The 57671-nt window shown below is 49.1% G+C and carries 53 protein-coding genes (2 of these 53 cut by a window edge); 21 read left to right on the forward strand and 32 right to left on the reverse strand.

Annotated elements, in window-relative coordinates; genetic code table 11:
* Together guaA and guaB are read right to left on the reverse strand one after the other, a co-directional pair.
* A protein-coding gene (gene guaA / locus ACXAH4_RS12245) for a glutamine-hydrolyzing GMP synthase (RefSeq protein WP_474882060.1) crosses the window boundary here: on the reverse strand, positions 1 to 1315 show its 5' portion. The gene continues 263 nt to the left of window position 1, outside the view; 1315 of the gene's 1578 nt are visible here — the first part of the coding sequence; the start codon lies at positions 1313 to 1315; its stop codon lies off the left edge, out of view.
* Positions 1316 to 1387: 72 nt separating this feature from the next.
* On the reverse strand, positions 1388 to 2857 hold the full coding sequence (gene guaB / locus ACXAH4_RS12250) for an IMP dehydrogenase (protein WP_474847981.1): 1470 nt from the start codon (positions 2855 to 2857) through the stop codon (positions 1388 to 1390).
* Positions 2858 to 2960: 103 nt separating this feature from the next.
* Here guaB and xseA point away from each other — a divergent pair, with 103 nt between their 5' ends.
* Both xseA and ACXAH4_RS12260 read left to right on the forward strand, forming a co-directional pair.
* Positions 2961 to 4316 (forward strand): exodeoxyribonuclease VII large subunit, encoded by a 1356-nt coding sequence (xseA, locus tag ACXAH4_RS12255; RefSeq protein WP_474882062.1) that lies wholly within the window; start codon positions 2961 to 2963, stop codon positions 4314 to 4316.
* Between the two features lie 74 nt (positions 4317 to 4390).
* Positions 4391 to 5497 carry a hypothetical protein gene (locus ACXAH4_RS12260; protein WP_474882063.1) on the forward strand — a complete coding sequence of 369 codons (1107 nt, stop codon included), beginning with the start codon at positions 4391 to 4393 and terminating at the stop codon, positions 5495 to 5497.
* Between the two features lie 9 nt (positions 5498 to 5506).
* On the opposite strand, the gene der is transcribed toward ACXAH4_RS12260, so the two are convergent.
* The 8 genes from der to rlmN all read right to left on the reverse strand — a co-directional run bounded on the left by der (position 5507) and on the right by rlmN (position 14833).
* The gene (der, locus tag ACXAH4_RS12265; RefSeq protein ID WP_474882065.1) at positions 5507 to 6952 is read right to left on the reverse strand and encodes a ribosome biogenesis GTPase Der; all 1446 of its coding nucleotides are present in this window, start codon (positions 6950 to 6952) and stop codon (positions 5507 to 5509) included.
* Positions 6953 to 7099: 147 nt separating this feature from the next.
* A complete protein-coding gene (gene bamB / locus ACXAH4_RS12270) occupies positions 7100 to 8356 on the reverse strand; it encodes an outer membrane protein assembly factor BamB (protein ID WP_119502007.1) in 1257 nt (418 codons plus the stop codon).
* Between the two features lie 20 nt (positions 8357 to 8376).
* Complete coding sequence (locus ACXAH4_RS12275) at positions 8377 to 8997, reverse strand: YfgM family protein (protein ID WP_474882067.1); 621 nt, start codon at positions 8995 to 8997, stop codon at positions 8377 to 8379.
* 51 nt (positions 8998 to 9048) lie between these two features.
* Positions 9049 to 10320 carry a histidine--tRNA ligase gene (gene hisS, locus ACXAH4_RS12280; protein WP_474882068.1) on the reverse strand — a complete coding sequence of 424 codons (1272 nt, stop codon included), beginning with the start codon at positions 10318 to 10320 and terminating at the stop codon, positions 9049 to 9051.
* A gap of 133 nt (positions 10321 to 10453) precedes the next feature.
* On the reverse strand, positions 10454 to 11575 hold the full coding sequence (gene ispG / locus ACXAH4_RS12285; RefSeq protein ID WP_119502009.1) for a flavodoxin-dependent (E)-4-hydroxy-3-methylbut-2-enyl-diphosphate synthase: 1122 nt from the start codon (positions 11573 to 11575) through the stop codon (positions 10454 to 10456).
* A 2-nt stretch (positions 11576 to 11577) separates the two neighbouring features.
* Entirely contained in the window at positions 11578 to 12579 is a 1002-nt protein-coding gene (locus ACXAH4_RS12290) for a RodZ domain-containing protein (protein ID WP_474882070.1), read from the reverse strand.
* A 17-nt stretch (positions 12580 to 12596) separates the two neighbouring features.
* On the reverse strand, positions 12597 to 13688 hold the full coding sequence (gene pilW / locus ACXAH4_RS12295) for a type IV pilus biogenesis/stability protein PilW (protein ID WP_474882072.1): 1092 nt from the start codon (positions 13686 to 13688) through the stop codon (positions 12597 to 12599).
* 26 nt (positions 13689 to 13714) lie between these two features.
* The gene (rlmN, locus tag ACXAH4_RS12300) at positions 13715 to 14833 is read right to left on the reverse strand and encodes a dual-specificity RNA methyltransferase RlmN (protein WP_474882074.1); all 1119 of its coding nucleotides are present in this window, start codon (positions 14831 to 14833) and stop codon (positions 13715 to 13717) included.
* A 443-nt stretch (positions 14834 to 15276) separates the two neighbouring features.
* On the opposite strand from rlmN, the gene ACXAH4_RS12305 reads away from it, so the two are divergent.
* Positions 15277 to 17412 (forward strand): M3 family metallopeptidase, encoded by a 2136-nt coding sequence (locus ACXAH4_RS12305; protein WP_474882075.1) that lies wholly within the window; start codon positions 15277 to 15279, stop codon positions 17410 to 17412.
* 116 nt (positions 17413 to 17528) lie between these two features.
* Here the strand turns inward: ACXAH4_RS12305 and ndk are convergent, their stop codons facing one another.
* The 12 genes from ndk to trmJ all read right to left on the reverse strand — a co-directional run bounded on the left by ndk (position 17529) and on the right by trmJ (position 27733).
* Positions 17529 to 17960, reverse strand: a complete 432-nt coding sequence (gene ndk, locus ACXAH4_RS12310) for a nucleoside-diphosphate kinase (RefSeq protein WP_070125710.1) — start codon at positions 17958 to 17960, stop codon at positions 17529 to 17531.
* 160 nt (positions 17961 to 18120) lie between these two features.
* Positions 18121 to 18534, reverse strand: coding sequence for a SufE family protein (locus tag ACXAH4_RS12315; RefSeq protein ID WP_119503435.1), 414 nt, complete (start codon positions 18532 to 18534; stop codon positions 18121 to 18123).
* 21 nt (positions 18535 to 18555) lie between these two features.
* Complete coding sequence (gene sufT / locus ACXAH4_RS12320) at positions 18556 to 19077, reverse strand: putative Fe-S cluster assembly protein SufT (protein ID WP_474868554.1); 522 nt, start codon at positions 19075 to 19077, stop codon at positions 18556 to 18558.
* Positions 19078 to 19101: 24 nt separating this feature from the next.
* On the reverse strand, positions 19102 to 19458 hold the full coding sequence (locus ACXAH4_RS12325) for a HesB/IscA family protein (protein ID WP_474882077.1): 357 nt from the start codon (positions 19456 to 19458) through the stop codon (positions 19102 to 19104).
* Positions 19459 to 19470: 12 nt separating this feature from the next.
* Positions 19471 to 20688, reverse strand: a complete 1218-nt coding sequence (locus tag ACXAH4_RS12330; RefSeq protein WP_474842618.1) for an aminotransferase class V-fold PLP-dependent enzyme — start codon at positions 20686 to 20688, stop codon at positions 19471 to 19473.
* Complete coding sequence (gene sufD / locus ACXAH4_RS12335) at positions 20685 to 21944, reverse strand: Fe-S cluster assembly protein SufD (protein WP_474882078.1); 1260 nt, start codon at positions 21942 to 21944, stop codon at positions 20685 to 20687. The genes ACXAH4_RS12330 and sufD overlap by 4 nt, the downstream gene beginning before the upstream one ends.
* Positions 21941 to 22702: a Fe-S cluster assembly ATPase SufC gene (gene sufC, locus ACXAH4_RS12340; protein WP_119502019.1), complete on the reverse strand. Its 762-nt coding sequence runs from the start codon at positions 22700 to 22702 to the stop codon at positions 21941 to 21943. The genes sufD and sufC overlap by 4 nt, the downstream gene beginning before the upstream one ends.
* A 2-nt stretch (positions 22703 to 22704) precedes the next feature.
* Positions 22705 to 24141 carry a Fe-S cluster assembly protein SufB gene (gene sufB, locus ACXAH4_RS12345; protein WP_303573030.1) on the reverse strand — a complete coding sequence of 479 codons (1437 nt, stop codon included), beginning with the start codon at positions 24139 to 24141 and terminating at the stop codon, positions 22705 to 22707.
* Positions 24142 to 24433: 292 nt separating this feature from the next.
* Positions 24434 to 25600: an IscS subfamily cysteine desulfurase gene (locus tag ACXAH4_RS12350; protein ID WP_474882081.1), complete on the reverse strand. Its 1167-nt coding sequence runs from the start codon at positions 25598 to 25600 to the stop codon at positions 24434 to 24436.
* The gene (gene iscR, locus ACXAH4_RS12355) at positions 25597 to 26085 is read right to left on the reverse strand and encodes a Fe-S cluster assembly transcriptional regulator IscR (protein ID WP_119502022.1); all 489 of its coding nucleotides are present in this window, start codon (positions 26083 to 26085) and stop codon (positions 25597 to 25599) included. The genes ACXAH4_RS12350 and iscR overlap by 4 nt, the downstream gene beginning before the upstream one ends.
* Positions 26086 to 26187: 102 nt before the next feature.
* Positions 26188 to 27009 carry a serine O-acetyltransferase gene (gene cysE / locus ACXAH4_RS12360; protein WP_474847874.1) on the reverse strand — a complete coding sequence of 274 codons (822 nt, stop codon included), beginning with the start codon at positions 27007 to 27009 and terminating at the stop codon, positions 26188 to 26190.
* Between the two features lie 10 nt (positions 27010 to 27019).
* On the reverse strand, positions 27020 to 27733 hold the full coding sequence (gene trmJ, locus ACXAH4_RS12365; protein ID WP_474882082.1) for a tRNA (cytosine(32)/uridine(32)-2'-O)-methyltransferase TrmJ: 714 nt from the start codon (positions 27731 to 27733) through the stop codon (positions 27020 to 27022).
* A gap of 206 nt (positions 27734 to 27939) precedes the next feature.
* Here trmJ and suhB point away from each other — a divergent pair, with 206 nt between their 5' ends.
* A complete protein-coding gene (suhB, locus tag ACXAH4_RS12370) occupies positions 27940 to 28716 on the forward strand; it encodes an inositol-1-monophosphatase (protein ID WP_119502025.1) in 777 nt (258 codons plus the stop codon).
* A 224-nt stretch (positions 28717 to 28940) separates the two neighbouring features.
* On the opposite strand, the gene secF is transcribed toward suhB, so the two are convergent.
* The 6 genes from secF to ACXAH4_RS12400 form a co-directional block, all read right to left on the reverse strand.
* Positions 28941 to 29882 carry a protein translocase subunit SecF gene (gene secF, locus ACXAH4_RS12375; RefSeq protein WP_119502026.1) on the reverse strand — a complete coding sequence of 314 codons (942 nt, stop codon included), beginning with the start codon at positions 29880 to 29882 and terminating at the stop codon, positions 28941 to 28943.
* Between the two features lie 12 nt (positions 29883 to 29894).
* Positions 29895 to 31739, reverse strand: a complete 1845-nt coding sequence (gene secD, locus ACXAH4_RS12380; protein ID WP_119502027.1) for a protein translocase subunit SecD — start codon at positions 31737 to 31739, stop codon at positions 29895 to 29897.
* Positions 31740 to 31792: 53 nt separating this feature from the next.
* On the reverse strand, positions 31793 to 32131 hold the full coding sequence (gene yajC / locus ACXAH4_RS12385) for a preprotein translocase subunit YajC (RefSeq protein ID WP_119502028.1): 339 nt from the start codon (positions 32129 to 32131) through the stop codon (positions 31793 to 31795).
* 27 nt (positions 32132 to 32158) lie between these two features.
* On the reverse strand, positions 32159 to 33271 hold the full coding sequence (tgt, locus tag ACXAH4_RS12390) for a tRNA guanosine(34) transglycosylase Tgt (protein ID WP_119502029.1): 1113 nt from the start codon (positions 33269 to 33271) through the stop codon (positions 32159 to 32161).
* Between the two features lie 139 nt (positions 33272 to 33410).
* Positions 33411 to 34460 (reverse strand): tRNA preQ1(34) S-adenosylmethionine ribosyltransferase-isomerase QueA, encoded by a 1050-nt coding sequence (gene queA / locus ACXAH4_RS12395; protein ID WP_474882084.1) that lies wholly within the window; start codon positions 34458 to 34460, stop codon positions 33411 to 33413.
* A gap of 239 nt (positions 34461 to 34699) precedes the next feature.
* Entirely contained in the window at positions 34700 to 34957 is a 258-nt protein-coding gene (locus ACXAH4_RS12400; RefSeq protein ID WP_119502031.1) for a DUF6471 domain-containing protein, read from the reverse strand.
* 185 nt (positions 34958 to 35142) lie between these two features.
* Between ACXAH4_RS12400 and ACXAH4_RS12405 the strand changes: the two genes are divergently transcribed.
* The 9 genes from ACXAH4_RS12405 (at position 35143) to ACXAH4_RS12445 (ending at position 41580) form a co-directional block, all read left to right on the forward strand.
* Positions 35143 to 35532, forward strand: a complete 390-nt coding sequence (locus ACXAH4_RS12405; protein ID WP_119502032.1) for a DUF2170 family protein — start codon at positions 35143 to 35145, stop codon at positions 35530 to 35532.
* 17 nt (positions 35533 to 35549) lie between these two features.
* Positions 35550 to 36230, forward strand: coding sequence for a PspA/IM30 family protein (locus ACXAH4_RS12410; RefSeq protein ID WP_119502033.1), 681 nt, complete (start codon positions 35550 to 35552; stop codon positions 36228 to 36230).
* Between the two features lie 113 nt (positions 36231 to 36343).
* Complete coding sequence (locus tag ACXAH4_RS12415) at positions 36344 to 37396, forward strand: potassium channel family protein (RefSeq protein WP_474882086.1); 1053 nt, start codon at positions 36344 to 36346, stop codon at positions 37394 to 37396.
* Positions 37397 to 37399: 3 nt separating this feature from the next.
* Positions 37400 to 38056, forward strand: coding sequence for a YjfK family protein (locus tag ACXAH4_RS12420; RefSeq protein ID WP_119502034.1), 657 nt, complete (start codon positions 37400 to 37402; stop codon positions 38054 to 38056).
* Positions 38057 to 38074: 18 nt separating this feature from the next.
* A complete protein-coding gene (locus tag ACXAH4_RS12425; protein WP_474842646.1) occupies positions 38075 to 38491 on the forward strand; it encodes a DUF350 domain-containing protein in 417 nt (138 codons plus the stop codon).
* A 13-nt stretch (positions 38492 to 38504) separates the two neighbouring features.
* Positions 38505 to 39116: a DUF1190 family protein gene (locus ACXAH4_RS12430; protein WP_474842647.1), complete on the forward strand. Its 612-nt coding sequence runs from the start codon at positions 38505 to 38507 to the stop codon at positions 39114 to 39116.
* A 4-nt stretch (positions 39117 to 39120) separates the two neighbouring features.
* Positions 39121 to 40284 (forward strand): glutathionylspermidine synthase family protein, encoded by a 1164-nt coding sequence (locus ACXAH4_RS12435; protein WP_474882087.1) that lies wholly within the window; start codon positions 39121 to 39123, stop codon positions 40282 to 40284.
* Positions 40285 to 40288: 4 nt separating this feature from the next.
* Complete coding sequence (locus tag ACXAH4_RS12440) at positions 40289 to 40828, forward strand: rhomboid family intramembrane serine protease (protein ID WP_474868370.1); 540 nt, start codon at positions 40289 to 40291, stop codon at positions 40826 to 40828.
* A 47-nt stretch (positions 40829 to 40875) separates the two neighbouring features.
* Positions 40876 to 41580 (forward strand): VC0807 family protein, encoded by a 705-nt coding sequence (locus ACXAH4_RS12445; protein ID WP_119502038.1) that lies wholly within the window; start codon positions 40876 to 40878, stop codon positions 41578 to 41580.
* A 139-nt stretch (positions 41581 to 41719) separates the two neighbouring features.
* Here ACXAH4_RS12445 and ACXAH4_RS12450 read toward each other — a convergent pair whose 3' ends face one another.
* Both ACXAH4_RS12450 and ACXAH4_RS12455 read right to left on the reverse strand, forming a co-directional pair.
* Entirely contained in the window at positions 41720 to 43063 is a 1344-nt protein-coding gene (locus ACXAH4_RS12450; protein ID WP_474882089.1) for an alkaline phosphatase, read from the reverse strand.
* Between the two features lie 118 nt (positions 43064 to 43181).
* Complete coding sequence (locus tag ACXAH4_RS12455) at positions 43182 to 44141, reverse strand: chemotaxis protein CheV (protein ID WP_474882091.1); 960 nt, start codon at positions 44139 to 44141, stop codon at positions 43182 to 43184.
* Between the two features lie 263 nt (positions 44142 to 44404).
* On the opposite strand from ACXAH4_RS12455, the gene ACXAH4_RS12460 reads away from it, so the two are divergent.
* The 4 genes from ACXAH4_RS12460 (at position 44405) to ACXAH4_RS12475 (ending at position 50701) form a co-directional block, all read left to right on the forward strand.
* Entirely contained in the window at positions 44405 to 46000 is a 1596-nt protein-coding gene (locus ACXAH4_RS12460; protein WP_474882093.1) for an isocitrate lyase, read from the forward strand.
* A gap of 252 nt (positions 46001 to 46252) precedes the next feature.
* The gene (locus tag ACXAH4_RS12465) at positions 46253 to 47200 is read left to right on the forward strand and encodes a LysR family transcriptional regulator (protein ID WP_119502042.1); all 948 of its coding nucleotides are present in this window, start codon (positions 46253 to 46255) and stop codon (positions 47198 to 47200) included.
* A 111-nt stretch (positions 47201 to 47311) separates the two neighbouring features.
* On the forward strand, positions 47312 to 49486 hold the full coding sequence (locus tag ACXAH4_RS12470) for a malate synthase G (protein ID WP_474882095.1): 2175 nt from the start codon (positions 47312 to 47314) through the stop codon (positions 49484 to 49486).
* A gap of 348 nt (positions 49487 to 49834) precedes the next feature.
* Positions 49835 to 50701 (forward strand): PEP-CTERM/exosortase system-associated acyltransferase, encoded by an 867-nt coding sequence (locus ACXAH4_RS12475; protein ID WP_119502044.1) that lies wholly within the window; start codon positions 49835 to 49837, stop codon positions 50699 to 50701.
* Positions 50702 to 50724: 23 nt separating this feature from the next.
* Here ACXAH4_RS12475 and ACXAH4_RS12480 read toward each other — a convergent pair whose 3' ends face one another.
* Both ACXAH4_RS12480 and ACXAH4_RS12485 read right to left on the reverse strand, forming a co-directional pair.
* Positions 50725 to 51741 carry an NAD-dependent epimerase gene (locus ACXAH4_RS12480; protein ID WP_474882097.1) on the reverse strand — a complete coding sequence of 339 codons (1017 nt, stop codon included), beginning with the start codon at positions 51739 to 51741 and terminating at the stop codon, positions 50725 to 50727.
* 134 nt (positions 51742 to 51875) lie between these two features.
* On the reverse strand, positions 51876 to 52661 hold the full coding sequence (locus ACXAH4_RS12485) for a S1 family peptidase (protein WP_474847851.1): 786 nt from the start codon (positions 52659 to 52661) through the stop codon (positions 51876 to 51878).
* Positions 52662 to 52782: 121 nt separating this feature from the next.
* Here ACXAH4_RS12485 and ACXAH4_RS12490 point away from each other — a divergent pair, with 121 nt between their 5' ends.
* The 4 genes from ACXAH4_RS12490 to ACXAH4_RS12505 form a co-directional block, all read left to right on the forward strand.
* Positions 52783 to 53643, forward strand: coding sequence for a ThiF family adenylyltransferase (locus ACXAH4_RS12490; RefSeq protein ID WP_474882098.1), 861 nt, complete (start codon positions 52783 to 52785; stop codon positions 53641 to 53643).
* Positions 53644 to 53797: 154 nt separating this feature from the next.
* A complete protein-coding gene (gene pepA / locus ACXAH4_RS12495) occupies positions 53798 to 54553 on the forward strand; it encodes a flocculation-associated PEP-CTERM protein PepA (RefSeq protein WP_474842670.1) in 756 nt (251 codons plus the stop codon).
* Between the two features lie 151 nt (positions 54554 to 54704).
* Positions 54705 to 57314, forward strand: a complete 2610-nt coding sequence (locus ACXAH4_RS12500; protein WP_474842672.1) for a tetratricopeptide repeat protein — start codon at positions 54705 to 54707, stop codon at positions 57312 to 57314.
* 82 nt (positions 57315 to 57396) lie between these two features.
* A protein-coding gene (locus ACXAH4_RS12505; protein WP_474842674.1) for a serine O-acetyltransferase crosses the window boundary here: on the forward strand, positions 57397 to 57671 show its 5' portion. The gene runs 226 nt beyond the window's last position; the window shows 275 of its 501 coding nt (coding positions 1-275); it begins with the start codon at positions 57397 to 57399; the stop codon falls past the right edge of the window.

Below are 57671 nucleotides of genomic sequence, written 5' to 3' on the forward strand. Positions count from 1 at the left end.
CGGCGTTATGCAGCTCTTCAATGAAGATGGCATCGGCACGGCGCAGCAGGTCACAGTATTCTTTCTTGATTTCGCCCAGTACACGTACGCCCAGACCTGGGCCAGGGAACGGGTGGCGATACAGCATGTCGTATGGCAGGCCGAGTTCAAGACCAATTTTGCGTACTTCGTCTTTAAACAGTTCACGCAGCGGCTCAACCAGGCCCATCTTCATGTCTTCTGGCAAACCACCTACGTTGTGGTGCGATTTAATAACATGAGCTTTACCGGTAGCAGAACCGGCAGACTCGATAACGTCAGGGTAAATGGTGCCCTGCGCCAGCCATTTGGCGTTGCTCAGCTTGGATGCTTCCTCATCGAATACCGCTACGAACTCGTTACCGATAATCTTACGTTTTTTCTCTGGATCAGCTTCGCCACCAAGACGGGCCAGGAAGCGGTCTTCCGCATCCACTTTAATGATGTTCAGACCGAAGTGGTCGCCGAACATATCCATTACCTGCTGACCTTCGTTTAAGCGCAGCAGACCGTTGTCTACGAATACACAAGTCAGCTTGTCACCGATAGCACGGTGAATAAGCATAGCAACCACAGAAGAATCCACACCGCCTGACAGGCCGAGGATCACTTCATCATCACCCACTTTCTCTTTGATTCGGGCAATGGCGTCTTCGATAATCGCGCCCGGTGTCCACAGCTTCTCACAGCCACAGATATCCATGACGAACTGTTTCAGCAGACGCAGGCCCTGACGGGTGTGGGTGACTTCCGGGTGGAACTGTACGCCGTAGAAACGTTTTTCTTCGTTGTACATGGCCGCATGCGGACAAGATGGTGTCTGCGCGATGGTTTCGAAACCTTCCGGAATCGTCGCCACTTTATCGCCGTGGCTCATCCACACGTCCAGCAGTGCGTTGCCGTTTTCGCCGATGTGGTCTTCAATCTGTGCCAGCAGATCGGTGGCTTTTAATACTTCAACCTGCGCATAACCGAACTCACGCTTGTTAGAGCCCTGTACGCTACCTCCAAGCTGTTCCGCCATGGTCTGCATGCCGTAACATACACCCAGAACCGGCACGCCAGCTTCAAATACGTACTCAGGGGCACGGGGGGAATTCAGTTCGGTTACCGACTCCGGACCGCCGGACAGGATAATGCCGTCCGGGTTGAATCCGCGAATTTGCTCTTCGGTCACGTCCCAGGCCCACAGCTCACAGTAAACACCGATTTCACGTACGCGACGTGCAATCAGTTGCGTGTACTGGGAACCGAAGTCCAGAATAAGTATGCGCTGGCTATGAATATTGGTGGTCATGTTTTTACCCGTTAAATAAAACAGAAAGGCTGGTAGAAATACCAGCCTGACAAAATACTAGTTTAGCGGCGATTAGCCCAAACGGTAGTTTGGCGCTTCTTTGGTGATGCTTACATCATGTACGTGAGACTCGCCCATGCCCGCTGACGTTACGCGCACAAACTGTGCTTTGGTGTTCAGCGTAGGAATATCTTCACAGCCGGTTAAACCCATGGCTGAGCGCAGGCCGCCCATTTGCTGATGGATGATGGTCGCAATCGGGCCTTTATATGCAACGCGACCTTCGATACCTTCCGGTACCAGTTTCTCAGCGTTATCAGAAGCCTGGAAGTAACGGTCAGAAGAACCGTGACGCTGATTCATCGCGCCCAGCGAACCCATACCACGGTAAGACTTGTAGTAACGGCCCTGATACAGTTCAACTTCACCCGGCGCTTCTTCAGTACCGGCCAGCATGCTACCCACCATTACGCAGCTTGCACCTGCTGCCAATGCTTTAGCGATGTCACCGGAGAAACGGATACCGCCATCAGCGATTACCGGAATGCCGGTATCTTTCAGCGCTTCAACAGCATCAGAAATGGCAGTAATTTGTGGTACACCACAACCAGTTACGATACGGGTAGTACAGATAGAACCAGGGCCAATGCCCACTTTTACGCCATCAACACCGGCATCAGCCAGTGCTTTCGCACCCGCTGCTGTTGCCACGTTACCGGCAATGATTTGTAAGTCAGGATACGCACCACGAATACGGGCAACCTGGTCGATTACGCCTTGAGAATGACCGTGAGAGGTATCGATAAGCAGTACGTCGACGCCTGCCTCAACCAGACCAGCAATACGCTCATCAGTACCGGCACCTACGCCAACGGCTGCACCAACACGCAGACGACCCAGTGAGTCTTTACAGGCATTTGGCTTGCTTTCCGCTTTCTGGAAATCTTTAACGGTGATCAGACCGGTCAGTTTGAAAGCATCGTCAACCACCAGAATTTTTTCGATACGGTTCGCGTGCATCAGATCCAGTACTTCTTTAGAGTCTGCACCTTCTTTTACTGTTACCAGCTTATCTTTCGGTGTCATCACCTGGCTGACAGGTAAATCAAGACGGTTCTGGAAGCGCATGTCACGTCCGGTGACGATACCGATGAGGTTGTTATCTTTATCAGTCACAGGGAAACCGGAATAACCCAGTTTCTTGCTCATCGCGAGTACTTCGCCGATAGCCGTGGTCTGTTCTACGGTTACAGGGTCTGAAACCACGCCGCTTTCGTATTTTTTCACTTCACGTACGTGATTTGCCTGCTCTGCCGGCTCCATGTTTTTGTGAATAAAGCCGATGCCGCCTTCCTGGGCAAGGGCAATCGCAAGACGCGCTTCCGTAACAGTATCCATAGATGCAGATACCATAGGGATATTCAGCGACACGCCGCGAGTCAGTTTAGTATGGAGGTTTGCTGTATGAGGAAGGACAGTAGAGTGCCCCGGTACCAGCAATACATCATCAAAAGTAAGAGCTTCTTGAATGATTCTGAGCATGCAATAACACCTGAATAAGTGGAGAGTTAATTGCGGCGCAATTGTAGTGTTTTTTCTAAATCAGGTAAACTCTATTTGTCCTAAACCTGATGATTTTTTATTTATGCTGTTTAATTCCCCCTCCACATCCCGTCAAATTCTCACCGTCACCAAGCTGAACAGGCTGGCAAGGACGGTGTTGGAAGGCGAAATCGGCCTTGTCTGGTTGTCCGCGGAAATCTCTAATTTCGTCGCGGCCTCCTCGGGACACTGGTATTTCACCCTGAAAGATAACAAAGCCCAGGTACGGGCGGCCATGTTCAAGGGGTCGAACCGCTATGTAAAACAGCGCCCGAAAGAAGGCGACAAGGTACTGGTGCGTGCATCTGTGGGTCTTTATGAACCCCGGGGCGACTATCAACTGGTTATTGAACATCTTGAAGCTGACGGTGACGGCGCGCTGAAACAAGCCTTTGAGGCCCTGAAACTGAAATTACAACGGGATGGCCTGTTCGATGCCGATGCCAAGCGCCCTGTCCCCCAGGTAATTAATAAAATCGGTGTGGTCACCTCCTCCGCCGGTGCCGCTTTGCACGATGTACTCACGGTATTGAAACGCCGCAGCCCGGCAACGGAAGTCATTGTCTACCCTACCCTGGTGCAGGGCGAGCAGGCGCCGACGCAAATTATCAACGCGCTAGAAACCGCCTATCTCCGTAACGAAGTGGACGTCATACTGCTCACCCGTGGTGGCGGCTCGCTGGAAGACTTATGGTGCTTTAATGATGAGGCGCTGGCCCATTGTATTTCTGCATCGCCGGTGCCGCTGGTGAGTGCGGTGGGTCATGAAGTCGATGTGACCATTGCCGACTTTGTGGCAGACGTGCGTGCCCCTACCCCGTCTGCAGGTGCCGAACTGTTAAGCCGCGATCAAAGCGAACGCCTGGCGTTTGTTCAGCAAAAAGCGACAGCGCTTAACCGTGCATGGCAGCAACAGTTCAGACAACAGCAACACCAGCTCGCCGTATTACAGCAGCGCCTGAAAGCGGTGCATCCGGAGCGACGCTTGCAAAGTCAGTCACAGTCTCTGGATCGCGCAGCACTGGCCCTGAGCCATGCTATGGAGTCACGGATCGCAGGTTATGCCACCAGGCTGAATAACTTACTGCGCAGGCTGGACAGACAAAACCCCGCAAACCGGGTGGTCCGCCTGCAAGACCGTTGCAGTCAGCTCGACAGCGCGCTGAAAAAATCGGTGCAGCGCCTGCTTGAAAGTAAAAACAGGCAATTGCAGGGTCAGGCACAATTACTGAATTCAGTGAGCCCGCTGCAAACACTCACACGTGGCTACAGCATCACTTTTGCTGACGATAAGCCAGTACTGTCATCAACGGAAGTCAGTGAGGGGGATGAAATCACCACCCGCCTTGCCAGTGGCGAAATTATCAGTAAGGTGACTACTGTGAAGAAAAGTCTGTGAAAAGACACTTGAGCACGGGCCGGGGTTAGGTCACACTAGCCCTCCCCTAATCCTTCCCGATATCAGGAATCTTTGTGAATAAGGTTTGCAGTCTGTTGCCACTGGTTTTGATAACCGGTTGTCAGCAAGTGCCAGAAAAACCCGCGCCCGCGCCTTCGTTTTTACCCAAATATCATGTTGCGGCTCCCGTAGCACTGTTTTCCACCTGGCCGGGCGATACCATGAGTGCACGCTGTCAACAGGTCAATACCACTGACAGTTGTATGGAAGATGCTATTGCCGGGAATGAATTTGCCGCTATTCTCAAAGAAAAGAACTGGTTTGATGATGTACTGACAGAGTCAGATGCCGCTGACTATGAGATCCTCATAGCATCGTTGTCAGCACAGGTTGCTGATAACGATAGTGACGGCGTCTCACTCCACTCAGCTACAGCAGGCTTATGGCCGGCAAACACCACGCCGCATTATTTTACTGAATTCACCGTGCAATGGCGTGGCGTGGAAATAGACTCTCAACGATTTGAAACTTACTCGAAAACGGAAAAGCCTGTCACTGAACTTGCATCAGAAATACTGGACACCTGGTGGCTGGCGTCGCTACGAAAATCTGTTTTCTCTGCTGAATACCTTTTCACCGCGCTGGGTGCCAGCGACTACAATGCAGAGCTAGTCCTGCCTCAATCCATCGGCGAATTTACCCTTCAGGATACCCAGTATTATCCCGATCCGTTTAAAGGCATTATCAGCCGTTACAGCCACCCTGAATTTGATGACGCACTGATAGATATTACTGTCGGACCGGTGCTGATGGACTTATCCATGCCTGAATCCCAAAGGCTGCAGGCAGCACTGGAAGAAAATCTGAAAGAAGCGACACAGATGTCGGCTGCACAGGGACTCACGCTGATCACTGACAGCCCGGTATCAGCTTTCACGGTAAATTCGGATTCACAACGCCTTAATGGTTACCGTATGGCCGTGCACGCAGAAAATGAACTCGGTGAGCCATTATTCGCGACGACTTATGTTTTTGAAATGAAAGATAAGCTGGTGACATTATCCACCACATTTCCACCCAGAATAGCTGATAACCTGGTGTCAGCGGCGCTGCCGGTCATTGAAGTACCGGGTGAATCCGCGCTGATGAAAACCATCAGAGGTATGTCATCAGCGCAATAAGGACGGGGCTTACTTCTTGCTCTTGTGGAATGCCATCATACGCTTACGTTTGCGTTGTTGCGCCAGCGTAAGCTGATTCTTCTTACCTTCAAACGGGTTCGCCCCTTCACGGAACTCTATTTTAATAGGCGTTCCCATCACTTTCAGTGACTTACGGTAATAGTTCATCAGATAACGTTTATAAGAACCCGGCAGATCGTCGACCTGATTGCCGTGGATCACGATAACCGGCGGGTTATAACCACCGGCGTGGGCGTATTTCATTTTCACACGACGACCACGAACCATTGGAGGCTGGTGCTCTGCCTGAGCCATTTCCATGATTTGGGTAAGCATAGCCGTCCCCACACGCTGGGTAGCACTGTCATAAGCCTCAATCACTGACTCAAACAAATTACCCACACCGGAGCCGTGCAGAGCCGATATAAAATGCAAACGGGCAAAGTCAATAAAGCCGAGACGACGGTCAAGCTCCCGCTTGATATCATCTTTAATGTCTGTACTCAGACCGTCCCATTTATTCACTGCGACCACCAGAGAACGGCCGGAATTCAGAATGTAACCCAGTAAGCTGAGATCCTGATCCGCAATCCCTTCACGGGCATCAATCACCATTAATACAACGTTGGCTTCTTCTATAGCCTGCAGTGTTTTAACAATAGAGAATTTTTCTACTGCATCACCAACGCGCTTACGGCGGCGCACACCGGCTGTATCAATGAGGATATACTCCCGCCCGTCACGCTCAAGAGGAATGTAAACACTGTCACGGGTGGTACCCGGCATATCGAACACAACCACACGATCTTCACCGAGAATACGGTTGGTCAGCGTGGATTTACCCACATTGGGTTTGCCTACAATCGCCAGTTTAACCGGCAGATTCTTCAGCCTTTCTAACTGCTGCTCAGCGTCCAGTTCTTCATGAACCTCTTTTGGCTGCACCTGCATGTCCGGAAATTCTTCAGCCAGAGGTGTCAGAGCCTGCTCCAGTAACAGAGAAACGCCCCGGCCGTGAGCGGCAGCAATCTGGTGGATGGTGCCAAGACCAAGAGTATAGAAGTCTGCACTTTCACTGTCGCCGTCGATGCCGTCGACTTTGTTGGCAACGACAAACAGCTTCTTGTTCACTTTACGTAAGTGTTCTGCAATGCCGATATCCGCAGGCAACAAGCCAGCACGGGCATCAACAAGGAACAGAACCACATCAGCTTCATCAATAGCACGCAGCGACTGATGCGCCATTTCTGCATCAATCCCTTCTTCATCGCCGGTGATACCGCCGGTATCTACAACAATGAATTGCTTTTGCTCCCAGGTCGCCTGCCCGTACTTCCGATCCCGGGTCAAACCGGGAAAGTCTGCAACCAGTGCATCACGGGTGTTGGTTAATCGGTTAAACAATGTAGATTTACCCACATTCGGGCGACCCACGAGGGCAACAACAGGCAACATGCTTGAAGTCCTAAAATAAACTGGTTTAAAAATGCAGTAGCCGCGGAAATCGCGGCTACTGAATGAATCGGGCGATTATACCCTATATTAGCAGGCGCCGTCAGCTAAACCGGAACGGCGCGAAAAAGAGATTGGATAGCGTAATACTTAAGGGACTGAAAACGAAGCAACATCACCTTCACGGGTAACGGCAATGACCGCGTTACCGGTATAAACAGGGGCTGCGAATACTGATTCATCTTCATCGTCACCGCCCAGGTCGTACCGGGCGACAATTTTTCCATCTTCTTTGTTGATCCAGTGCAGCAGGCCCCACTTGTCACCCACAACCAGATAGTCACCGGCTGGCTCAGCGGCCGTCAGTACGCGCTTTTTCAAGCCGCTCTGCGACCACAGTTCAACACCGTTACGGCGGTCCAGTGCATACACGTGAGAGTTGTTATCAACTACGTACAAGGTATTACCGTCCATCGTCACATTACGGTAGGAGGCATATTCACGCTTCCAGATAACCCGCCCTGAACGTAACTCAACCGCTGCCAGTGTACCGTTGTAAGAAATAGCGTAAATAGTGCCGCCATACATTAAGGGCGCAGAATCCACATCAACGATACGTTCAAGTTCAGTCGCACCGCTCGGCGCTGTAATCGGTGTTTCCCAGGCAATCAGTCCGGAATCCAGAATGTTCACCTGAATCTTACCTGTAGGCGTACCCAGAATCACACCACCATTACTGACAGCAGGGGTAGAAATGCCGCGAAGGGTCAATGGCGGTACATCGCCAACCTGTTCCCAGACCTGCTCACCGGTTTCAACGTCCAGTGCATAAAGAATACCTGAGCCCGTGTTAACGATAACCAGATTGTCGCCGGTAACCGGTGAAGCAAGAATTTCACCATTAACGGTTTGCGTCCAGTTTACCTCACCGGTTTCCGCATTCAGTGACATCAGTACGCCATCTTCAGTACCAACAAAAACACGGCTTCCGTCAACAGACAACCCGCCGATTTTGGCAGATGCACCGCTTTTCCAAAGATTGCTTACAGACGAGAACATGCCCTCATCTTTGAAGATAGCAAAGTTCTGTTCCCATAGTGTTTCACCACTTTCAGGATCCAGTGCCGCTACCGTGCCATGACGGTCGGCAACATATAATTTCTCATTGGCATACACAGGGCGCAGGTGTGAGAAGTAGCTGTCGATTCCCTCACCCACTTCTGCTTCCCAGTTCACAGTGGGTACAAACTGTGCGTCCAGTGGCGCGAGTCTGCGGATTTCTAACTCTTCGTCATCGACAAACCAGTCTGAAATAGTTGTACATCCTGACAGCGATACTGACAGCGCCAGCGCCAGTCCCGCAGCCCGTGTAATCCGGCCTGTACGGCCACACGTTTTCGTTAACAAATCCGATACCTCTGTTATAGTTATTCGCTTGCCAGAACTGGCAGATTGTCCAGCTTCATTTCCAGCAGAACATTACCGCTGGCGGCTTCTAACGCTTCAGTGTAAGCCATGCGTGCCGCGTCATATTTTTCCTGCGCCACATAGACATCGCCTTCGATTTCTTTCACGTTGCCATCAAACGCACTGTCATTAACCGCTTTAAGCGTAGACAGCGCGGCATCGCCATTACCCTGTTCCAGTTGAATACGGGCAAGACGCAGTGAAGCAATGGTTGCCAGGTGCGCATCTGCTGCCTGGTCTTTTACTGCTGTGAGTGCTTTCACAGCAGCATCATAATCGTTGTTGCTTACGGCTTGTTGCGCAGCGACCAGACCACCGATAGTGGCATATCCACTACTTTCTGTTTTGCCCAGAAAACTGTCCAGTTTGCCGGCGTTGCCATCAGCTTCAATAGATTCAACTGCCACCTGATAGTCCGCAGAGGCCTGTTCTTTTGCTGTGCGCTGGGCATCAGAATAATAACGCCAGCCCCACAGGCCACCCAGACCTAATACAGCACCAATCACAATGGCCGCGCCATTATCTTTCCAAAACTTTTTAATCGCTTCGACTTGTTGTTCTTCTGTGGCGAAATGTTCCATGTACTTAACCTCTAAATCGACTTCTTCCTGCCGGCTGCCCGCCGGCAGCACTTAATCCACTAACTCTGACAACATACCGGCCAGTTCAGCCAGTGCTACCGTCTTTTGTTCACCGTCAGAACGCAGCGGTTTCACTGTCGCTACTTTATTCTCAGCTTCTTCGCTGCCAAGTAACAGAGCATAACCTGCGCCGGTCTTATCAGCACGCTTCAACTGCTTCTTAAAGTTGCCGCCACCGCAATGCATCATTACCCGCATGGAAGGACAACAGTCCCGCAGCAGCTCAGCCACTTCAAGGGCATAGGCGTCAGCCCCCATTGAGGTAACATACACATCGGCTGCAATATTATCCTGTTCAGTGGCCTGCAAGGTAGTTAACAGCAATACCAGCCGCTCCATACCCATAGCAAAACCCACTGCAGGCGTGGCTTTGCCACCCAACTGCTCAACCAGACCGTCATAACGGCCACCGGCACACACTGTGCCCTGAGCGCCCAGACTGTCTGTTACCCATTCAAAAACAGTGCGGTTGTAGTAGTCGAGCCCGCGTACCAGTCGTGGATTAACCTCGTATTGGATGCCCGCCTGCGATAATCGTTCACATAAATTTGAAAAATGTGTTTTGGATTCTTCGTCCAGGTGATCAAGCAGTGATGGCGCATCCTGAATCGCCGCCTGCACATCGGGATTTTTACTGTCCAGCACACGCAGAGGGTTGGTTTCAAGACGGCGGAGAGAGTCTTCATCAAGCTGGTCAGCACGTGCCCGAAGATACTCAGTCAACGCTTCACGGTACAGACGACGGGCCTCATTAGAGCCCAGCGAGTTAATTTGCAGGGTCACCTGATCACTGATGCCAAATGCTTTCCAGATGCGGGCACTCAGCAGGATCACTTCAACATCGATATCCGGTCCGTCGAGACCATAGGTCTCTACACCAAACTGGTGAAACTGACGGTAACGGCCCTTTTGCGGACGCTCGTGACGGAACATGGGTCCCATGTACCACAGACGTTGCTGCTGGTTATATAGCAAACCATGTTCATTACCGGCGCGAACTGTGCTCGCCGTGCCTTCGGGACGCAGTGTCAGGCTGTCGCCGTTTCTGTCTTCGAAGGTATACATTTCTTTTTCAACGATATCAGTCACTTCACCGATAGAGCGTTTGAATAAATCGGTACTCTCTACAATAGGAGTACGGATTTCCTGATAACCGTAACTGGCTACCACCTGACGCAGGGTGGACTCCACTCGCTGCCACGTACCGGACACTTCCGGCAGGCAGTCGTTCATTCCACGGATTGCCTGAATTGTCTTAGCCACCTGAAATTCTCATTTACCTGAAACTTAAAAGCCCCGCATTATAGGGGCTTTAGTATTAAACAACAATGTTACTTCCCTGACGACGGAGCGGCGCATTTGTTATCTCATTGTGCCGCACTTCGCCCTACAGGTTTTACGATTCTTTTACCGAGACCGGAATCTTGTTTGCTTCATCCAGACGGGACGCTTTTGCACGGATACGACGCTCGAGCTGATCCACCAGGTCATCGTTAGCCAGACGCTCACGCTGACGCTTACCGTCTTCGTAGAAACCGCTCATATTGCGCGCGCCGGTCAGACCTAAATCAGACACCTCAGCCTCGCCGGGTCCGTTAACAACACAACCGATAATGGACACATCCATGGGCGTTAAAATATCTTCTACACGCTGTTCCAGTGCGTTCACCGTACCGATGACATCAAACTCCTGACGGGAACAACTCGGACAGGCAATAAAATTGATGCCTCTTGAGCGTATACGCAGCGACTTAAGGATATCAAAACCGACTTTGATTTCTTCAACCGGATCAGCGGCCAGAGAAACGCGCAGGGTATCTCCGATACCTTCAGCAAGTAACATACCCAGACCTACCGCACTTTTTACTGCGCCGGCACGTTGTCCGCCGGCTTCTGTGATACCCAGATGCAGCGGCTGATCAATTTGCTGAGCCAGCAAGCGGTATGCACCGACTGCCAGGAATACATCAGACGCTTTCACACTGACCTTAAACTGGTCGAAGTTAAGCTTGTCCAGAATATCAACGTGGCGCATGGCTGACTCAACCAGCGCTTCAGGAGTGGGCTCGCCGTACTTTTCCTGCAGGTCCCGCTCCAGTGAACCACCGTTCACACCGATACGGATAGGAATATTTTTGTCTCTGGCGCAATCCACCACAGATTTAACCCGCTCCATGTTGCCAATGTTGCCGGGATTAATACGCAGGCAATCTACGCCATATTCCGCCACTTTCAGGGCAATGCGGTAATCAAAATGGATATCTGCCACCAAAGGCACTGAGACTTGTGCACGGATAGCTTTAAATGCTTCTGCCGCTTCCATCGTAGGTACAGAGACCCGCACGATTTCACCGCCCACCGCGACGATGCGTTTGATTTGAGCCACAGTAGCATCGACATCCGTTGTCGGCGTATTGGTCATAGACTGTACAGCAATGGGTGCACCATCACCGACGGGTACGCTTCCCACATTAATGCGCGTAGATTTACGACGTTTGACGGGGCTTTCAGTAAACATGATTAGTCCTGCATTGGTAACGTGAAGCGGGCGATTCTGCCAACCTGAAACGCGGAAATATCAACGGCTTCATCGTCATAGGTAATACTCACACCATCAGGTGCACCTAAAGTTACTTTAAACGGCGGCTGGCCACTCACAGGCATCACCCGTCCGGAGGCTTTCACGCCATAAGCGATAGCTTCGCCAGTGGCATCTTCGATATTAATCCAGCAATCTTCGGCGAAAGTAAGTACCAGTTCCACAGTGGCCGCGCCGGTTGAATCAGTGGTTTCTGTATTATCACCGGCTGCGGAGACATCATCAACTTCGGTCATATCGGTGCTGCTTTGCTCCGGTGCGCTTTCTGCGACATCTGATACGTCAGCTTCAGGTTGGTCACCTTCCGGCTCAATGTCAGTCTGCAAAGGCATTGTATCCTCAAGGTTCGTCTCCGCAGCAGCAGATTCAATTGCCGTGTCTGAAGCTTCCTCAGCGGCTGAAAGTGACGGCTGTGCAGATTCGCTGACAGCCGGGTCTGCTGCTTGCGGCGATACTGAACGGGTTGTTACAGCTTCTTTTTCTACCGTGGGGTCAGAGAACGTCAAACCGTCAGACTGCTGATACCACCAGGCAACCAGCGCCACCACCAATAACAGCAACATGATCCAGGTGACCATCATCCAGCGATCGTCGTGGGCCTGCTTTGCAACGCGCTTTGAGAAACTCTGTAAACGTGCCGGCGGTCTGGTGACAGTGTGCAGCCGGTTAAAACTGTCGATGACCGGCGCTTCCTGAATGCCCAGTTGTCTGGCATACATGCGGACATAGCCTTTCTGAAACGTTGCTGACATCGCCTCGTCCAGATGATCATTTTCGATATCCACGACATTTTTCAGTTTCAGAAACAGTTTATCAGCCATTTGTTGCTGACTTAATCCGGCTTTTTCCCGCGCATCCCGCAACATTTCGCCAGGAGTGGGAGCCGTGTTCTGTTCATCAACCTGGTTTTCGTTTGTGCTCATTGAATACCTTGTGAGTGTTATTTTTCGGGCGAAAGACGTAAACGCATACCTACCTCGATATCACCGGGATCGGCGAGTTTGTTCCAGGCCTGTAAGCGCGACATTTTAATATTGTATTTCAGCGAAATGCGATACAAATTTTCGCCCGGTTTCACTTCATGATAGCGGGTTTGAGGATCTTCCAGTACCGGTAAGTCAGATTGCGGTTCATTCTGTACAGCAGCTGTATTTTGTACCGGAGCAGGCTCTTTGCTGACCGGAGCGCTTTCAGGGCTGACTACCTTTTGCGCTTTAGCCTGAACCTCTGCCTTCGGTTTGACCCGGCGCACTATTTGCGCAGAGGCATTGGCTTTACGGATAATGCTTTCCCGGTAAGCTTTTGCTTCCTCACTCTGAGGATACATAGTGACCAGCATTTCACCATATCCCTGCGCGGTCTCTGCATCCCCTTTCCCTTCAGCAATAGCGATAGCCAGCGTCACAGATTCGGGGCTCACACGGGAAACGCGCTCGTACCGGCGCATAACAGATTCAGCCTCGTCCCATTGTCCGGTTTCAACGTACAGTTGAGTCAGCATGAAGAGGCTTTTGGAACGGCCGGGCTGATGGTTCAGCGCATTTGTAAGATAGCCGATGGCTTCTTCACGCTTGCCCTGGTCAGCGGCACAGATAGCCATATTTTCGTAGGTTTGCGCTGAATTTGCATATTGCAGGTTATTCAGTGCTTTGCTGTAAAAGTCATTAGCTTTGTCATATTTTTTCTGCTGACAAAGAAAAGCGCCGTAGCTGTTGGCAATTTCGGCATTGCGGGGCGCCAGATCCAGAGCATTCTCGTAAGACTGTTCAGCTCTGCCCCACTCTTCCACGGTCTGGTAATAGTATGCCAGCGAATAATGCGCGTCAGCATACCTGGGAGCGAATTCCAGCGCTTTGTCCAGATTCACTTTGGCTTGCTGGTAATTGCCGTTTTTAAGGTAAGTCAGGCCCAGAGAAATTCGGGTCTTTGCGGCCTGTTCCATATCAAAATCATCGCCAGAATACCCGTTTTGCTGGTTCTGGCTTACACATCCTGTCAGTGCAATAACGAGAGCAAGTACGCCTAATCGCATGAAGCTCCTACCTCTTAATTAATTCCTTACTGCGCCATTTTTACTGAAATCGCTTCACCTTTCATCTGTTTCTTTAACATTCGTTTCGTACGGTCGACCACATCGCCTACTAACTGACCACATGCAGCATCAATATCGTCGCCACGGGTTTTCCGCACAACCACTGTCAGGCCATAGCTCATCAGTACTTTGGCAAAACGGTCAATACGGGAATTGCTTGAGCACAGGTAAGGTGAACCCGGATACGGATTAAACGGGATAAGGTTAATTTTGCACGGTGTTTCTTTCAGCACTTTTGCAAGTTGGTGCGCCTGGTCGGTACTGTCATTTATGTTCGACAGCATAACGTATTCTACGGTTACCTTGCCCTGATTCGCGCGGGACTTACTGAGATAACGGCGTACACCGGCAAGAAACGTCTCAATATTGTATTTCTTATTGATAGGAACGATTTCATTGCGAAGTTCATCTGTCGGAGCGTGCAGAGAAATAGCCAGCGCTACGTCAATCTGATCGCCCAGCATATCCAGCGCAGGAACAACACCTGAAGTACTCAGTGTGACACGACGTTTTGACAGACCAAAACCAAAGTCATCCAGCATTAAATCCATAGCAGGTACAACATTCTTAAGATTGAGCAATGGCTCACCCATGCCCATCATTACCACATTGGTAATGGGCCGCTTAGATGTATCTTTCGACAGGCCCAGGAAGGTTGCCACACGCCATACCTGACCGATAATTTCGCTGACAGACAGATTACGGTTGAAACCTTGCTGCGCCGTGGAACAGAACGTACATTCCAGCGCACAGCCAACCTGCGAGGATACGCAAAGGGTGGCCCGTTCTGCTTCAGGGATCCACACAGACTCTACTTCCTGTCCGCCTTCCAGCGCCAGAGCGAACTTAATTGTACCGTCGCTGGCTTCCTGGTAGTAAGCAATTTCAGGCGCAACAACTTCTGCATTTTCCAGCAATTTAGCCCGCAGGTTTTTATTAAGATTACTCATCTCATTAAAATCGCTGACACCTTGCTGATAAATCCATTTCATCACCTGGTCAGCACGGAAAGGCTTCTCGCCAATGTCAGCGAAAAATTCCCGCAAAGCTGTGCGGTTCAGATTTAAAAGGTTTGTCTTTGCCATAAGTCGTCGATGACCCCGAATTCTGTCTTAATCATATTCATAACGTGCAGCAGTCCGGCCCCGTAAAATGCAAAGATACATGCCGTGCGGGGAGCGAATAAATGTCTTCCGTGAGAGCTTGCCGGTGACGGCGGAAGAAACCGCCTGAAAGGGCCCGCAGGAACGGGCGGTAACAGTGAAAATTCGCTTTACCGGCACTGCATTGACTGCACAAATTTTAGCCGCGCATTCTATCATAGGGAAACCGGCTTAGAAAGCGGTGAAATCTGAGTTTTCACGATAAACATGCGGTTCAGCGGGACTGCTAATATTGTCCGCTCACGCCGGTGTTGCTAGAGTAGGAATGAAGCCGGTTTTCAAAGGAACCTGTGTTCCTCTATGAAGCCTCTCACCGGTTACAACAATAACCCGGAAAACAAACCGGGACATCAATGGAGAACCTAATGCGAAAGTCACTAATGGCAACAGCGATAGCTGCCGCACTGGCACTGACCGCCTGCAGCCCTGCCAAAGAAGAATCCCACTCTGCCACAGCGTCTGCTGAGGAGAAAACGGTGCAAGCTGAAAACGTGCTGTTAAAGCCCAGCACACTGGACTATCAGGCGCCGGATTTCGATAAAATCGAGACAGCGAATTATGAACCAGCTTTTGAACTTGGCATGGAAGAGCATACTGCTGAGATAGATGCCATTGCAGGTAATGAAGCTCCGGCCACGTTTGAAAATACCATTCTGGCAATGGAAAAAAGCGGTGAGTTGCTGACCCGCGTTGCTACCATTTTCTTTAACTTATCCAGTATCATTTCTGATAAAGAAATTCAGCGTATTGAAGCTGAAATGTCACCGCGCCTCACTGCGCACAGTGACAGCATTCATCTGAACAGCAAGTTGTTTGAACGGGTAAAAACCGTTTATGAAAATAAAGACAGCCTGAATAAAGAAGACAAGCGTCTGACGGAAAAAACCTACGAGCAGTTTGTCCGCGCCGGAGCCAACCTGACTGAAGAGCAGAAAGCGAAGGTACGTGGCATAAATGAGCAGATCACAAAGCTGCAAACTCAGTTCTCGCAGAATATTCTGGCATCATTTAAAAACGACACCATCATCGTTACTGATGAATCTGAACTGGCCGGTCTTTCTGACAGCGACAAAGCGAGCCTGAAGTCAGCGGCAGAAGGTGCGGATAAAGAAGGCTATATGATCAGCCTGGTTAACACCACCCGCCAACCCATTCTGACCAGCCTGGAAAACCGTGAGCTGCGCAAGAAAATCTGGGAGAGATCAGCGAACCGTGCGATGGATGTCAACGGCCCGATTATTCTGGAACTGACACACCTTCGTGCTGAGAAAGCAGCATTACTGGGTTACCCTAACTGGGCCTCCTATGCCATTGAAAACCAGATGGCGAAGAAACCTGAAAATGTCTTTAAGATCCTGGACGACCTGGCACCGCAGGCAGTGGAAAAAGCCAAAGAAGAAGCGGCTGCCATTGAAGAAGTCATGCACGCTGATGGCGTAACAGGTGAGGTACAGCCGTGGGACTGGGCGTATTATGCTGAGAAAGTCCGTAAGGCAAAATACGATCTGGACGACAGTGAAGTTAAACCTTACTTCGAACTGAACTCCGTGCTGGAAAACGGCCTGTTCTTTGCGATGGAAAAGCTGTACGGCATTACCTTTAAAGAGCGTACTGATTTACCTGTGTATGTTGATGACGCCCGTCTGTTTGAAGTCTTCAACGAAGATGGATCTAACATTGGCTTATTCTATTTCGACCCTTACGCCCGTGAAGGCAAGAGCGGTGGTGCATGGATGAGTGAATTCGTTACCCAGTCGTTCATGAATGGTACTAAGCCTGTTGTTTACAACGAGCTTAATATTGTTAAGCCGGCGCCGGGTGAACCCACATTATTGTCTTTCGACGAAACCACTACCCTTTTCCACGAATTCGGTCACGCAGATCACGGTCTGTTCTCGCTGGTAAAATATCCCAGCCTTGCCGGCACGAACACGGCCCGTGACTTCGTTGAATTCCCGTCTCAGTTTAATGAAGACTGGGCTATCGATCCTGCAGTACTGGCAAACTACGCCAAACATTACAAAACCGGGGAACCTATTCCTCAGGCTCTGCTGGATAAAGTTATGAAAGCTGTCAGCTTCAACCAGGGCTTCAACACGGTGGAATATCTGGCAGCCGCTCTGCTGGATATGGAATGGCACATGATTGGCGCGGATGAGGAAGTCAAAGATGTGGCAGCTTTTGAAAAAGCAGCTCTGGAGAAGCACGGCATTGATTATGCGCCGGTGCCTCCCCGCTACAAATCCGCCTATTTCAGTCACACCTTCGCCGGTGGCTATTCAGCCGGTTACTATGCTTACCTGTGGACAGAAGTGCTTGCAGCAGATGCCTTTGCCCATATGGCAGAAAATGGTGGCCTGACCCGTGAAAACGGCGATCTGTTCCGCAAGGAAATTCTGTCTAAAGGCAATAGTGAAGATTTGATGGAGAACTACGTTGAGTTCCGTGGTCAGGAGCCTACAGTAGATGCGCTGATGAAACGTCGCGGTTTAACTGACTAAGCAACGGCATGAAACAGGCACAGCGATAAACTTTGTTGTGCCTGCTTCTCAGACACTGTGTTGCAGACACAAAAAAGGAGAGCCTGGGCTCTCCTTTTTTACGCAATCGTTAAAAATTAACGGGTGCGCGGGCAGATTTCTTCGTCAGAGAAGAAGTATGCGATTTCACGTGCAGCAGATTCCGGTGCATCAGAACCGTGTACCGCATTTTCGTCGATAGACGCTGCGTAATCAGAACGCAGAGTACCCGCAGCTGCATCAGCCGGGTTAGTCGCGCCCATGATTTCACGGTTTTTAACAACCGCATTTTCGCCTTCAAGTACCTGAACCATTACCGGACCAGAAGTCATAAAGTCTACCAGCGCGCCGAAGAAAGGACGCTCTTTGTGTTCTGCGTAGAAACCTTCAGCCTGTTCTTTGCTCAGGTGCAGCATTTTAGATGCAACGATGCGCAGACCAGCAGTTTCAAAACGGTTGTAAATTGCACCGATTACGTTTTTAGCTACCGCATCAGGCTTGATAATAGAAAATGTACGCTCAAGAGCCATTCTTCTGTCTCCAATGAATCATTAAAATTTTGGCCGCGAATTATAGGCAATTCCAGACCAGTTGACCAGAGGGAATCGTCAATCACTTCCCTGCCATTTGACGCAGCCGGAAAGTGTAGTCATACAGTGATGACGATTTTATGACAATACGCTCAGAAAATCAGTTAACTGAACGTTTGGCCAGTGCCTGAATTTTCGCAACAATAGCTCTTAAGCCGTTACCCCGTGTGGGGGTAATATGGCGTTCAAGATCCAGTTCTGCAAAGTACGCATCAACATCAAAATCCAGGATCTGACGGGGCGTTTTGTTATTGTACGCCGCCATAACCAGGGCCAGTAATCCCTGAACAATGACTGCATCGCTGTCTACAGAAAATTTAACCAGACCATTTTCAACCCGTGACTCAAGCCACACGCTGCTTTGACAGCCTTTAACCAGTTTATCCGGCGTTTTCTCATCGTCCGGCAACCCGGGGATAGATTTACCCAGGTCGATAATGTACTGATAACGTTGTTCCCAGTCATCAAAAAAGGCCAGATCATCAATAATTTCCTGGCTACCGGGGAGTGACATTGTCATGTTGAAAACCTTTTCTTAGAAAAACAAACCGGCTTCGAGCTGTGCTTCTTCGCTCATTTTATCGCGGGACCAGGGAGGATCAAACACCAGTTCAACCTGCACTGAGTCTACGTGAGGCACCATACCGATGCGATATTCCACGTCGCCTACCAGTACCGGTCCCATGCCGCAGCCCGGGGCAGTAAGAGTCATGTCTACAGCAACAGATTTTTTATTCTGGTCCACAGACACTTTATATATCAGCCCAAGAGACACCAGATTAATCGGAATTTCCGGATCATAAATCGTTTCCAGTGCATCCCAAACCTGTTGCTCATCGATATTGCCGTCTGCCGGTGCATCAAAATTCAGTACCATCGGTTTACGGCCAATGGCATCAGCATCAGTCCCGTCGATACGATACATATTACCACGCCAGGTGATGGTGTAGTTGCCACCCAGTTCCTGAGTGATAGAGACGAACTCCCCGCCGGGAATGGTAGAAATTTGCCCGGCCGGAACAAGGCGTGCTTTGCAGTCACGTTCCGTGACTACCATTTTTTGTGCTTTAGCCAAAACGTATTAACCGATATTGAAGCTTTCGCCGCAGCCACATTCGTCCACGACATTAGGATTGTTGTACTTGATTACGCCATTGATCCCTTCCTGAACGTAATCAATTTCGGTATTTCTGACAAACTTCACCGCATCTTTCGCTACCGCCACCGTAAGGGCATCGCTGGCAGAAACCAGTTCGTCATCTGCTTCAGGGGCATCGGCCAGATCCAGCACATAAGCGTAACCGGTGCAGCCGCTGACCTTAGTAGACAGGCGGATAATGCTGCCTGGTCTGGATGCGACTTTTTTCTCAAAGTGCTTTACCGCACTGTCGGTCAGAGAAATAACGGTAGTAGAGGGTATAAACGTTTCTACGGACATGTTGCCTCCTTATCAAGCAAGCATCATATGCGCCTTACGAAGCGCACTGAACAGAACGTCCACTTCATCAAGGCTGTTATAAATAGAAAATGATGCGCGGGCCGTGCCGGGAATATTAAACTTCTTCATCAGCGGCTGCGCACAGTTATCACCGGTACGGATAGCAACGCCCTGCTGATCAAGAATGTAACCCACATCAGCCGGGTGAATGCCGTCAAGAATAAAGCTCATTACACCCATTTTAGCCGGTGCAGTACCAACAATTCGCATGCCATCAAAGGCTTCAGCCTGTTCATGAGCACTGGCCAGCAATGCCTTTTCATGGGCCTGTACTGCATGGGTATCCAACGCTGAGAACCAGTTAACCGCAGCGGCAAGACCTACAGCACCGGCAATATTCGGCGTTCCGGCTTCAAGACGGTTAGGCAGTTCGCCCCAGGTCGCATCCTGATAGGTCACATCGGCAATCATTTCACCGCCGGTGAGCCATACGGGCCAGTCCTGCAATACGTTTGCCCGTCCCCACAGCACACCAGTGCCGGTAGGGCCAAATAGCTTGTGGCCGGAAAAGGCATAGAAGTCGCAGCCAATATCCTGTACATCAACACCGCCATGAGCAATGCCCTGAGCGCCGTCGACTAACACCAGTGCCCCATGCTCTTTCGCTTTCGCCGTGAGCAGTTTCACCGGGTTCAGCGTACCCAACGCATTAGAGACATGGGGAAAAGCCACCAGGCGGGTATTGGTGTTCAGCAGCGCAGTAAAGGCGTCGGTATCCAGCTCACCGGAATCAAAGATGGGCGCAACTTTTAATGTGGCACCGGACACCTTACAGGCTTGCTGCCAGGTCACAAGGTTCGCGTGGTGTTCCATTTCAGTTACCACAACTTCATCACCGGCTTTCAGCAACTGACCCAGGCCTTTCGCAACCAGATTAATGGCTTCGGTAGTACCGGCAGTCCAGATCACTTCTTTACGGTCATTCGCGTTAATAAACGCGGCCACATCGTCACGGGCTTTTTCAAACCGTCGCGTGGCTTCATCAGATAGCGCATGAGCACCACGGTGCACATTGGCATTCGTGGTGGTGTAGAAATCCATAATGGCATCCAGCACTGCCTGCGGCTTCTGTGTGGTTGCTGCATTATCCAGATAAACCAGCGGTTTGCCGTTCACCTTGCGGCTGAGGATCGGAAATTGCGCCCTCAGGGCCTGCACGTCCAGACTCATTTTACCTCCATAGAGGCAAAACGTTCGCTGAGTTTGGGCAGCAGCCAGTCAGCAATGGCTTCTTTCGGAATTTGGGTAACCAGTTCCTGAATAAAGCCGAAATTCAGCATGACCAGCGCCTTACTGCGGGGAATACCGCGGCTCAGCATGTAATACAGTGCCGTATCATCGATTTCTGCAACCGTAGCGCCGTGAGCACATTTCACATCATCCGCATAAATTTCAAGCTCAGGCTTGGTGTTAATCAGCGAACGGCGCGAAAGTAACAGGTTACGGTTATTCAGCTCTGCCAGTGTTTTCTGGGCATCGCGGTGAATATGGATACGACCGTTAAATACAGCGCGGGCACCGTCACCTACGATACCGCGGGCATTTTCTTCTGATGTACCATTCGGAACAGCGTGCTCCAGAGTAGTATGCAGGTCGAACAGTTCACCTTCCGCCAGCAGATAAATGGCGTTCATTTTCGCATTAGCGTGCTCACCGGCATGCCAAACGTCGATATCAAGACGACTGAGTTCACTGCCGTAACCTACCAGTGTGCTGTTCAGGCTGGCTTCTTCACCGAGCTTAAAGTGACTGCCACCGATTTGCTTCGCTTTACCGGTAAACAGGGCAAAACGATAGTGTTCCAGCTGCGCATGATCTGCAATGCTGTATTCAGCAAATGCCGTCGTCAGGCTGTCAGCCGCGCCTTCACCGTGTTCAATAACTGTCAACTTAGCCGCTTCCCCCAAACGCACCAGTACGCGGGTATGGGCATCGCCTGCCTGAGTGCTGAGGTTCAAAACCCTAACAACCGGTTTGATTTTTGCCCCTGCAGCGACATCGATGAAAACACCTTGTTTAGACACGGCGTCATTTACCAGTCCGAAGGTGTGACGGGCAGGTTTAATCTTCGCAAAAATACTTTTGATAGCCGCCTGTTCATCGTCACCGGCTTTTTTCAGTGACTTGATTTTCAGGCCTTTAGGCAGTGACAGGTCACTGATATCAGTCACCAGCTTGCCGTCAGCGAATACCAGATCGATAGTATCCAGCTTATCAATCTGCGGCACAGCAGGTTCATCTGTCACCTTCGCTTTAATTGCTTTACGTTTCTCAACGCTGGTCAGCGGGGTAAAACGCCATTGCTCGGCACGCTTACCCGGCCAGCCCTGCTCCTGCAGAGCTGCCAGTGATTTTTTGCGCTGAGAAGAAAGGAAGTCAGAAACATCCTGAGCGTTGTCAATGACTTGTTCCAGCCATTGGCTCATGCTTCACTCTCCTCGTATTTCTTACCTAAGAAAGCGTAACCGTTTTTCTCAACTTCCAGCGCCAGTGACGCATCGCCGCTCTTGACGATTTTGCCGTCAGCCAGAATGTGTACGAAGTCCGGTTTGATGTAGTCAAGCAGACGCTGATAGTGGGTTACCACGATGAAACTGCGCTTGTCGTCACGCTGGCTGTTTACGCCGTCAGCGACAACCTGCAACGCGTCAACGTCCAGACCGGAGTCTGATTCGTCGAGAATACACAGCGACGGCTCAAGCAGAATCATTTGCATGATTTCATTACGCTTTTTCTCACCACCGGAGAAGCCTTCGTTTACGCCACGCTTAAGGAAATCCAGCGGCAGTTGAACCTGCTTGCAGGCTTCTTTGGCTTTCTTGAGGAATTCTGCTGCAGTCAGTGGCTCTTCACCACGCTGTTCGCGCATCGCATTCACCGATTCCTTCATGAATTCCATGTTAGAAACACCCGGAATTTCTACCGGATACTGGAATGCCAGGAACAGACCTTCACGGGCACGCTCTTCTACGTCTAAATCCAGTAAGTCTTTACCGTTCAGTTCTACCGTACCGTCAGACACTTCGTAGCCGTCACGGCCAGACAGTACATAGCCCAGCGTGGATTTACCCGCACCGTTAGGGCCCATGATAGCGTGTACTTCACCCGGACCAATCTCCAGATCCAGACCTTTAATGATGGTCTTTTCTTCGACGCTGGCATGTAGATTAGAAATTTTTAGCATTATTACCCCACTGAACCTTCAAGACTAATTTCGAGCAGCTTGCCAGCTTCAACGGCAAATTCCATTGGTAGCTCTTTGAATACTTCTTTACAGAAACCGTTAACGATCATCGACACGGCTTTTTCCGCGTCCAGACCACGTTGCTGGCATAAGAATAACTGCTCATCGCTCACTTTCGACGTTGTCGCTTCGTGCTCTACGATGGCGGTAGGGTTTCTGCTTTCAATATACGGGAATGTGTGTGCACCGCACTGATCGCCGATTAACAGCGAGTCACATTCGGTAAAGTTACGGGCACCGTCTGCACGGGGGCCCATCTGCACCAGTCCGCGATACGCATTATTGCTCTTACCTGCGGAGATCCCTTTCGAGATAATGGTGGAGCGGGTATTTTTACCCAGGTGAATCATTTTCGTACCGGTATCGGCTTGCTGGCGTCCACGGGTCAGCGCTACTGAGTAGAATTCACCCACGCTGTTATCACCTTTAAGTACACAGGAAGGATACTTCCAGGTAACTGAAGAACCGGTTTCAACCTGAGTCCAGGAAATCTTGGCATTGGTGTGACAAATACCACGCTTAGTCACGAAGTTATAAATACCGCCTTTACCGTCTTCGTCACCCGGATACCAGTTCTGCACCGTTGAGTACTTAATTTGTGCGTCATCCATGGCGACCAGTTCAACCACTGCGGCGTGCAGTTGGTTCTCGTCGCGCTGAGGTGCAGTACAGCCTTCCAGATACGACACGTAACTGCCTTCTTCGGCAACTATCAGCGTACGCTCAAACTGACCGGTATTTTGTTCATTAATACGGAAATAGGTAGACAGCTCCATCGGGCAACGAACGCCTTTTGGAATAAATACGAATGAACCGTCGGTGAATACCGCACCATTCAGTGCAGCATAGAAGTTATCTGTACGCGGTACCACAGAGCCAAGATACTTCTTAATGAGCTCAGGATATTTGTGAACAGCTTCAGAAATCGGGCAAAAGATAACACCGGCTTCTTCCAGCTTTTCACGGAATGTAGTCACAACCGACACTGAATCGAATACCGCATCGACAGCGACGCCCGCCAGCATTTCCTGCTCGTGCAGAGGAATACCCAGTTTTTCGTAGGTACGCAGCAGTTCAGGATCAACCTCGTCTAACGACTTAGGTTTGTCCTTCATACTCTTCGGTGCGGAATAGTAAGAAATAGCCTGGAAGTCCACTTTAGGATACTCCACATGGGCCCACTCCGGTTCTTCCATTTGCAGCCATGCGTTGTAGGCTTTTAAACGCCATTCAAGCATCCACTCCGGCTCACCTTTCATTTCTGAAATGCGTCGGATAACGGATTCGTCCAGTCCACTTTCGAAGGTTTCCGATTCGATTTCAGAATAGAAACCGGCATCGTACTTACGCGATAGTGCCTGATCGATCTGTTCACTCATTATTGGATCTCACCTGTTTGCCTGAAATTGCGGGTCCATTTCATTACAAAGCCATGTCGGTCTTGCTTTGCATCACTGAAAACAAAACATTGTTTGTCAGCCGGACCAGCGCGATAAATCGGTTAAATTGTATAATACCTGAGTAATCCACTCAAGAATTGCTCCGGGCGCTATACGCTGACAGACCGCTGATGCCGCGCCGGAAAAAGCGTGCGCATCATGCCCGAAACAGGCCGTCAGTTCAATGTTTACACGGTTGTGATATGGTCAACCGCCCGGTCGTTTGTGCTTGCTACTGTGCGCTGCGAAGTGTGGTAACCACACTGCTTACCTTGCTGATCACGTATTCAATGTCAGCCTGTGTGGTATAACGTCCAACCGTAAAGCGAATCCCGCTGTGCGCCAGCTCCGCACTCATGCCCAGTGCAGCCAGTACATAAGACGGCTCAAGGCTGGCAGATGTACATGCAGAACCTGATGATACGGCAATATCATTCAGTGCCATCATTAAGCTTTCGCCATCTACGCCACCAAAGCTGACATTCAGATTTCCCGGCAAGCGCTGTTCTGCGTGACCATTAAGATAGACGTTGTCTAACTGGCTGATGCCCTGCCAGAGCTGGTCACGTAAACCACGTATCCGCTGACTTTCTTCAGCCATTCCGGCCTCAGCCAGGGCAAAGGCTTCACCCATTCCAACTATCTGGTGAACAGGCAGCGTGCCGGAACGCATGCCCCGCTCGTGGCCTCCGCCGTGAATTTGAGCAGAGATTTTCGCTTTAGGTCGACGACGCACATACAACGCGCCAATACCTTTCGGACCATAAATTTTGTGTGCTGACACTGACAACAAATCAATATCAAGTTCACTGAGATCCAGCGGCAGCTTTCCGGCAGATTGCGCAGCATCCACATGAAACAGAATGTCTCTTTCGCGACATAACTTACCGATGGCTGCAATATCCTGAATCACACCGATTTCATTGTTCGCATGCATCACGCTTACCAGAACGGTATCGTCCCGCATAGCGCCGGCAATCTGTTCAGGGGTAATAAGACCATCGCTGTCCACAGCCAGTACCGTAACCTCAAAGCCTCTTTCAGCCAGTGCATCGCAGGTATCCAGCACGGCTTTATGTTCAGTGTTAACGGTAATGATATGCTTACCCTTGCTAAAGTTAGCTTCAGCAGCACCTTTTATCGCCAGGTTGTTGGACTCAGTGGCTCCAGAGGTAAAAACAATTTCTCTGGGATCGCAATTGAACACATCGGCAATTTGATTACGGGCGATATCTACCGCTTCTTCAGCAATCCAGCCGTAGCGATACGTACGGGAGGCCGGATTTCCAAAGTTTCCGTCCATGGTTAAGCACGCCATCATTTTCTCTGCCACACGGGGATCGACCGGTGTGGTGGCGGCATAATCTAAATAAACGGGTTGTGTACGGGTTTGAGTCATGACAACTGAATGCTAACCTTGATGTCTTCCAGAGGTTTAATGATGGATGTTTGCTTATCCTGGCGCCCGGCCACTTCCTGCACTTCACGCTGAGACATCAGTTCACCCAACGTAATGGAATCCAGAAACACGCTGATACGGTCGCTCAGATCCTGCCAGAGGCTGTGCGTCAGGCAACGTTCACCGCCCTGACAATCAGCCTGTCCCTGACAGCGGGTAGCATCAACGGATTCATCTACGGCGCGGATGACTTCACCCACAGCAATTCGCATGGCATCGCGGCCCAGCAGATAACCGCCGCCCGGACCACGTACACTGTCTACCAGCTTCTCTTTACGAAGTCTGGAGAACAGTTGCTCTAAATATGATAATGAAATTTCCTGACGCTCGGAAATGTCAGCCAGCGGCACGGGACCGCGGGTTGAATGCAACGCAACATCCAGCATAGCTGTAACGGCGTAGCGCCCTTTTGACGTTAATTTCATGACTTTCTCCCAGCCTTTTTCAGGCGGGAATTGTTACATTCCCGACTAAAATGGTCAAGTATTTAACCTGGTAAATTAGTCAGGTATTATCTATCAGCCTAATCAGATTTTCGGGTCAAAATCGTCCTGTACTTCACCCTGCTGGGGCACCACAGGATCAATCCCCGTATCAGCGAAGTCTTCAGCTTTAATGGCATGCAGATTGTCAGTACACACATCACCGCCCATTGCGCGGATAACGCCGCAAAGTTCTTCCACCTTATTGTCCATCTGGTGAATATGCTCAAGCATAACGCCCATGGCATTGGCCACCGGGTCCGGATTGTCAGTAGAAACGGCGTAGGCATCGAAACCGTATTTCTCGGCAATCTGGTGGCGACGGGTAACTTGCGGATCATCTGATGCAGTTTTTTGGGTTTTAACGATGCGTCCGGGAATGCCCACCACCGTTGCTCCGGCCGGTGTATCCTTGACAACAACCGAGTTAGAGCCGATTTTTGCCCCTTCAGCAATCACGATGGGGCCAAGCACTTTCGCACCGGCACCGACGACCACGTTTTTCTCCAGGGTAGGATGACGTTTTCCGGCCTTCCAGCTTGTACCACCCAGCGTTACACCATGATACAAAGTGACGTCATCGCCAATAACCGCCGTTTCACCAATGACAACCCCCATGCCATGGTCGATGAATACTCGTCTGCCAAGTGTGGCGCCCGGGTGAATTTCGATACCCGTTAACCAGCGGCTGAAGGTAGACAACGTGCGCGCCAGCCATTTTAAGTCGTGTTTCCACAGTTTATGACTGATCCTGTGCAGCCAGATGGCATGCAGGCCGGGGTAATTGGTCAGTACTTCAAAGGTATTCCTTGCCGCAGGGTCACGGTGAAAGACGCCTTTTATATCTTCTTTTATTCGCGGAAACACGGTACAACCCTCACTTTACGGCTTTGTCGATGGACGACAAAATGCCGCGCAGAATGTTCAGTTCCTGACTTTCCGGACGGGCACGGTTAAACAGACGGCGTAATTTGGTCATCACCATGCCCGGATGATTCTTAACAATAAAGTTTGTACCGGTAAGGGTTTGTTCGAGGTGCTGGTAAAAACGTTCCAGATCTTCGTTTAATGGGTAGTCATTTTCAGTGGGCGGGAACGCATCTTTCTCCAGCCACGCCATGCGCACTTCATAGCATAATGTCTGTACTGCGGCGGCAAGATTCAGTGAACTGTATACCGGATTGGCGGGAATGCACACATGGAAATGGCATTGCTGCAGCTCTTCATTCGTCAGACCGTTATTTTCACGGCCAAATACCAGTGCCACCGGATAATCCGGTACTTCTTCAATCAGTTTACGACCGCAGCTGCGGGGTTCCAGCATCGGCCAGGAGTGAGTTCTTGAACGTGCAGAAGTCCCCACGACCAGTCCGCAGTCAGCTACCGCTTCCTGAAGCGTGGCAACAGTTTTCGCATTTGCCAGCACATCTCCGGCGCCGGCCGCTAACGCACTGGCGTGGCCATCCGGCGCACTCACAGGATCAACCAGATACAGGTTACTCAGGCCCATGGTTTTCATCGCCCTTGCGGTTGAACCAATATTGCCTGTATGGGATGTATTAACCAGTACTATCCGGATGTTGTCGAGCATGCGTGTTACCTTCACCTGTTTTGCGGGTGGCGGATAATAGCACAATAGCTTTCTGGATGGCTATTTACCCCGCCCTGCCGGGGCCGTTTTTTCGCCGCCGGCCATTGCATATTTTAGCGGCTCTGTTAAACTTCGCGCGTTTTCAACGTGTATGGTCAATTTCCGTACAACGTTTACTATGATCTTTTACAATTGGTGGTTTACTTATGCATCCTATGCTGAATATTGCGGTGCGCGCTGCGCGTGTTGCCGGAACAATCATTGTGCGCGGTTTTGAGAATCGTGCTGACCTGACGAAAGAAGTGAAAGGCGCCAATGACTACGTAACGCAAATCGACAAAGAAGCCGAAAAGGCGATTATCAACAAAATTCAGCAGTCTTACCCGGATCACAGCTTTCTGGGTGAAGAAAGTGGCGAAACCCACGGTAAGGATTCAGATTTTCAGTGGGTTATTGATCCACTGGACGGAACCACCAACTTTGTAAAAGGTATCCCCCATTTCTGTGTTTCCATCGCTCTTCTGCACAAAGGTCGTCTTGACCAGGCTGTTGTTTTTGATCCTATTCGCAGTGAAATTTTCACCGCCAGCCGTGGTCAGGGTGCCCAGTTGAACGGCTACCGTATCCGTGTAACCAAACCCCGCGATCTCACTGAAACTGTACTGGCTACTGCCCTGCCGTTTAAAAATAAAGCACAATTTGGTGAGTATGCCCTCGGCCTGAACAAAATCTTCCACGAATGTGGCGATATCCGCCGCGCTGGCAGTGCAGCGCTGGATCTGGCTTACGTTGCAGCCGGCCGTGTTGACGGTTACTGGGAACGTGGTATTAAAGCATGGGACATTGCAGCAGGTGAACTGCTGGTGCGTGAAGCAGGCGGCCTGGTAACTGATTTTAAAGGTAACAACGACCCGCTTTATAAGGGTGAAATCGTAGCCGGCAGCCCGAAAGTGGTTCAGGGCCTCGTAAAGCATCTGAAATAAGCAGCACCTGAATCAGGAAGCACACTTCCACGGAAGTTAAAATGCTTTCAAAGGCCAGCGCAAACCCGCTGGCCTTTTTTGTTATTGCTGCCCTGAAAAGATTCTGTAACTTATAACGGCTGTTCACATTCCACCATATAAACCGTCATTAAATACCGGCAAACAGGTCATAAAAAAGGCCGCTGACAAAGCGACCTTCTTCAATATCGTACTCCCGTATTTGTTTACGGAAGCGGGTCCATATCGGCACCTTCTTTCTCTACCTGCGGCGGCATCAGGTCTTCTTTACTGATCCCCAGTGCCAGCGCAACAGAGCTGGCAATGTAGATTGAAGAGTACGTACCTACCGCAACACCAAACAGCAGCGCTGTTGCGAAACCGTGAATAAGCGCACCGCCTTTATAGAAAAGCGCAACCAGTACCAGCACCGTGGTCAGTGAAGTAATGATGGTACGATTCAAGGTTTGCGACAGAGAGATATTTACAATCTCTGTAGGCTCACCCTTACGAATCTTGCGGAAGTTTTCACGGATACGGTCGCACACAACGATGGTATCGTTCAGCGAGTAACCGATAACCGCCAGCACGGCGGCCAGTACAGTCAAATCAAATTCGATTTGCAATACAGAAAACAAACCCAGGGTAAGAATAACGTCGTGTACCAGCGCAGCCACAGAACCCAGCGCAAAGCGCCATTCGAACCGCATAGCAACGTACACAAGAATACACAGCAGTGCCACCAGCATGGCGAGACCGCCCTGCTCTGTCAGTTCATCACCCACCTGGGGGCCAACGAACTCAATACGACGCATGTCTACGGTTTCACCGTCAGCACGCAGTGCAGCAAGTACCTGGTCGCCAATGGCAGAGGCTTTTACACCATCCCGGGGCGCGATACGGATAAGCACATCCTGACTGCTACCAAAGTTTTGCACAACGGCATCAGCAAAATCTGCTCCGGCCAGCTCAGAACGGATCTTCTCAAGATCAGCGGATTCTTCATAACCCACTTCAATGAGTGTTCCGCCTGTGAAGTCCAGACCCCAGTTCAGACTATTCATGCCCAGCGACACCAGTGAGCCGAGGATAAGCACAGTTGACAGGATCATGGTTGCCACACGCAACCGCATAAAGTTAACCGTATGGTTCAAAGATAAAAATTGCATAGTAACGGTTCCTTATATCGGCAGCGAAGTGACGCGGCGGCCGCCCCAGATTGCATTGGTGATCACACGGGTTACCAGAATAGCGGTAAACATGGATGTCGCAATACCAATCATCAGCGTGATGGAGAAGCCTTTAATCGGACCTGTACCCACAGCAAACAGGATCATACCGGCAATAAAGGTAGTCACGTTTGCATCGAGGATGGTAGAAAACGCGCTGTCATAGCCCATATGAATGGCTTGCTGTGGACTGCGTCCGTCACGCAGTTCTTCACGAATACGCTCGAAAATCAGTACGTTGGCGTCTACCGCCATACCAACGGTCAAGACAATACCCGCCATGCCCGGTAAGGTCAGGGTCGCGCCGGGGATCATAGACATCACACCGATGATGATCACCAGGTTGCTCACCAGAGCCACATTGGCAATCAGGCCAAACGCTTTGTAGTAAACAATCATGAAAATCAGAACCGCTGCCAGACCCCAAACGATGGCCTGCATACCCATTGCGATGTTTTCTGCACCCAGACTAGGACCAACAGTACGTTCTTCAACAATTTGTATGGGAGCAATCAGTGCTCCGGCACGCAGCAGTAAAGACAGGTCACGGGCTTCTTTCGGAGAATCCAGACCGGTAATACGGAAGCTGCTGCCCAACTGCGCACGAATCGTTGCGATACTGATCACTTCTTCATGCTTTTCGAAAATCAGTTTACCGGCGTCATTACGTTCACCGGTCGACTTGTACTCGATGAAAACCGTCGCCATAGGCTTGCCGATATTGCTGCGGGTAGAACGGGACATCTTGTTACCACCCTCGGAATCCAGCGAGATGTTAACCTGCGGGATACCGTATTCATCAACACCGCTGTTTGCGTCAGTGATGTGGTTACCGGTAAGCATGATGCGTTTTTCAAGCAACTGAGGACGGCCGCTCTGGTCGTTAATCAGTTGAGACCCGGCCGGCACACGGCCATTAACAGCATCAGCAACGTCATGGTCTAAGTCCACCATACGGAATTCCAGCGTTGCAGTGGCATTCAAAATTTCTTTTGCCCTTGCGGTATCCTGAATACCCGGCAACTGCACCACAATACGGTCTGCGCCCTGTTTCTGTACAACAGGCTCAGCAACACCTAACTGGTTTACACGGTTACGGATGATGGTGATGTTTTGTTTTACTGCGTTGTCACGTATTTCAGATAATTTGGCCTCAGAGAAAGCGGCGCGTAATTTCATGCCCTCCACTTCTTCAAAGCTCAGGTCACGGTTCTGGTTGCGCAGGAAGAACTCTGCTTTTTCCAGCGTCTCCTGATCACGGAACGTGATATCCAGATAATCATCATGCTGGGACACGGTGCGGTAGCGCAGACCTTCTTCACGCAGCGAGGTTCTGAAACCGTTTTCTGCATCTTCCAGCGATTTCTTGATTGCCTCGCTCATATCCACCTCCATCAGAAAGTGAACACCGCCACGCAAATCCAGACCCAGCTTCATGGGAGAACCACCCAGGTTTTCCAGCCACTCCGGCGTATCCGGCGCCAGGTTCATAGCGACGTAATAATCTGTACCCAGTTCTTTTTCCAGTAATTCACGGGCGCGAAGCTGTGCATCACTGCTGTTCAGGCGAACCAGGATTTGCTCGTTTTCGAATTCGGTTTTCTTAACACTGATATTGTTGGCTTTCAGTGCGTCCTGAACGCGGGTAACCAGTTGTTCATCAACTTTTGCATCGCGTCCGGCAGAAATCTGCACGGCGTTATCTTCACCGTAAATGTTGGGAAGTGCATATAATGCACAGAGGCCAATAATAAAAATGACCACCAGCACTTTCCAGATCGAGTTTTTATTTAACACAGGAACTTCCTTTTACCAGAGAGCCGGGAAAATCCCGGCTCTGGCAGCATAGCTTAAATCGATTTCATCGTGCCTTTTGGCAGCACTGCAGAAACAGAGGTTTTCTGGATGACGATATTGGTTTCATCGTTTAACGCAATTTCAATAAAGTCTTTTTCTTCAGATACCTTAGTGATGCGTCCTACCAGGCCACCCTGGGTGAGAATTTCATCCCCTTTGCCCAGTGAAGAGACCAGATTTTTGTGCTCTTTAACACGCTTGGCTTGCGGGCGATAAAGCAGGAAGTAGAAGATAAGACCGAATACACCCAGCATAATGAGCATTTCGAAACCGCCACCCTGTGGTTGACCACCGGCGGATTGCGCGTAAGCGTTAGAAATAAACAAGCTCATAATTTCCTCATTTTTTAAATGTTGTTGTTATAGTGCCGGAACCGGCAAACCTTTTTGTGCGTAAAATTCTTTTACGAATCCGTCTAAATCATCTGCGTCAATGGCATCACGCAAACCTTGCATGACACGCTGGTAATACCGCAGGTTGTGAATCGTATTCAGACGGGCGCCCAGGATCTCATTACATTTGTCCAGATGATGGAGATATGAGCGTGAATAGTTTTTACAAGTGTAACAATCGCAGTTTTCGTCCAGTGGTGACGTATCGTTGCGATGTTTGGCGTTGCGGATTTTTACCACACCTTCAGTGACAAACAGATGACCGTTGCGGGCGTTCCGTGTTGGCATTACGCAGTCAAACATATCAATGCCGCGACGAACGGATTCCACTAAATCTTCCGGTTTACCCACACCCATCAGATAACGGGGCTTGTCCTGCGGAATTTTAGGTGCTGTGTGTTCAATAATGCGGATCATGTCCTCTTTGGGCTCACCCACAGACAAACCGCCAATGGCGTAACCATCAAAGCCAATCTCTTCAAGGCCGGCCAGCGATACGTCACGAAGACCTTCATACATACCGCCCTGCACAATACCAAACAATGCCGACGGATTATCGCCGTGGGCTTCTTTACTGCGTTTGGCCCAGCGCAAAGAAAGCTCCATAGAGATCCGCGCTTCCTGTTCCGTTGCCGGATAAGGAGTACATTCATCAAAGATCATGACGATATCAGAGCCGAGATCCCGCTGCACTTCCATGGATTTTTCAGGTGTCAGCAAGATTTTTTCACCATTGATCGGTGAACGGAAGGTCACGCCTTCTTCGGTGATCTTGCGCAGGTCGCCAAGACTGAACACCTGGAAACCACCGGAGTCAGTAAGGATTGGCTTATCCCAGTGCATAAAATCGTGAAGATCACCGTGTTGCTTTATGATACCGGTGCCCGGACGCAACATCAGGTGGAAAGTATTGCCCAGGCAAATGTGCGCGCCGCTGTCCTTCAGCTCTTCAGGGGTCATCCCTTTTACAGTGCCATAGGTGCCTACAGGCATAAAAGCCGGTGTTTCTACCACGCCTCTGTCGAATACCAGACGGCCGCGTCTGGCTTTGCCATCGGTTTTAAGTAGTTCAAATTGCATTAAAAACTGTATCCCGAAATCACCAGCGGGCGATGCGCAGCTGGCGTAAATAAAAAATTTGGCGGCGATTATACCAGTTTCAGCGTACAGATCATGCTCTGCAGCGCGGTAACCCTGAAATTAAACGCAACCCTGCTGTTTATGCCGGCTGGCTTTGCGCTTTTTCAATGAACATGCTGTCGCCGTAACTGAAGAAACGGTATTCATTTGCAATGGCATCCTGATAGGCTTTCATGACATGTTCTCTGCCGGCAAATGCACTGATCAACATCATCAGTGTGGACTCCGGCAAATGAAAGTTCGTGAACATGGCATCCACGACTTTAAAATTGAAACCCGGATAGATGAAAATATCAGTATCATCAAAGAAAGGCCGGATCAGGTCATCACCGGCGGCTTTTGCAGCCGACTCCAGTGAACGCACCGAAGTGGTACCCACGGCAATAACCCGTTTTCCTGCAGCTTTAGTGGTCACTACGGCGTCTGTCACATTCTGCGGCACTTCGGCATACTCCGAGTGCATAACGTGTTCCTGAATATTATCAACACGCACCGGCTGAAATGTGCCGGCCCCGACGTGCAGAGTAACAAACGCCAGATTCACACCTTTAGCCCGCAGGGCGGTCAGCATGTCGTCGTCAAAATGTAATCCGGCTGTCGGTGCAGCCACTGCGCCGGGCTTCTGATTATAAACAGTCTGGTAACGCTCTTTATCACTGCTTTCATCAGCACGGTCAATGTAAGGAGGCAGCGGCATATGGCCATATTGCTCAAGTTGAGAAAGTACTGAAGCCGCATCATCAAAATGAATGAGAAATAGCGCGCCTTCCCTGCCCGTCACGGTGACGTGCACCTTTTCTTCCAGCAACAACTGAGTACCGGGTTTGGGCGCCTTACTGGCACGCACGTGGGCCAGTACCTGATTATTATCTAAGATCCGCTCTACCAGCACTTCCACCTGGCCGCCGGAGGCTTTTTTACCTCTCAGCCGCGCAGGAATTACCCGGGTATTATTGAATACCAGCAAGTCACCTTCATCTACCAGAGACAGCATCTCAGCGAACTGCTGATGTCTAACTGAACCGGTATTCCCATCCAGGCACAGAAGACGGCTGGCACGACGTTTTTCTGTAGGATATTTGGCAATCAAATGCTCTGGCAGCTCGAAACTAAAATCAGATAACTTCATTTTTCACTTCAAAATCAGTAAATTAAAACTCGTAAATATACGCACGTATATTTTTAGATAACTATATATATACCGAAATACGCATAAACAATATACAGCGCGGACTTAAACGCTTAAGATACGTACAGATAGTGATGATGTTCTCCCAAACAGATCCTATTCTGACCCGGTAGCTTTACCGGGTTTTTTTTATCTGTTTCACAGGATTACCTTAATCCCCGGTTACCCTGGTGGACGTCTCAGTCATCATCCATATCGTTAAGAATGTCACCGACGGCCTGCATAGCAAGTGGCCGGGCATTTAACACCATCATGATCTGCAAAAACAAATCAGCCCCCATAATACCTTTATTCACTTTGTTTCGCAGGTTATCTGCACTCTGCTCCACCCCAATTTCGGCTAACCGGTCACTAAGTGCCTGATATTTAACACCTCTCACCGACATTTCTGACTTTACCAGCCTTGCCACCGCTTGCCGCCAATTATTTTTCGCCATCAGAAAACCACCATTTGTGAGTTATTTTTTACAAAAACACACTTTTTTACACATAAGAGAGGTATTGATTATTGACTACTTTGCCCCAACCTGTCTACACTGAACCCCGTGAATGTTGTCGTGCACTTTAAAAGTCGTTTACAGTGTTGTCGACATTTTCGCTTCAATCGTAAAGGAGAGACGTTATGACGTGGGATCTGGAAAAGCTTGAATCCCTCTTGCAAGAACACGACGACTTTGTCATCACCCGTGAAGAAGGTTGCCTTCTCATTGCTAATCAGGATGGCATTGACGCCTGGCTGGCACTGAGTGGCGAGCAAATTCTGGTGGAAAGTCTGTTATTCCCGGCTTCCGATGTAAAAGACAAGCCGGCTTTGGATCACGAGATTCTGTCAACGCACATGGTATTTCCGCTGACGACAGTAGGTATTTCCACCATTGGTGGTGATGAATACTACACAGCTTTTGGCGCACTGAGTGCCCAGTCAAAGCCTGAAAGTATCGTGATCGAAGTTGAAACCTTGTTTCAAAACGTAGCGTCTTTCTTAGATGCTTACGAAACGCATTTAAAGTAACCCGACAGGAGAAGCGAATGTCTGTTTGGAAAAAATTAGTAACAGCTGTGAAAGGTGGTGCCACTGAAGCTGCCCAAGCCGTAGCCGACAGTCAGGCTATCAGAATTCTTGAGCAGGAGATCCGTGAAGCGAAAGAAGAGTTACGTAAATCTGACCACGCCCGCACGCAAATCCTGGCGAAATGCAAATTATCGCAGCAGAAAGTAGACAGCTTCAGCGCGTCTATTGCTGAGTACGAAGCCCATGCCCGCAAGGCAGTTGAAACAGACCGTCAACTGGCACTGGATTGTGCACAAAAAGTGTCTGATTTGAAAGCTGAACAGGAACAGGAACAGCAATACCTTGACCAGTTCAAACAATCCGAGAAGCAACTGGCTCAAAATATTCAGCAGGCCAAAGCAAACCTGCGCCGCCTGGAACAGCAGGTAGATATGGTAAAGGCGACTGAAAGTGTGCAAAAAGCGCAGGTAGCTGTATCTTCACGCCATATGGGTGCGAACAGTAAAATGAAGACTGCGACCGAATCTTTATCGCGGATTCAGGAAAAGCAAAAACTTCGCACCGCTGAGTTGCAGGCTGCCGAAGAGCTGGCGGCTGAAGAGTCCACCAGCGATCTGGAAAAACGCCTGTCTGAGGCAGGTATCAAAGGCGGAAAATCATCTGCAGATGATGAACTGAGCCGGATTCTGGGTAAGTAATTAATGCTAAGGGGGCTGACACGCCCCCTTACTTTTTGTGACTTGCACCGGAAATTGCTTTTACGTCATACTGCTTAGCTCAGAAATAATCATCAGGGACGCATCCATACACCATGGCTTCATGGACCCACATTCGTAAACTCATGCTGCGGTATTTTTCCGAATCCCGCTGGTACACCATTGTCACCATCACTTTTATTTACGGCTTACTTGCATGGTTGATGCTGTCTGCGGCCGGAGAAGAAGCGCTGACCAGCAATGCAGACTTTTTTTACTGGATGGCTGTTACCGCCTCAACTGTCGGTTATGGCGATCTGTCACCGGTCACACCGGCAGGTAAAATTATCGTATCGCTGTATGTAATTCCGGTGGGATTGAGTATTTTCGCGATGGTAGTGGGCCGCATTGCGGCATGGGTGAGCCATCACTGGCAAAGAGGACTGTTAGGAATGAAACCATTACATGTTGAAAATCACATTCTGGTTATCGGCTGGAATGAAAACAAAACTCTGCTGTTGCTGGATTTACTGCTTAAAGAGCGGGAAGCCCTGCCGGATAAGCCGGAAATCGTGCTATGTGTAAAAGCAGATATTCACAACCCCATGCCGGACAAAATTGAATTTGTGAAAGTTGATTCATTTAACCGCGATGAAGATATGGACAAGGCCTGCGTCGCCACCGCAAGAACCATTCTCATGGACAATCCGCAGGATGACGTGACGTTAACCACAGCCCTTTATTGCACTAACCGCAATCCGGATGCCCACAAAGTCGCGTACTTTACTGACGATACGCTGGTTCCCCTGCTGCAGATGCATTGCCCGAAAGTAGAGTGTACACCGTCAGTGGCCGTTGAAATGCTGGCGAAAGCAGCTTTTGATCCCGGTTCCAGTATGCTGCATCACGATTTAATCAGCGTTGACGACGGTCAGGCACAATTTTCAGCCCAGGTGCCGGCGGATATCCAGTCTCTTGCCGTAGAGCATGTGTTTAATAATTTTAAACGTGAATATAACGCCATTCTTATTGGCTACGCCCCCGGCGGCGTGTATAAAAATATGGTTCTCAACCCTGATTTCTCACATACCATTTGTGGCGGTGACAAAGTGTTTTACATCGCCGGCAGCCGGTTGAACGATATTAACTGGCAGACATTAGGAGCGTAATCAATGTTTGGCAAATTGTTTGGCAGAAGTAAGAAAGACACAGAAAAAGCAAAACCCAAATCTCCTGAAATCATGGGATTATATCTGGGCGGTTCATTTGAACTGGATGATCTGAAACTTAAGCTGCTGGAACCGCAACTTACCATCGAAGGCGCGGCCCGTTCCCAACTGATTCAGGCGGTGGGAGAAGCCCCGCTGGACAGTGGTGGAACTTTGCTGCGTTATTACACTGACGATGACGGCTTCCTGCAAATTGTCACTGATGGTGGTCTCACAGAAAACCATATTACCGACGTAAAGCTGTGGTACTTTTACGAAACCAAAACCATCGGCAATGAAGCCCAGTGGAAAGAAGCATTGAGTTCTGTGATTTCAAAGCCCGTTTACACACTGAACGGACACGATTATCACCGTGTATGGGACGCTGTCGGTGAAATATCACCGCCGGTTGCTGTAACTGAAACCACCTATGAAGAAGATGGTGATGTCAGTACAACTGACCAGTTTATGATGCTGTATGAACGTCCCCTTGATAACGGACGCACAGAGTCGCTGCTGGTAGCCGGTGAAGAAAAAATTGTAGGTCACAATGCAGACCGCTGTCTGGTGATAAGCACAGGGTTCGATATTGAGCCCGCCGACATTACTATTAACGGTTAATAAAAGGATACATACCTAATGGACACTATCATTCAATCATTAGCAGGGCTGGATAATTTCGCCTTGTACTTTGCTATCTCTGTCGCCTTTTTGTTTGTATTTAAAATCGTATACGCCATGGTCACCCCGCATGACGAATGGAAACTGGTCAAAGAGGAACAGAATGTAGCTGCGGCCACCGGTTTTGGCGGCGCGTTGATTGGCTTCGCTATCGCCCTTTCAGGTGCAGCTTCTAATGCTGTATCCATTGTGGATTTCGCGCTGTGGGGCGTGATTGCCATCGTCGCCCAGTCATTTGCATTTGCACTGCTGCGCTTTACCTTTATGCCGAAAATCGCAGAACGCATTAACAACAATGAAGTTTCCGCAGGGATCATGCTTGCTGCCATGTCAGTGGCAGTGGGTCTGCTGAACGCTGCTTGTATGACATACTGATTCGGAGACAGATATGACCCGGAAAAGAAGTCGTTACATAGATTTGCGCAAAATGCGCAAAGGGTTTGCACTAAAGCCTCTGGCCGTAGGGATTGCCGGTATAATGGCAACCGGTTGTGCAGACGACCGTCAGGATGCACAGATTTATACCTCGCTGGAAGATTGTAAAACGGATTATCCTGACGCGGCAGAACGCTGTGATGCAGCTTACCAGACTGCCCTCGATGAAGCGTCCCGTACCAGTCCCCGTTTTAATTCTGAATATGACTGCGAGTATGAATTCGGTCCGAATCAGTGCCGTGAAGTTAATAATTCAGGTGGCAGTTTCTTCATGCCGTTCATGGCAGGGTTTATGGTCAGCCAGTTGCTCTCCCCCCGCCCTTACTATTCACAACCCATTTATACCTCTTATTCCCCGTATTCGCCGTTCCGCTCAAAATGGGTGACTGCAGATGGCTATGTGTTTGACGGTGACATCCGCAAGCGTAATTACAAAGTCAGTCCGTCTGTTTATAAACCCAAGCCCACCGTTACCCGTACTGTCAGCCGCGGTGGTTTCGGCAGCTCTGTGAGAGCCAAATCAAGCTGGGGTAGCAGCAGCCGTTCCGGAAGCTGGGGCAGCTGATCCCGTGCTTCGTATTCCGCTCAGAGAGCGGCCTGACTGGAAACAGCAGGCCGCTGAGTACGGCTTTCATTTCCACACCATGTACGGCGAGCCGTATTGGGATGAATCTGCTTATTATCAGTTTTCACTGAAACAAATTGAGCAGGATATAGAAGACCCTACCGCTGAATTGCATCAGATGTGTCTGGCAGCAGTAGATAAGGTCATCCGTGACGAAGAGTGGCTGGACCGCTTTCAAATCCCCGCCCTTCACCGTGAATTCATTCTCCGGTCCTGGCAGGACAACGCCCCCTCACTCTATTCCCGGCTGGATTTAGTCTATGACGGTAAAAGTCCGGCTAAGCTGCTGGAAAACAATGCAGACACGCCCACGTCCTTGTATGAATCCGGCTTCTGGCAATGGTTATGGCTTGAACAGCAGGTAGACCGGGGAAATTTACCCCGACACGCCGATCAGTTTAATTCCTTACAGGAAAAGTTAGTTCACCGGTTTGAAGAAATCGCAGCTTACTACCGCATCCGTCACATGCATTTCGCCTGTTGCCGGGACACCGATGAAGACAGAGGTACCGTACAATATTTGCAGGATTGTGCTCAGGCAGCAGGTCTGCAATCAGAGTTTCTATACATTGAAGACATAGGCCTTGCAGATACCGGCGCGTTTACGGATTTAAAAGATAATCCCGTCACTGAATGCTTCAAGCTCTATCCCTGGGAATTCATGCTGAGGGAAAGTTTCGGTGATGCCTTGTCAGGTGCCGGTACAAACTGGATAGAACCGCCATGGAAAGCCATTTTGTCCAATAAGGCTCTGTTACCCCTTTTATGGGAAATGTTTCCTGGCCATCCCAATCTGTTGCCTGCCTACTTCCCCGATAATGCGCCGGGCCCGGAAACCGGCAAATGGATTCAAAAACCGCTGTTCTCAAGAGAAGGGGCAAATATCAGCCTGATTGAAAATGGTAAGCAAACCAAACTCTCCGACGGTCCGTATGGAGAGGAAGGCGTTGTGATCCAGGCGTTTACTGCCCTGCCCCGGTTTGCTGAAAATTACACACTGATCGGTAGCTGGCTGGTAGACGATATGCCTGCCGGTTTGTCTGTACGGGAAGACAGCAGTGAGATCACTCAGGATTTATCCCGTTATCTGCCACACATTATTGCGTAAACCTATGCCACAACTTAAAAAGCAGCTTCGCTTTCTTGCCATTATTGCCGGCGTACTCATTATCATTGAAGCACTGAACCTCCTCACCGGAAACAGCCTGAATCAATTTGGTATTATTCCCAGAGCACTGCCTTACCTGCCCTATATTTTTACTGCGCCGTTTTTACACGGATCTGCCAGCCATCTGATCACGAATCTTGTGCCCCTGATGCTGTTTATGTGGTTAACAATGCAGTGGGGAAACCGCACATTCTGGCTGACTACCCTGACCATTCTTCTCACCGGCGGTCTCGGCGTATGGATATTCGGCCGCTCAGCAATCCATATCGGTGCCAGTGGCATGGTATATGGTTACTTTGGCTTTTTATTGCTGGCAGGCTTCATGAGCAGAAAAGTCCCTTACCTGGTGATTTCTGTGCTGGTTGCCATTATGTATGGCGGTATGTTGTTTGGCATTCTGCCAACAAAGGCATTTATTTCTTTCGAGTATCATTTATTCGGATTTATTGGCGGTCTCATCGCAGCACGGGCTTGGGTGAAGTAATTGATTCCCGTATACTGGCCTTCAATCCGTAGTACAACGAAATAAATATGTCCGGCACCACAGAAACCAAAAATCAGCAAAACCAGGGCTTCTTCGGCAACCTTGCGTTCAACATTGTTATCCCTGTTTTAATCATGTCTTACGGCAGCGGAGACGAATACCTGGGGCCGGCCTGGAGCATCGTTGCTGCCCTCGCCTTTCCAATTGTTTACGGCATCTGGGATTTAAAGCAGTCCGGTAAAGTGAATGGTTTTTCCGTTCTCGGGATTGTCAGCGTTATCCTTACCGGCGGTATCAGTTTATTGAAACTGCCCGCCGAATATATTGCAATTAAAGAAGCCACCATTCCGGCGCTTATCGGTATTGCAGTTCTGGTGACTCAGTTTGGTAAAAAGCCACTGGTTAAAATGCTCATCCTTAACGACCAGATCATTAACTGGGAAAATTTAAACCGCGCGCTGGATGAGAAAGGAAAACAGGCAGAATTCAAACGTAAAATTGCTATCAGCTCTTACATTGTTGCCAGCTCCTTTTTTCTTTCCTCAGTATTAAATTATGTGCTGGCGAAAATGATTCTGGTCAGTGAACCCGGCACCACTGCCTACACCGAAGAACTGGGCCGGATGACGATGCTGAGCTATCCGGTTATCGTAATCCCGAGCATGATTTTGCTGGTGACTGCATTGTGGTATCTGTTTTCTCAGATTGGCAAAATTACCGGTGAAGACCTGGACAACTTTCTGAATCAGTAGATTTATACAATGATGAAAAAAATAGCCGCAATTTGCGGCTATTTTTTTGCCTTGCCTGGGTAGCAGGCGTGATTCACATAAGCAGATAAATGAATCAAAGCGTACTGTGAACATTATCACAGTACGCTTGTCATTCAGCTCAACGGTTGTTCAGGAAACGAAAGAATTGCTTTGCAATGTCAGTGTTATCTAACTGACCGGCAAAAGCGTCTGCTCCGGCACCGAATGCAAAAACTTCCACATCGACACCAGTGTGGCCACCAGTGGTCCAGCCGGTATTCGTCTTCTTATCAAGGAATGCTTTCAACGCTGTTTCACGGGCCTCAAAATCAGGCAGTGCTGCGATACTGTCTACCAGTGCACTGTCATCATCTTCAAAAGTGAATCCCAGCTGCGCTTCAGCATACGCAGCCGGAGAGGCTTCACTGACCATGTTGACAGCAATGGATGAAACCGAAGCCTTCATGTTACGCAGGTACTCAGGATGCCACTCGTAAATACCGTCTGCGCCAATTGTCAAACCGCCGGTACTGTGATCAGCGGTAAGCACAACCAGTGTATCAGGGTGTGTTTCTACATAATCTTGCAGGTATTCCATGGTAACAGCCAGATCATCCATTTCCGCCATCGCAGAACCGATGTCATTGGCATGCCCTGCCCAGTCAACCTGACTCGCTTCTACCAGAAGGAAAAATCCCTCCGGATCCTCAAGATGCTTAATCGCATTTTTAGTCAGAAAAGACAGGCGGTGCGGGTTACTGTCATCCAGCGCAGCCGGCAATCCCACCGGTGCAAAGAGTCCCAGCACGTCAGTGCCGGCAGGCAATGTAGCTAACTGGTCATAGTCATCAACATATTGATAGCCGTTATCCGCAAATAAAGCGGTGAGATCTCTGTCATCACGGGCGAAATAAGAGGTACCGCCCCCCAGCATGACATCGGCGACAAATCCGTCATTAATACGGTCGTCAAAAAAGCTGTCAGCGATGGCGTTGTAATTCTTACGGCTTTCATTGTGCGCCAGATAAGAAGCGGGCGTTGCATGATTGATTTGCGATGTAACCGCAACACCGGTGCGCAGACCGAGCTGCTTTGCTCTTTGCAGAACCGACTCAACAGATTGCTTGTTGCCATCCACCCCAATAGCACCATTATACGATTTTACGCCTGTCGCCAACGCTGTAGCCGCAGCCGCAGAGTCGGTAACATACCCGGAAACCGGCGCCGGATGCGTAGAGGCGTTGCCGGTAAGCATGTGGTCAAACACGACATCTTCGATGTCAGGTGTTTCAGGGTTATCAGCAAAGTTGCGGTAAGCCGTGGTGTAAGCCGGCCCCATGCCGTCGGCCACTACCATGATGATATTTCGGGGCTGTTGCTGTGCTGATGAATTCTGTGCCGCATGACCGGCATTATCGAGTTGCGCGCAGCCTTGCGCGAGGGTGAGCCCTACCAGAGAGCACACGCTTATTTTTTTTAGCATCGTCGTATCCACAGGAAAAAAACTGTGGCTAAGTGTAAATCACATCAGGACAAGCGCCAAACCCAAAGCCGTGAGTCATCAAAAATTCACGAAAGGCTGTAATTTCATCGATTTAACGCTAAGCCGTTGACTGACTGGTCAGGAGTTCACGCATGCGTTGCTGCGCCACATCAACTAACATATCCGGCTGAAATTTAGAGATAAACCGGTTGCAACCAACCTTTTCCACCATGGCCTCATTAAAGCTGCCACTTAAGGACGTGTTCAGGGCAACAAATAAATCACTCATTCTCTCATCACCGCGCACTTCTGCAGTTAAGCGGTATCCGTCCATTTCCGGCATCTCAGCATCAGTAAACATTAATAAGATAAGGTCGGACGGCCGCTTCCCTTCATCTGCCCATGATTTGAGTAACGCCAGGGCTTCTGCGCCATTGTGGCATTCAAGGCAGGACAATCCTATCTGGGCAAGCGTATCTTTGATTTGTTTACGTGCAGTAGCGGAATCATCCACAATCAGCACCTGACGGCCGTGCATAGCACTGACAACCTGCTCATCAAGCACGCCGTCAGAGATAGAAATGTCGTAATCGATGATCTCAGCCAGCACTTTTTCTACATCAATGATTTCTACCAGTTCGTTCTTGCCGTCAATTTCAATCTGACTGATGGCAGTAAGGTAATTTGATTTACCGATAGTCTGCGGCGGCGGCTGAATATTTTGCCAGGATGTATTAACGATGCTTAATACATCACCAATCAGAAATCCCTGAACGGAGCGGTTATACTCTGTGATGATGACGTTATTAGCGTAATTCGTATCGCCACTATTTTTCATACGAATGGCGCTGCGCAGATCAATGACAGGAATCGGATTCCCTCTGTAAAGTGTCACACCACACAAATTGCCGTGAGATCCCGGCATCGTATTCATCTTCGGAACACCGATGACTTCTTTAACCTTAAACACGTTAATGGCAAACGCATGACGCGTCCCCAACCTGAACATCAGCAGTTCGAGGCGGTTCTCCCCCACCAGATTAGTCCGTTGATCGACGGTACTAAGAATACTGCTCATACTCCCCCCGAATTATGTTAATTACCGTAATGATAGGGCGAAAATAAAGATAATGCTTTAAGCAATTAGACTCAAAAAATGAAACCAACGCCGTAACCTTTCTGGAAGCCCAACAACAATCATTCACAGATGTTATGACGGGAATGACAATTATATATTTACGTTATTAGAATTGCGGCACTAGGATGAATGTGAGCTAACGAGAGCGCAGTGCAGCGTAATCGCCTAAACAACATATTTGAGTTAATTCGGGAGAGACCTCTATGTCGCAATATCAGCAAGATATCGATACTATTGCTACGCTTAAAGCCGCGCAGAAAGGAAGCTGGGAAGGTATTAACCCAGAGTACGCCGCACGCATGAAAGCACAGAACCGTTTCAAAACTGGTCTGGACATTGCGAAGTACACTGCCGCTATCATGCGCAAAGATATGGAAGAGTATGATGCCGACAGTGCAAGCTATACCCAATCTTTAGGTTGCTGGCACGGCTTCGTAGGTCAACAAAAAATGTTGGCTGTTAAGAAACACCACGGCACGACCAACAAACGTTATCTGTACCTCTCCGGCTGGATGGTTGCAGCCCTGCGTTCTGAGTTCGGCCCCCTGCCTGACCAGTCAATGCACGAAAAAACCACCGTACCTATGCTGATTGAAGAGCTTTACACCTTCCTGCGTCAGGCTGATGCACGTGAACTGGGTGATTTATTCAAACAGCTGGACACAGCGAAAGCAAACGGTGGTGATGTTGCAGCAATCCAGGCGCAAATCGACAATTTCGAAACCCACGTGGTGCCTATCATTGCTGACATCGATGCCGGTTTCGGTAACGAAGAAGCCACTTACCTGTTAGCGAAGAAAATGATTGAAGCGGGTGCCTGCTGTATCCAGATTGAAAACCAGGTATCTGATGCTAAGCAGTGTGGTCACCAGGACGGTAAAGTTACTGTTCCTCATGAAGACTTCCTGGCGAAAATCAACGCTGTTCGTTATGCATTCTTAGAGCTGGGTGTAGACGACGGTGTAATTGTTGCCCGTACCGACTCATTAGGCGCCGGCCTGACGCAGAAAATCCCTGTATCTACCGCCCCCGGCGACCTGGCTTCTCAGTACAATGCATTCCTGGACACTACTGAAGTATCCGGTGCAGATGACCTGTCTGACGGCGACCTGGTAATTAAGCAAGACGGCAAACTGGTTAAGCCTTTTCGCCTGCCTAATGGACTGTTCAAGTTCAAAGCGAATACTGGTTTCGACCGTGTTGTTCTTGACTGTATCACTTCTCTCCAACATGGTGCAGACCTGCTGTGGATTGAAACAGAGAAGCCTCACGTACGTCAGATTGGTGACATGGTTGACGCGATTCGTGAAGTTATCCCGAATGCGAAACTGGTTTACAACAACTCACCGTCTTTCAACTGGACACTGAACTTCCGTCAGCAGGTATTTGATGCATGGCAGGAAGAAGGCAAAGACGTATCTGGTTACGACCGTGCGAAACTGATGTCTGCAGAATATGACGACAGCGAACTGGCTGCATCTGCTGATGCGAAGATCCAGACCTTCCAGCGTGATGCGTCACGTGAAGCAGGTATCTTCCACCACCTGATCACACTGCCTACTTACCACACTGCGGCACTGTCTACTGACAACCTGGCGCAGGGTTACTTCGGCGACGAGGGCATGCTGGCTTACGTTAAAGGTGTTCAGCGTAAAGAAATTCGTCAGGGTCTGGCGTGCGTTAAGCACCAGGCAATGGCCGGTTCTGACCTGGGTGACACCCATAAAGAGTACTTCTCCGGTGAAGGCGCACTGAAAGCTTCAGGCGACGACAACACCATGAACCAGTTTGATGTATAAACACACAGGTTCCTAACCTCTGGCTCCTTCGGGAGCCTTTTTTATATTCACCGGTTTTATTCATTTCACGGCCACAAAAATAAAACACCCGTTTGAAATCCGGGGTACACTGGGTGTCAAACCAGGTCGAAAGTATCAGTACAACAGGCGAATAAAGCAGTAACAATCTGCGACTAATAGTCTATCTTACTTATCAGGACCAGACGCTTATAATAGCAACAGATAATAATCCTAATTTGGAGCATTGAGAGCATGAATATAGCCAAAGTAGATTTGAATCTTCTGGTTTATCTGGATGTTTTGCTCAGAGAAGGCAGTGTTACCCGCGCCGCTAATCAGCTCAGCATCACCCAGCCGGCCATGAGTAACGGTTTAAAGCGGTTAAGAGATTTATTTAAAGATCCGTTGCTGGTGAGAACCAGCGAAGGCATGACACCGACTAAACGTGCCCTTGAGCTCCAGCCGGTCATCCGTGATGTACTCAGTAAACTGGAAAGCTCCATTCAGCCGGAAACCGATTTTGATCCGGCTACCAGCAACCGTACATTCCGGATCATGACCAGTGATTATGCGGAAAGCACTTTATTGCTTGAGCTGGTCGGCCGTTTGGGCAAGATTGCCCCGAACATCACCCTGGATTTAATCACGCCGAGTGACGTGACATTTCACGATGTGGAACAGGGTAAAGTCGACATGGCGATAAACCGCTTCGACGAACTGCCTCTTTCCTTTCACCAGAAAGTCATCTGGTATGACAGCTTCAGCTGTGTGCTCAGCGCATCCCATCCGCTGGTAAACCAGAAATGGGATCTGGACAGTTATTTAAGCGCCCAGCATATCTGGGTAAGTAAAACCGGCTTCGGTGTGGGCGTTGGTATTGATCCTAATGAAGTGCAAAAACTTGGCTGGGTCGATGCTGAATTAACTAAACTGGGAAAACAGCGGGCGATCAGAGTCTTTACCCGCCACTATCACGCAGCACTGCAAATAGCTAAAACACAAAATCTGGTGGCCACATTACCGGGTAAAGCCGCGCGACTGTTTAAGGACGATCCGGAAGTTGTAGTGAAAGATCCTCCTTTCGATATTCCGCCAATTGCGTTGAAAATGGCGTGGAGTGCCTTGTTGCATCATGATGCGGGCCATATCTGGCTGCGCCGTTTAATTGGTGAACTGGCATCTGAGATGAGTAATCTGTAAGTCATCTTCCAGCGAACATTCACCAATATTATGACAGCAATACAAACCATAAATTAAAAATAGTGTCCGGAAACCTCTACACTAACAACTCATTAAAGAGTAGAGGTCATTATGAAAGGGTATATTCAACACGGACGACTTCAGGTTGCTGAGGTTCTGGACACATTCATCAATGAACAGGCAATGCCCGGCGCTAATGTCGATAAAGACACTTTCTGGGCGAATTTCGAATCCCTGCTTGCAGACCTCACACCGCTTAATCAGGCTCTGCTGGATAAGCGGGATCATTTCCAAACCTTAATTGACGCTTATCACAAAAGCGGCAAGCCCGCTTCCGGCGACGACTATCTGAACTTTCTGCGGGAAATCGGATATCTGGAGAATGAGCCGGACAATGTCACTGCCACAACGGCCAATGTAGATGCAGAGATTGCCACCATGGCAGGCCCGCAACTGGTTGTGCCTATCAATAATGCCCGCTATGCACTGAACGCAGCGAATGCCCGCTGGGGAAGTCTGTATGACGCGCTGTATGGCACAGATGTGATCAGCGATGAAGGCGGCGCAGAAGCCGGAACAACCTATAACCCTGTACGGGGCGCTAAAGTAATCGCAGAAGCAAAACGATTAATGGACACCCTGCTGCCGCTTGCTGATGCATCTCACAAAGATGTAACCGGCTACGGCATCACAGACGGTGCGCTTACCGTTTCCCTGAAAAGCGGCCATACCACTTTGCAAACCAGTGAACAGTTCCTTGGCTACACTGGCGATGCAGAGGCGCCGGACACACTGCTGTTTGTTCATAACGGCTTACATTTTGAAATCCAGATTGATGCCGCAAGCCCGGTGGGTAAAGCCGACCCTGCCGGGGTGAAAGATGTGCTGCTTGAAGCAGCGCTGACAACAATCATGGACTGCGAAGATTCTGTAGCAGCCGTAGACGCTGAAGATAAAACACTGGTGTATTCTAACTGGTTAGGTCTTATGAAAGGTGATCTGTCGCTGACCATGGAAAAAGGCGGCAAAAAGATTGTCCGTGCTATGCAGTCTGACCGTGAATACACCACAGCAGATGGCACAGGCAGACTTTCACTGGCCGGCCGCAGCCTTATGTTTGTACGCAATGTTGGTCACCTCATGCGAAATGACGCGATTTTGCTGGACGATGAACCGGTCTTCGAAGGATTGATGGACGGTGTGATCACATCCCTCATTGCTAAACATGATTTACTGGCCAATGGTAAATTCCGTAACTCCCGTGAAGGCAGCATTTATATTGTTAAACCTAAAATGCATGGCCCTGAGGAAGTCGCCTTCGCTGACAGCCTGTTCAGCCGTGTTGAAGCCATACTGGGCCTCGACCGGGATACGCTGAAAATGGGTATTATGGATGAAGAGCGCCGCACCAGTATCAATCTGAAAGCCTGCATCGGCGCAGCCTCATCACGTGTCGCTTTCATTAATACCGGTTTTCTCGACCGTACGGGTGATGAAATTCATACCTCTATGCAGGCAGGGCCATTCGCAGCAAAAGGCGCATTGAAAACCATGCCCTGGATTGCTGCTTATGAAAAAGCCAATGTACAAACGGGCCTGTCTTGTCAGCTTTCCGGCCGTGCACAGATTGGTAAAGGCATGTGGCCTATTCCGGATCAGATGGCAAATATGATGGAAGCGAAAATAGGCCATCCGAAGGCCGGTGCCAATACCGCCTGGGTCCCCTCTCCCACGGCTGCCACGTTGCACAGTCTGCATTACCATGAGGTCGATGTATTCGCCCTGCAGTCCGGTATGCAAGAACAGCAATACAACGGTATTGCGGATATTCTTACGATACCTTTAATGCCAGAAAACTCGTCTTTGTCTGCAGAAGCTATTCAGCGTGAAGTGGATAACAACGTTCAGGGTATTCTGGGATACGTGGTACGCTGGGTTCATCAGGGGATTGGTTGTTCAAAAGTGCCTGACATCAATAATGTTGGTCTGATGGAGGACCGCGCGACCTTGAGGATTTCTTCCCAGCACCTGGCCAACTGGCTGTTACATAACATCATTACGCCGGAGCAGGTTAACGAATCTCTTGCCCGCATGGCAGTGTTGGTTGATGAACAAAATGCCGGCGACAGTGATTACATTCCGATGTCACCGGATTTCGACAACGCTATTGGTTTCAAAGCTGCGAAAGAACTGATTTTCGATGGTGTAAGTCAGCCGAACGGTTACACAGAGCCCCTGCTTCATCAGCGCAGAAAAGACATGAAAGCCGCGCTGGCGGCAAAGTAAATTTTTACTTTCAGTACCTGAACAGAAAAAGCCACAACCGTGGCTTTTTCTTTGTGCGTCCTGCCTGAAGCATTGAAACTGCGAAACGGACTCAGGAGCAACTTACGGCGCGGGACGTATACAGTCAGATATCTGTTTACCGGTGTCAAACAGCTACCCGGCAACGCTTTATTCCTCTGTATCCCCTGCCTCTGCTGGCTGTTAAGGATTTTCTTATGATAAACGCTCAACTATCAAAATTTGTTCTATAGTATCAATAGCGATATCTAACACAGCACTTTTAAGCTGTCACGTTGCACTATCATTGGTGTATTGTGACGTCAGCAGCAGTGAGAAGTTAAAACCATTATGGCTAAGCGTTCGATATTTGACACAATCAATAAAAAGTTCCGCCGTACCAGCGTAGGAAAGATGTTTTCCGGCTATCAGCAGCTCAGGGAAGCTAACTATATTTCCTCACACTTCAGTACGTATCTGGAACCCGTTCTGGCAGTGGATGATGCTCTGAGAGAGTCTGTCTACAAAATCAGGCATAACGTCTATTGTGACGAGCTTGCGTTTGAGCCGGTGAAAGAATCAGGTCTGGAAACTGACGAATTTGATGCTTACTCAAGACACTGCATGATTCGCCATATCGGCACTCAGCAAATGGCCGGCACTGTGCGTGCAGTCAGACCATTACAGGATGATCAGCTATTACCCATTGAAAAGTATTGCCGCTCCTCTATCACCCGGAACGATTTGAGTCCGGATAATTTTAAACGCCACGAGGTGTGCGAAATATCCAGACTTGCCGTGCCCAAATACTTCCGGCGACGTCGTTCAGATGACTTCGACGGTTCAGCAACCGGTGCTATCAACCCGGTCACCTACTCGGAAACGGAATTACGCTGTTTTCCTTTTATTGCTGTAGGTTTATATTTTGCTGCCGCCGCCTCGGCGCTGGAGTTCGGCGTGAAGCACGCCTATGTGATGATGGAGCCCCGTCTTGCAAGAAGTATGGGTTATGTAGGCATTAAATTTCAGCAGATAGGACCGGTAGTGGACTATCACGGGAAACGGGCCCCTTATTACATCAACCGCCCGTTACTTGAGGGGAGTCTGAAGCCGGGTTTTGCTTCTATGCTTAATGAGATCCGGCTCAGTTTACGGGAACAAATTCCGGCGATGCCGGAAGAACGAGAAGAATATTTGCGGCAGTTCATCAAAGACTGATCCCCTGCCGCTCCGCTCACGGGTTATACGTTGTAGAACCCTCTGTACCATTCCACAAATTTTGCAATACCGGTATCAATGTCGGTAGACGGACGATAACCGGTATCTTTAACCAGTGCTTCTACATCAGCGTAGGTATCAGGCACATCACCTTTTTGCATTGGCAGCATTTCTTTTTCTGCTTCCTTTCCTAACGCCTTCTCGAGAGTTTCGATATAAGTCAGCAGGTGTACCGGCGTCTGAGCGCCAATATTATAAACTTTCCACGGTGCTTTACTTGAGCCCGGATTTGGTGACTTACCGGACCAGGATTCATCCGTTTTTGCGTCGTTATCCAGCGTGGCGATGACACCTTCCACAATATCATCGATGTAAGTAAAGTCACGGCGATGGTTGCCGTAGTTAAACACTTTAATAGGTTTGTCTTCCAGAATCGCTTTGGTAAACAGGAACAGCGCCATATCAGGACGTCCCCAGGGACCATAAACGGTAAAGAACCGCAGTCCTGTGGTCGGCAACCCGTACAAATGACTGTAGGTGTGGGCCATCAGCTCATTGGCTTTTTTACTGGCTGCATACAGAGATACCGGATGATCCACGTTATCTTCGACGGCGAAAGGCATGCTTTCATTGGCACCATAAACAGAGCTGGATGAAGCGTAAACCAGGTGTTTAACCTGATTATGTCTGCAACCTTCGAGCACATTCATAAAGCCGACAATATTCGCATCAATATAAGCATGAGGGTTTTCCAGCGAATAACGCACCCCGGCCTGGGCAGCTAAATGAACCACCTTATCAAATTTGTGTTCTGCAAAGAGGGCCTCCATCGCAGCACGATCTTCAACGCCCATTTTAATAAACGTAAAAAGATGGCCGGAAGGTAAGGACGATACCCTTTCAAGCCGGGCTTCCTTTAATGACACATCATAATAATCATTCAGATTATCGATACCTACGACTTCATCGCCACGCTCCGTTAATTGCGCGGCAACAAATGATCCGATAAAGCCAGCGGCTCCGGTTACTAACACTTTCATATCGTGCTCCCTGAAATAAATGCTGCATGATGAGCAAGATACTCAATCAAACTTCTAAAGCGACTACTTGTCACCATGACCACAAGCAAGAATGACTCCGCTTTTTACATCTTAATAAAAATAAGCGCCTTTGCTTACAACGTTATCCCGTGCTTCTCAGCCAGTGCGTAAACATGCTTCACCGGAATGGCATAAGTGATACCGCTGGGCGAAGTAATTGCCGACTCTTTTGTTTTCTTAACGAACACTTTATTGATTACCCCTAACACCTCTCCGGTAGCCGCTTCATACACGGGGCTGCCGCTGTTGCCGGGGTAAGCGGTAATATCAAGTTGATATACCATGAAAGGGTTGCGTAAGCTGTCCAGATAAGCTTGCGACAATTGAGCACTATTCGAAGCCGAGATCACGTTAGGCGTATACGCGGCAACAATGCCTCTGTGTGTGGCCGGGTACAATCCTAATACGGCGCCAATGGGAAAACCGGTCATTGCGATTGCAGTACCATCTTCAACCACATCTGTTGCTGATAGCAGACTGACAGGTGGTAATTCATGGGCCATTTCCAGGATGGCCAGATCATGCTCTTCATCTTTATAAACTTGTTTTACCCGCGCAATTCCCATCTTACGGCCTTCGGGTACGAACACGACCTGGTTAAATTTTACATTTTCTTCTGTAGGAAATGCTGTGATCACATGATGGTTGGTCACTACATATTTTCCATTTCCGACAACGAAACCAGTCCCTTTTAATTGATGGCTGACGGTGGCCAGCGGCGCATAAAAGCCCACCCCCACCACGGAAGGCTTCACCTTTTTTACGACCTCAGGCAATGCTTCTGCAAAAGCAGTATGACAAACAGGAAGTGAAGTCAGCACAATTGTCATGCTGACGAACAGCACTCTTATTATATTCATTCTAATGTCCCTATCAGGTAATCCGGCTTTTTTCTGATGATAGCATTTTACATGTCATGATATTAGCTTACCCTATAAAGGTTCATGACAAACTGCTTCGCGCAGGATAACCGGATAGCGTATGGATTTTAACTATGATGTGGCGTTTTCCAGAAATATTGGCTGGGTAACGCATGATGAACAAGCTTCACTGCGCACAAAACGGGTGGCAATTGCAGGTTGTGGCGGTGTTGGCGGACTGCATAGTCTGACACTTGCCAGACTGGGTGTCGGAAAAATTAACATCTCTGATTTTGACCAGTTCGATATACACAATATTAACCGCCAATCCGGTGCTTTTGTGTCGACAAAAGATCAGGACAAGATTGAAGTCATGTCTGCTATGTTGAAGGATATTAATCCGGAAATAGAGATTGGCAGCTTTCCTGCCGGAATCGATGAAACGAATGTTGATCAATTTCTTCATGGCGTCGACCTTTATATAGACAGTCTCGATTTCTTCGCTCTGGCAGCCAGGAAACTGGTTTTCAGCCGTTGCTATGAGAAAGGTATACCCGTTGTGACAGCGGCACCGCTTGGCATGGGCGCAGCCCTGCTTTGCTTTATGCCCGGCAAAATGACCTATGAAGAATATTTCCGCTTTAATGACAAGCAAACAGAAGAAGGACAATTAATCCAGTTTCTGATTGGCTTGTCACCGGCAATGCTCCAGCGTAACTATCTTGTTGATCAGGATGCTGTAGATTTCCACGAGCAGCGCGGCCCCTCAACAGCCATGGCGGTAAACTTATGTGCTGGTATTGCAGAGACCTATGCGCTGAAGATCCTGCTGGGAAGAGGCAAAGTGTTGTGTGCACCTTATGGCCTGCATTTCGATGCATACAAGAATAAGCTCAGTAAGACCTGGTGTCCGTTTGGTAACCGTGGCTGGCTACAAAAATTGAAGTTCAAAATCGCTGAGAAAGTAGTTAGCGGAAAATAATAAAGTTTGTGTCAGGGATTTTTACACGCAGTTTTTAAAGACAGGCAATAAAAATAAAAAACCTAATAAATTCATAAGGATAAAAAGTTGGCACACCACATGCTTTATTATCAGCGAGGCCTAACAGCCGAACGAATTTAATATGGAGATGGTTATGAAATTTAATAAAGTTGTAAAATCTTTCGCATTGACTGCTGGTTTGTTAGCTTCTTTCACAAGCTCAGCTGAGTTCATGGATTTTGAAATTGACGCGACCCCTTATGGCGGTACCGTAGTAGAAGCTGATAAGTTCAACGGTGGTTACGTTGAAGAATTAGTTTTTGATGGTTCAGGTAATTTTAGCACTGGTGCATTTGCATCAATGACTTCTCTTTTCTCTGATGAAGGTACTGATCTAGTAGACGGTACAGACAGCTACCTTAACTTTGGCTATCGTATCTATGCGATCCTGACTGCAGAAGGTACTAGCACTTCAGGTACGTCTTTTGCGGCAAACTCAGCAAGCCTGTCTCTTTATCTTGACGTAAATCGTGATACTGAGTCAGATGACTTATTACTTGGTACAACAATCAATTCTAGCGACGATTTATTGCTGGCTACTGCTGGAGATGTTACTAACGCATATGGAAATTACGATTTCGCAGCTGGTACCGGTAACTATAACTTCGATTTCACTGATTTCACTTTGGAAGCAGATGGCCTGGACTACTTTGTAACTCCTGTTCCATTCTACTCGTACCTGACAGTAAACGGCGATTACGACAGTTTGGATAACCTGGAAGAGATTACTGGTGACGTTTCTGCAGTATTTACAGCAGCACCTGTATCAGTTCCAGAGCCTTCAACCGTAGCTGTTCTTGCTCTTGGCCTGATGGGTCTGGGTGCAACTGCACGTCGTAAAAACAAATAAGATTGTTTTTACACTCTTGAAAAAGGCGACGATTGTCGCCTTTTTTTGTGTCTTCAATTTAAAAACCCCTGATACGTTTGCATACTTTTCTTTTCAGACGATACCCCGTAAAGTATTCACTCATTTTTAAATCCCGGATGTGCTGTATAGTATGGATATATTGAAACGAACCCGAATTGCCGCTTTTGTCACCGCAACGCTGCTCACCACCGCCTGTTCTCAAATGACTGTAGAAGAACGATTAAATAAAGCAGAAGATGCACTTAGTGAAGACAATTACAAGCAAGCTATTGTTCATTTAAAAGCCGCCGTACAGCAATCCCCCACTGATGTCCGCCCCCGTATTGAATTAGCTAAGGTCTATTTCGATATTGGTGATATGGTCAGCGCCATTACGACCTTCGACAAGGTACTCACTCAACGCGGTGATATTAACGATTTTGCGGATGAGTATTTTTTATCCCTGTATTCCATGGCTGATCTGGATATTTTCGAAGTTACCTTTGAAGAATTTAAGGGGCAACTGAACAACGGGCAGCGTATTTCTGCAGAACTGATTGCTGCCGTAATATCGGGTCGCTCAAGATCGCAGGAACAGGCTGAAGAACACCTGAAAGTCGCCGGGGAGTTGGCTAAAGAAAACGCAACGCCGGCAATAAAAAGCAAAATTGACGACTATGCTTTAATAATCAACGGGTACTTGCTTTCGGATAACCCCGGCGACATAACTGTCTTATCGGCACTATCAGAAAAATACCCGGATGACTGGATGATCCGGTCACTGACTGCGGAAATTCTCCAGGCATCAGGTCAGTTTAAAGAAGCAGCTGAGAACTACGAAGCTTTGCTGGCACTTAAGCCTTTCTTTGCCCAGCTTAATCTGAATATTGCAGAAGCTTACATAAAAGCGAAAGAGTTCAAAAAGGCACAAACTTATGTAGAGAAAGTGCTTTCATTATCTGCTGACCAACCGCTGGCGAATCAGCAAATGGCAATTATTGCCCTGTCTGAGCACGATTTTGAAAGTGCCGCCAGACACATAGATATTTCACTGAACCAGAATATGGTGAATATGACATCCGTGTATATCGCAGGGATCTCACATTTCCAGATCGGGAACTACGAGCAGGCACTTTCCTACCTGGAAAAGGTCGTCGATAAATTCCCCCCCAATCATCCGGGCCTGCAAATGTATATTGCAGCAAAATTATCTGCCGGTGATACGCTGGACAGTTATTCTTTATATAAGAAGTATCCGTCACTTGTTACCAGCAATACCCGACTGGCGACAAAAGCGGCTTCAGCGCTTATCTTCTCCGGTGAAAGAAATAAAGCCGCCGAAATCCTTTCCAATGTCAAAAATGATGCTTTTCAAAATCCGGTGCAGCAACAGCAACTCGGCCTGCTGAAGCTGTCTGTGGGTGACAGTGACGGCGAAGATTTACTGGAAACGTCATCGCAACAAATCGTAAAAGATGCAGCGGAAGGTAACAGTACGCAATCTAAGTTGTTCCTGGTCGCCATGAAGGCTACTAACGGGGATGAAGAAGAGGCCCGTTCAATTATCAATGAATGGATTGAAGCCGAGCCGGACAATGCCGAAAACTATCTGATTTCTGCCCAATTTGAATCATATACCGGTAACACAGATGCACTTGAGGCCTTGTATACTAAAGTGCGTACTATTGAACCTGCTAACATTGAAGCGGCAAAGTATTTTGCAGAAAAAGCATTCAGAAATGGTGAGGCAGAAGCAGCCCTGAAAGCCTATAGCCGGGTACTGAAAGAACAGCCGAATGATCAGATTGCTTTAACCGGCGCCTATGTGTCTGCTCAGGCACTGCCTGATAAAAAAGCGACCTTCAAAACGATTGACAATATTTTAGCGCAAAATAGCAAAACCAGTGCTTTCAGCACATTGTTTGCGGCTTTCCTTAAACAGGACTACAAGGAAGTGGTATCACTGTCCCGCAGTTCTATTTTTGGTTTCGGTGAACAACCCAAGGTGGATTTTTTACTCTCCCAGTCTTATATGTCGATGGGCCAGCCTCTGGCAGCTCTGGATGTACTGCGAAACTCCATAAAGTCCGGTTTTGCAACTATTCAGGTTTTTGAAGCCTATGCTGAAGCCATGATGCAGGCTGAAGGTAGCAAGGCCGCATTAAGGGCAATTAAAAATATGCCTGAAGGTGTGGCTGGGGCGCCTCAGTTACAGTTACTGAAAAGCCATATTCTGGTGAATGAGAAGCGTTATGACGAAGCCATGGCTATTATTGCAGGTTTACCGCCGGAGTTTGCTAACAGCGCCAGAGCGATGGAGATCACAGGCCGGGCACAAGCAGGCAACGAAAACTTTTCTGCCGCCATTCCTGCCCTGCAGGAAGCGTTCGATAAACTTAAAACACCTAAGTCAGCGCAGCTACTTTATAAAGCATTAAAAAATAGCGGGCAGGATGAAGAGGCACTCGCAGTTCTGAAAAAGGCTGCCGATATATCACAGGGATATGATGAAGCCGATTTGTTGTATGTCAGTGAGCTGGCTAAAACCGATAAGCAGGCAGCAATCAGCTTCTACGAGCAACTAGTCAGTGCCCAACCAAAGAACTGGCAGGCCATGAACAATATCGCCTGGTTACTCTATGAAGAGAAGCGATACAGTGATGCCTATCAATGGATTATGAAAGCACTGAACTTACGGCCCAGTAATAAATCGCTTCTGGATACAAAAAAACGTATCGAAGAAGCGATCAAATCGAAGTAAATCATTGTATTAAATGCGCCGGCGGGTAAGCTTCGTGCCGGCGAACGTTATTTCTGTTGTTACAGTAAAGGTTTTAAAGTTAGTGTTTGATAAAGTAAAAAGTGATCTGCGATATAAACAGGCAGTGTTTGCTGATGACGGTGCGCATTTATCTTTGCCCCGGTTATTGTTAACCGACGGGACCAGTGCAACACTGCTGTTCAGAATGTCCCACCGCTGTCGCCACGGTATTTTAAGTCCTGCAGGTCTGTTGCTTCAAATGTTGAATAAGTGGATCAACGGCTGTGTCATTGGCGTGAAAGCTGAGTTTGGCCGTGGCCTTGTCATCATGCACCCCGTGGGTGTAGTCATTAACAG

Source organism: Alteromonas sp. ABV2_168 (genome assembly GCF_056161165.1).

Coding starts and splice junctions, on each gene's coding strand:
- guaB (WP_474847981.1), bottom strand. CDS start 2,857: ATGCTCAGAATCATTCAAGAAGCTCTTACTTTTGATGATGTATTGCTG.
- xseA (WP_474882062.1), top strand. CDS start 2,961: ATGCTGTTTAATTCCCCCTCCACATCCCGTCAAATTCTCACCGTCACC.
- der (WP_474882065.1), bottom strand. CDS start 6,952: ATGTTGCCTGTTGTTGCCCTCGTGGGTCGCCCGAATGTGGGTAAATCT.
- ACXAH4_RS12275 (WP_474882067.1), bottom strand. CDS start 8,997: ATGGAACATTTCGCCACAGAAGAACAACAAGTCGAAGCGATTAAAAAG.
- ispG (WP_119502009.1), bottom strand. CDS start 11,575: ATGTTTACTGAAAGCCCCGTCAAACGTCGTAAATCTACGCGCATTAAT.
- ACXAH4_RS12290 (WP_474882070.1), bottom strand. CDS start 12,579: ATGAGCACAAACGAAAACCAGGTTGATGAACAGAACACGGCTCCCACT.
- pilW (WP_474882072.1), bottom strand. CDS start 13,688: ATGCGATTAGGCGTACTTGCTCTCGTTATTGCACTGACAGGATGTGTA.
- rlmN (WP_474882074.1), bottom strand. CDS start 14,833: ATGGCAAAGACAAACCTTTTAAATCTGAACCGCACAGCTTTGCGGGAA.
- ACXAH4_RS12305 (WP_474882075.1), top strand. CDS start 15,277: ATGCGAAAGTCACTAATGGCAACAGCGATAGCTGCCGCACTGGCACTG.
- ndk (WP_070125710.1), bottom strand. CDS start 17,960: ATGGCTCTTGAGCGTACATTTTCTATTATCAAGCCTGATGCGGTAGCT.
- ACXAH4_RS12315 (WP_119503435.1), bottom strand. CDS start 18,534: ATGTCACTCCCCGGTAGCCAGGAAATTATTGATGATCTGGCCTTTTTT.
- sufT (WP_474868554.1), bottom strand. CDS start 19,077: ATGGTAGTCACGGAACGTGACTGCAAAGCACGCCTTGTTCCGGCCGGG.
- ACXAH4_RS12325 (WP_474882077.1), bottom strand. CDS start 19,458: ATGTCCGTAGAAACGTTTATACCCTCTACTACCGTTATTTCTCTGACC.
- ACXAH4_RS12330 (WP_474842618.1), bottom strand. CDS start 20,688: ATGAGTCTGGACGTGCAGGCCCTGAGGGCGCAATTTCCGATCCTCAGC.
- sufD (WP_474882078.1), bottom strand. CDS start 21,944: ATGAGCCAATGGCTGGAACAAGTCATTGACAACGCTCAGGATGTTTCT.
- sufC (WP_119502019.1), bottom strand. CDS start 22,702: ATGCTAAAAATTTCTAATCTACATGCCAGCGTCGAAGAAAAGACCATC.
- sufB (WP_303573030.1), bottom strand. CDS start 24,141: ATGAGTGAACAGATCGATCAGGCACTATCGCGTAAGTACGATGCCGGT.
- ACXAH4_RS12350 (WP_474882081.1), bottom strand. CDS start 25,600: ATGACTCAAACCCGTACACAACCCGTTTATTTAGATTATGCCGCCACC.
- iscR (WP_119502022.1), bottom strand. CDS start 26,085: ATGAAATTAACGTCAAAAGGGCGCTACGCCGTTACAGCTATGCTGGAT.
- trmJ (WP_474882082.1), bottom strand. CDS start 27,733: ATGCTCGACAACATCCGGATAGTACTGGTTAATACATCCCATACAGGC.
- suhB (WP_119502025.1), top strand. CDS start 27,940: ATGCATCCTATGCTGAATATTGCGGTGCGCGCTGCGCGTGTTGCCGGA.
- secF (WP_119502026.1), bottom strand. CDS start 29,882: ATGCAATTTTTATCTTTGAACCATACGGTTAACTTTATGCGGTTGCGT.
- yajC (WP_119502028.1), bottom strand. CDS start 32,131: ATGAGCTTGTTTATTTCTAACGCTTACGCGCAATCCGCCGGTGGTCAA.
- tgt (WP_119502029.1), bottom strand. CDS start 33,271: ATGCAATTTGAACTACTTAAAACCGATGGCAAAGCCAGACGCGGCCGT.
- queA (WP_474882084.1), bottom strand. CDS start 34,460: ATGAAGTTATCTGATTTTAGTTTCGAGCTGCCAGAGCATTTGATTGCC.
- ACXAH4_RS12400 (WP_119502031.1), bottom strand. CDS start 34,957: ATGGCGAAAAATAATTGGCGGCAAGCGGTGGCAAGGCTGGTAAAGTCA.
- ACXAH4_RS12405 (WP_119502032.1), top strand. CDS start 35,143: ATGACGTGGGATCTGGAAAAGCTTGAATCCCTCTTGCAAGAACACGAC.
- ACXAH4_RS12410 (WP_119502033.1), top strand. CDS start 35,550: ATGTCTGTTTGGAAAAAATTAGTAACAGCTGTGAAAGGTGGTGCCACT.
- ACXAH4_RS12415 (WP_474882086.1), top strand. CDS start 36,344: ATGGCTTCATGGACCCACATTCGTAAACTCATGCTGCGGTATTTTTCC.
- ACXAH4_RS12420 (WP_119502034.1), top strand. CDS start 37,400: ATGTTTGGCAAATTGTTTGGCAGAAGTAAGAAAGACACAGAAAAAGCA.
- ACXAH4_RS12425 (WP_474842646.1), top strand. CDS start 38,075: ATGGACACTATCATTCAATCATTAGCAGGGCTGGATAATTTCGCCTTG.
- ACXAH4_RS12430 (WP_474842647.1), top strand. CDS start 38,505: ATGACCCGGAAAAGAAGTCGTTACATAGATTTGCGCAAAATGCGCAAA.
- ACXAH4_RS12440 (WP_474868370.1), top strand. CDS start 40,289: ATGCCACAACTTAAAAAGCAGCTTCGCTTTCTTGCCATTATTGCCGGC.
- ACXAH4_RS12445 (WP_119502038.1), top strand. CDS start 40,876: ATGTCCGGCACCACAGAAACCAAAAATCAGCAAAACCAGGGCTTCTTC.
- ACXAH4_RS12450 (WP_474882089.1), bottom strand. CDS start 43,063: ATGCTAAAAAAAATAAGCGTGTGCTCTCTGGTAGGGCTCACCCTCGCG.
- ACXAH4_RS12455 (WP_474882091.1), bottom strand. CDS start 44,141: ATGAGCAGTATTCTTAGTACCGTCGATCAACGGACTAATCTGGTGGGG.
- ACXAH4_RS12460 (WP_474882093.1), top strand. CDS start 44,405: ATGTCGCAATATCAGCAAGATATCGATACTATTGCTACGCTTAAAGCC.
- ACXAH4_RS12465 (WP_119502042.1), top strand. CDS start 46,253: ATGAATATAGCCAAAGTAGATTTGAATCTTCTGGTTTATCTGGATGTT.
- ACXAH4_RS12470 (WP_474882095.1), top strand. CDS start 47,312: ATGAAAGGGTATATTCAACACGGACGACTTCAGGTTGCTGAGGTTCTG.
- ACXAH4_RS12475 (WP_119502044.1), top strand. CDS start 49,835: ATGGCTAAGCGTTCGATATTTGACACAATCAATAAAAAGTTCCGCCGT.
- ACXAH4_RS12480 (WP_474882097.1), bottom strand. CDS start 51,741: ATGAAAGTGTTAGTAACCGGAGCCGCTGGCTTTATCGGATCATTTGTT.
- ACXAH4_RS12485 (WP_474847851.1), bottom strand. CDS start 52,661: ATGAATATAATAAGAGTGCTGTTCGTCAGCATGACAATTGTGCTGACT.
- ACXAH4_RS12490 (WP_474882098.1), top strand. CDS start 52,783: ATGGATTTTAACTATGATGTGGCGTTTTCCAGAAATATTGGCTGGGTA.
- pepA (WP_474842670.1), top strand. CDS start 53,798: ATGAAATTTAATAAAGTTGTAAAATCTTTCGCATTGACTGCTGGTTTG.
- ACXAH4_RS12500 (WP_474842672.1), top strand. CDS start 54,705: ATGGATATATTGAAACGAACCCGAATTGCCGCTTTTGTCACCGCAACG.